A 57,671-nucleotide genomic window follows, 5' to 3' on the forward strand; every position below is an offset into this window, starting at 1 on the left:
AGGTTACTCACGTGTTACTCACCCGTTCGCCACTAATCCCCCAGCAAGCTGGGATCATCGTTCGACTTGCATGTGTTAAGCACGCCGCCAGCGTTCATCCTGAGCCAGGATCAAACTCTCCGTTGAAAAACAAAAATCAAACAGACACAACCACACCCACCGGAAATAACGGCAAACACGGCTGCACAAAATTCGAAACCAGCTGAAAACCAGACCACCACACACGGGGGTGCGCAATGATCCAGCCATAATTTCAACCAATCAAAAAAACAATCGGTATCAACAAACTTGGCACACTATTGAGTTCTCAAACAACAGGTCACTATCCCAGAGCAGTACCACCAGCCTCAACTGGATCGCTCCGGAGCAACTTTTCAAACTTACCGGCTGGATTCCTTACGGTCAAATCGGCAAGACTGACTTGATTTTTCCTTGCGGTTTCTTGTCAGTTTGCGGTCTCAACCAGTGGAGCAGCGCGGGTACTAACTATACCCACACTTGGCCCCGGTTGGCAAAGCCGCCTTGGTGAGGGCCGCCGTCGTCGAGCCGTTGCCTGTAGATCCGGCCGTAAACGCAAGCCGGCCGGGAACCAGCAACGCTCCCCCACGTGAGTGAGAGAGCGTTGCTCGAAAGCGGCCGTTATGTGAGCGAGGGACGCTGGAAAAGGGTGGTGATGTGAGAGAGGATCAGCCAGCCGGCGTGAACCATGAGGCGCCCAGCGGAGGAAGCGTTACAGTCAGCGCCGCAGGTTGTCCATCAGTTCCCGGAGTAGACGCCGTCAGCGATCCTGCGTTGACAACCCCCGAGCCGCCGTATGTCTCAGCGTCCGTGTTGAGGACTTCCGTCCACTCCCCTGCTGCCGGTACGCCCAAGATGTAATCCTTGTGCGGACCGCCGGAGAAGTTCACTGCGCACACCAGCGGTTTGCCGTCGTGGTCCCAGCGGATGAACGTGAGGACGTTGTGATCAGCATCCCCGCCGTTGACCCATTGGAAACCGCCGGCCTCGTTGTCCCGCTGGTAAAGGGCCGGCGTTGCGGTATAGAGCTCGTTCAGATCCTTGATCAGGAGCTGCAGCCCGCGGTGCGCGGGAATGTCGGCGAGGAACCAATCCAGTCCGTACTGTTCGGACCATTCGGCTTCCTGGCCGAACTCAGTGCCCATGAAGATGAGCTGCTTGCCCGGATGCGCCCACTGGTACGCGAAGAAGGCGCGCAGGTTTGCCAGTTGCTGCCACCGGTCGCCCGGCATCTTGCGCAGCATGGAGCCTTTGCCGTGAACTACTTCGTCGTGGCTGATGGGCAGCAGGAAGTTCTCAGTGAAGGCATAGACCAAGGAGAACGTGATGGTGCCGTGGTGCCATTTGCGGTTGATGGGGTCTTCGGAAATGTACTTGAGCGAATCATGCATCCAGCCCATGTTCCATTTGAGCCCGAAGCCGAGTCCGCCGTGGTTGGTGGGAGCCGTAACACCGGGGAATGCGGTGGATTCCTCGGCAATGATGATGGCGCCCGGGTGGGACTTGTAGACGGTGGCGTTGACTTCCTGCATGAAGGAAATGGCTTCGAGGTTCTCACGCCCGCCGAACTTGTTGGGCTTCCACTGCCCTTCTTCGCGGGAATAGTCCAGGTAGATCATCGAGGCAACAGCATCTACACGCAGGCCATCAATGTGGAATTCTTCCAGCCAGTACAGCGCGTTGGACACCAGGAAGTTCCTGACCTCGCTGCGCCCAAAGTCGAAGATCAGCGTTCCCCAGTCCGGGTGTTCGCCCAAGGCAGGGTCCGAGTGCTCGTACAGTGGCTGGCCGTCGAACTGTGCCAGCGCCCAGGAGTCCTTGGGGAAGTGGGCAGGTACCCAGTCAAGGAGGACGCCGATGCCGGCCTGGTGAAGCGAATCCACCAGGAACCGGAACTCGTCCGGGTGTCCGAACCGTGAGGTCGGCGCGAAGTAGGACGTCACTTGGTAGCCCCACGAACCGCCGAAGGGGTGCTCCGCCACCGGCATGAACTCAACGTGGGAGAAGCCGAGCCACTTCACGTAGTCCACGAGTTCCTTGGCGAGTTCCTTGTACCCAAGGCCCAGCCGCCAGGATCCCAGGTGGACTTCGTAGACGCTCATGGGCGAGTTGTGCGGGTCTTTCGCAGCACGCGCGCTCATCCATTCCGCATCCTTGAACCGGTAGCTGGCGTCCACAACACGTGAGGCCGTCAGTGGCGGAACCTCGGTGCCGAAAGCCAGCGGATCGGCCTTTTCAATCCAGTGTCCCGACTTGGTCAGGATCTCGTATTTGTAGCACGCCCCTGCTACAACACCCGGGATGAACAGTTCCCACACACCGGAGGACCCCAGTGAACGCATTCCGTGGGAGCGGCCATCCCACGCGTTGAAGTCGCCCTTCACACGTACGGCCTGGGCGTTGGGGGCCCAGACGGCGAAGGAAACTCCGTCCACCTCACCCAGCGCGGAGCGGTAATGCTGAACGTGCGCACCCAGAACATCCCAAAGGCGTTCGTGGCGGCCTTCGCCGATCAGGTGCAGGTCCACCTCACCCACGGTAGGCAGGTAGTGGTACGGGTCATCGATGGTGACGGGTTCGACGTCGTACACCACTTCCAAACGGTAGTCAGGCACGTGGCCGGCCTGCAGCGGTTCCAGAACAGCAGTCCAGACGCCGTGGGCCTCGTGGGTCATGTCGGTGCGGCCGGCTTCGGTCACTACAACCACGGACTTCGCGAGGTGCTTCACGGTGCGGATGGTGACGTGGCCGTGATCGTCCAAGTGTGCGCCCAGCACTGAGTGGGGTGCATGGTAGGCGGCGGCCGCCACGCGTTCCAAGGTCTCGGAGTCCACGTGCAGGGGAACTCGCGGCCGTTCGGTGCGTGCAGAGCCAGTCATGTCATTACCTTCCGCTGTAGCTGCCGCATGCTTGCCGCGGCTAGTGTTTTCGAGGATTCGTCGGGATGCATTCACGGGGATCGACAACCAGTCGGGCCGGTTCCGCAACTCGTAAACAACCTCGTATAAGGCCTTGTCCAGCCACAATGCCACAAAGAGCGGCGAGCGGCGGTCAATAGTTCCCGGGGTGACCTCGCTATACCCCTCAAGGAACGCGGCAGCGCAGTCATCCACCCAGGCTTCAGGCACTCTGACGTCGATGTTTTCGAGCGTGGCGGCCCCGGCTGCGTAGTCGAACGAGCGCAGCATCCCGGTGACATCCCGCAAAGGAAGATCGGGAGTATTGCGCTCATCAATGGTCCGGAGCGGCTCGCCCTCGAAGTCAAGGATGGCCCACCGCCCTGGCTGCCCCTCAGTGCCGGGAACCAACAGAATCTGGCCCAGGTGGAGGTCGCCGTGGACGCGCTGCAACTGGCCAACGTCGCGGGGATCCAGAGCCGCCAGCAACTCATCGAGTTGTTGGTCATGGGGACCGACGGCGGACGAGGCTTCCGCCCACGAGCCGCGGACGCGCCGGACTACTGAGGCGATGATGTCCGGGCCCTGTTCCTGCCCGTCCTGGGTTCCGAATGTTTCAGCGAGCCTGGCATGAACCGTGGCAGTAGCAGCGCCCAGCCCGCGGGCTTCTGCGGTGAAATCCTTACCGGCCGCGGCTGCCTCCACCGCCAGGCGCCAAGCGTCCCGGCCGCCGAGGAGAAACTCGTGGGCAACGGTCAGCTCACCGGTGGCCACTGTTGAACCGTTCGACGCCGGACCATTCCACGAGCCGGTAATCCAGCCAAGCGTCGCGGGAACCTCCGTGGTGCCAGCCGCGGTCAGGGCAGCGCCAAGCTCCACTTCAGGATTCTTGCCGTCGGCAAGCACACGGAAGATTTTGATGATCGCCGCCGAATCGCCGTCGTCAATGATGACTGACGTGTTGGATTGCTCACCCGAGAGGACACGCACTGACGTTGGGTCTTTCGGGAGCGCTACACGGCCAGTGGTTAGGTGTCCTTGGGCACCGCCCACTGTTCCTTCACTGCGCATGAGTTCCAGCCATGCTGTGACGAAGTCGGAATCGTAGACGGCATCGTAAACGAGCCTCAGGCCTAGTTCTGGATCCGTCACCTCGCCCAGCAAAGCTGTTGGCGCATCGGATAGCGGCTGGCTCCGGTAGCTCAACGGAACCTGAACAACGTCAGTCCGCGAACCGCCGTCGGCCGTTCGGTGGGTTACCGCCAACAGCACAACTTCCAGCTGTGCGTCGCCGCTTGCATGGGGGAGGCTGAAGCCGCCCACCTGCTCCAGCGCAAAGTCGGGGCTCTTGACCGGGAACCAGCGCTTGCCTGGCAGCCAGGTCCGGAGAAGTCCTTCAATGGAGGGGCTCAAGTGTTCCTCGTTCATCTCATCCTTTGGAGGTCACCACGGGAATCGCCTGGGTAAAAGGCGACGAGGGATTGGAAAATGCCGAGCGAACCCGCAGCCAATAGAAGCTGTGGCTGCCCAACATCACGGTCAGATGACCGTTGTCTCCGACCGCCGGGAAGGGCTGGCCGCCGAAAATGTCGCGCAGGCCCCTGCCCGCGAACTCGGGAATGTCCAGCGTTGCCGCTACAGGGTGCTGGGAGAGGTTGAAGACGCACAATATGGTTTCGGCGTCCTCCCCCTCGGGGTTACCCGCCGGCAACTCGCGAACATAGGCGAGCACCACTTCATGATCCGCCTCGATATGCCGGAAACCGCCCAGACCAAACACCGGATGGTTCTTCCGGACGCTCAGGATCTGGCGGGTCCAGCGCAGCAGCGAACCTGAGTGCGCGGCCTCGGCCTCAACGTTGGCCATGCTGTAGTTGTACACCAGCGATTGGATGACCGGCAGGTACAGCTGGCCTGGATCAGCACCGGAAAAACCTGCGTTCCGATCAGGGTTCCACTGCATCGGAGTTCGGACGGCATCACGGTCATCGAGCCAAATGTTGTCCCCCATGCCGATCTCATCCCCGTAATAGAGGAAAGGACTGCCCGGCAAGGACAGCAGCAGCGCGTTGATCAGCTCAATCTCGGAACGGGAGTTGTCCAGCAACGGCGCCAAGCGTCGTCGAATACCAATGTTGGCCCGCATCCGCGGATCCGGGGCGTACCATCCGAGCATGGCGGCGCGCTCTTCTGCTGGCACCATCTCCAACGTCAGTTCGTCGTGGTTCCTCAGGAAAGTCCCCCACTGCGCGCCCTTGGGTATCTCCGGGGTGTTCCGCAGTGTCTCAATGATGGGAGCGGCCTTCTGGTCCCGCAAGGCGTAGTAGAGCCTGGGCATGATGGGGAAGTGGAAGGCCATGTGGCATTCGGGGGCTTCCTCCGTGCCAAAGTACTCCACCACCTCATGCGGGGGCTGGTTCGCCTCGGCAATGATGACCCGGCCGGGGTAGTTCGAGTCCACCATCCGGCGGAGGTCCTGCAGGAAGGTGTGCGTGGCAGGCAGGTTCTCGCAGTTGGTTCCGTCTTCTTCGAACAGATAAGGGATGGCGTCAGCACGGAAGCCATCGATGCCCTGGTCCAGCCAGAAGCGGACTACGTCATAGAGCGCCTCAATCACCTTGGGGTTCTCGAAGTTCAGGTCCGGCTGGTGGCTGAAGAAGCGGTGCCAGAAGAACTGCCGGCGGATGGGATCGAACGTCCAGTTGGACTCTTCTGTGTCAACGAAGATGATGCGCGCGTCCTGGTACTTCTCGTCAGTATCGCTCCACACGTAGAAATCGCCGTAGGGACCCGTTGGGTCCTTACGCGATTCCTGGAACCAGGGATGCTGGTCCGAGGTGTGGTTCAACGGGAGGTCGATGATCACACGGACCCCACGGGCGTGGGCCTCGGCAACCAATCTTTTGAAGTCGCTGATGGTACCGAACTCGTCCAGCACGGACGTGTAGTCCGCAATGTCATAACCGCCATCGCGCAACGGGGAATGGAAGAACGGCGGCAACCACAGGCAGTCAACACCCAGCCACTGGAGGTAATCCAGTTTCTCGATCAGGCCGTGGAAGTCGCCGGACCCATCCCCGTTGGCGTCCGCAAAAGCCCGCACCAGTACCTCATAAAAGACTGCCTTGCGGTACCAGTGCGGATCGTGCTGGAGACCTGGGGCGTTCAACTCGAAGGTGTTCTTCGGCGTGAAGTACTGGCTGGGGTTCTGCGGAGAAAAACTCACTAAGGCTGCCTCCGGATGCTCAGTATGTGCGCCGGCTCAACGTGGGCATCCAGGCGGACGTAGTTGTGCTCGCCCCACTCCCAGCTCTCACCGCTGATCAAGTCGTCCACCCGGAACCGGCCGTCCTCGTTGAAGTCCGAAGGATCCAACTGTAGGGCCCCCAGGTCCAAGGACACCGTGCTTTCGCGGGTGCTGTGAGGATCCACGTTGACCACAATGATCAAGGTGTCCTTGGTGCCGTCCGGCAGCGTCTTGTGCTTGGAGTAGACAATCGTGGCGTCGTCGGTGCTGCTGTGAAGTGTCAGGTTCTGCAGATCGCCCAAGGCCACGTGATCCTTGCGGATGGTGTTGAGCCTGGTGATGTACGGCGCCAAGGTCCGCCCTGACTCGGCAGCGCCTTCCCAATCCCGCGCCTTGTACTCGTACTTTTCGTTATCGATGTACTCCTCCGCGCCCGGACGGGCCACGTGCTCGTACAACTCATAGCCCGCATAGACGCCCCACAGCGGGCTGGCCGTAGCGGCCAAGACCGCCCGGATGCGGAACGCGGCCGGGCCACCGTACTGCAGGTACTCGGTGAGAATGTCCGGGGTGTTCACAAAGAAGTTGGGACGGAAGAAGGCAGCGGTCTCGTGGCTGACCTCGTGGAAATACTGCTCCAGCTCGGTCTTGGTGTTCCGCCACGTGAAGTAGGAGTAGGACTGCTGGAATCCCGCGCGGCCCAAAGCGTGCATCATGGGCGGGCGTGTGAAGGCTTCGGCCAGGAAAACAACCTCGGGGTTCTTCTTGTTGATCTTGCCGATCAGCCATTCCCAGAACCAGACGGGCTTGGTGTGGGGATTGTCCACACGGAAAACCTTGACGCCGTGGCTGATCCACAGCTGGACAATCCGCAGGATCTCCTTGGAAAGGCCGGCCGGGTCGTTGTCAAAGTTCAGGGGATAAATGTCCTGGTACTTTTTCGGCGGGTTCTCTGCATAAGCGATGGAACCGTCCACTCGGGTGGTGAACCACTCCGGGTTGGACGCAACCCAAGGGTGGTCCGGAGCTGCCTGCAGGGCGAGGTCCAACGCAACCTCAAGTCCGAGCTCGTTGGCTCGCGCTACGAACGCGTCAAAGTCCTCAAACGTACCCAGTTCCGGGTGGATGGCGTCATGGCCACCGTCCCGGGAACCAATGGCCCACGGCGAACCGGGATCCTGCGGGCCCGGAGTCAACGTGTTGTTGCGGCCCTTGCGGTGTTGAAAACCGATCGGGTGGATAGGTGGCAGGTAGATGATGTCGAAGCCCATCTCCGCCACGGCGTCGAGCCTTCTGGCTGCCGTCCGGAAGTTGCCGGAGGTCCACACACCGGTGGAGTGATCCAGCACAGCGCCCTCTGAGCGGGGGAAGAACTCGTACCAGGAACCGCGGCCCGCGAGGTCGCGCTCCACCTGCAGCGGGAAACGCTCGGAAACAGTCACCAGTTCGCGGATCGGAACGCGTCCGACGGCGGCCAGCACCTCCGGGCTGAAGCCGGCGCCAAGGCGCTCCTCGGCAGTCTTGGTGGTGTCGGAGAGCACAACGGAAGCGGCACGCAAGGTGCGCTTCTCCGCAGCGCTGCGTCCGGCGTCGTCCACTGCTTCGGCGAGGAGGGCAGCACCCTCGGCAAGCATCAACTCAACGTCAATGCCGGCCCCCACTTTGACCTCAGCGTTGTGGTGCCAGGTGCCGTAGCGGTCATGCCAGGCCTCAATGACGAAGGACCAGGCGCCGGTGCCGGCGGGCGTGATCAAGCCCTCCCAGCGGTCCAGGCCCTTCCATTGCTCGCCCTCGGCCGGGGTCAGGCGGACGCGCTGACGCTCCTTGCCCTTGGGATCGAGCAGCACAGCGGATACGCCCAGCTGGTCATGGCCTTCACGGAAGACCGTGGCGCCAACCACGAGGTCCTCGCCCGGCAAGGCCTTCGCCGGGAAACGGCCACCCTCAACCACCGGCTGCACGGCCGTGATGGGGAACCGGCCGAAGCGAAGTCCCTCGGTGATGTCCGTAGTCGTCTTGGATTTCAGAGCGGTGATGGTTCGCGCGGTTTTCGTCACAACCACGACGTTAGCGAGAAAAATCACAGAATGCTAAGCACACGACCTTTCTCCTCGACGCAAGATGACTTTTACCTAAAAGAAACCCAATGCAGTTCCGGCTTCCATGCGAGTCCGTTAGTGTGGCGCTCGTGAAGGCTATTCGAAGGTTTACAGTCCGTACCGTCCTCCCCGAGCCCATCAGGCCCCTGGCCCGTCTGGCGACCAATTTGCGCTGGTCCTGGCACCGGCCCACTCGGGAACTTTTCGCGAGCCTCAACCCGGCTCTCTGGGAGGCCTCGCAGCACGACCCCATCGCCTTGCTGGGGTCCATCAGCCGCGAGCAACTGCAGGACCTGGCAAACGACGGAGAGGTTGTGGAACGCGTTCAGCACGCCGCAGCCGATCTGGACCGCTACCTCAGCGAACCCCGCTGGTACCAGGGCCTCAACGAGGACGCTCCGGCATGCATCGCGTACTTCTCCCCCGAGTTCGGCATCACCGAAGTGCTTCCGCAGTACTCCGGAGGTCTCGGAATCCTCGCCGGCGACCACCTCAAGGCCGCTTCGGACCTCGGCGTGCCGCTGATCGGCGTAGGCCTTCTGTATCAGGCCGGCTACTTCAAGCAGTCGCTCTCCCGGGACGCCTGGCAGCAGGAAACCTACCCCGTCCTGGACCCCGACGGACTCCCCCTGACGCTGCTTCGCCACCCTGCCAAGGACGGCGCCCCCGGAAAGCCAGTTCACATCTCCCTGCCGCTGCCCAACGGACGCGAACTCCACGCGCATGTCTGGCGTGCCGACGTCGGACGTGTTCCTCTGCTGCTCCTGGACTCCAACGTCCCCTCCAACGACGAAGCCGCGCGCGGCATCACCGACCGCCTGTACGGCGGCGGCGGCGACCACCGGCTCCAGCAGGAACTTCTCCTGGGCATGGGCGGCGTCAAAGCCCTGCGCGTCTATCAGGAGATCACCGGCACACCCGCGCCCGAGGTCTTCCACACCAACGAAGGTCACGCCGGCTTCCTGGGAATTGAACGCATCCAGGAAGCCATGTCCAACACCGACCACCCCCTCAGCTGGGACGAAGCCCTCGCCGCCGGCCGGGCATCCACCGTCTTCACCACGCACACACCCGTACCCGCCGGAATCGACCGCTTCGAAACCGTGCAAATCAAGCACTTCTTCGAAGCCGGGCTGGCACCCGCCGTGCCCACCGAACGCATCCTGGAACTCGGACGCGAAAACTACGACGGCGGCAACCCCTCGGTGTTCAACATGGCCGTAATGGGCCTGCGCCTGGCGCAACGAGCAAACGGTGTGGCCAAGCTGCACGGCGTGGTGTCCCGCGAAATGTTCGCCGGACTCTGGCCGGGATTCGACCACTCCGAAATCCCCATCACCTCCGTCACCAACGGCGTCCACGTGCCCACGTGGGTGGATCCCCGCATCTCCGCCCTTGCACGGACCCAATTCGGGGCCGAAGCCGAAGCCATGGGACGCTGGGACCTGGCCTACAACGTCAGCGACGAAGACGTCTGGGCCCTCCGCCGGGAGCTCCGCGCCCAGCTCATCGACGACGTCCGACGCCGGCTCCGCGCCTCCTGGAAGAAGCGCGGCGCGGCCGATGCCGAACTCGGTTGGACCGACTCCGTGCTGGACCCCGACGTCCTGACCATCGGATTCGCACGCCGTGTGCCCACCTACAAACGGCTCACCCTCATGCTGCGCGATCCTGCACGGTTGAAAGCCCTCCTGCTGGACCCCAAGCACCCCATCCAGCTGGTCATTGCAGGCAAGTCCCACCCCGCAGACGACGCCGGCAAGAAAATGATCCAGGACCTGGTCAAGTTCACCGACGACCCCCAGGTGCGGCACAGGATCGTGTTCCTGCCCAACTATGACATCGCCATGGCAAGGACCCTGTTCCCCGGCTGCGACGTCTGGCTCAACAACCCGCTCCGCCCGCTCGAAGCGTGCGGCACCTCCGGCATGAAAGCAGCCATCAACGGCTCGCTCAACCTCTCCGTCCTGGACGGCTGGTGGGACGAAATGTACGACGGCGAAAACGGCTGGGCAATCCCCACAGCCAACAACAACGCCTCCTCCGAGGAACGGGACGACATTGAGGCATCGGCACTCTACGAACTCCTGGAAACCCAGGTAGCGCCACGGTTCTACGGCACAACGGTGGCACAAGCCGCCGGCGCGGCCGGACCCTCGGAATCCAGCGTTGAGACCGTGCCCACCCACTGGGTGTCAATGATCAAGCACACGCTGGCCAACCTGGGCCCGGCAGTCTCGGCAGAACGCATGCTCCACGACTACGTCAACAACCTCTACTGCCCGGCCGCTGTATCCGGGCGCAGGGCAGTTGCCGAAGCGTTCAAGGAAGCCAAGGAGCTCGCATCCTGGACCACCAAGGTAAGGAACGCGTGGCCCGAGGTTGTGGTGGAACACGTTGACTCCGTGGGCGTCTCCGAAGAACCCCAGGTAGGCGACGCGCTCCAAGTCAACGCCTACGTGGCTCTCAACAACCTGACACCCGACGACGTCTCCGTGGAAGTAGCCTTCGGACGAGCCGAGGAATCCGACGAGCTCGAAGACATTGTGGTTGCCGAACTGGACTCGGTGGAAGACCTCGGCGGCGGACGCCACCTGTTCAGCGGGTCCTTGGTGATCAACAGGTCCGGCTCCTTCGGCTATACCGTCCGGGTGTTCCCGAAGCACTCAGCGTTGGCATCCAAAGCTGAGCTGGGATTGATCGCGAACGCCTAGTCCGCCGTAGCCCAATTGGCGACCGTAACCCTCTGCGTGCTGCTCCTTCGTCGCTTTGACGCACGCTGCCGGGTCACGGTCGCCAATTGCGTCTCAAGGCCCGCTACGGTTGGGATCCATAGGGCCCGTTGGCGCGACTAGTTTTCGAAGACCGCGATGACCGTGAGGTCGCGGCCGGCGTACTTTTCCGCGTCTTGGAGGATTTCGCAGACTACTCCGAAGGAGCGGTCCGTGCGGTAGGCCGCGGGGACCTGCCAGATCATGGTGACGGGGCTGCCGTCGTCCTCTGAGAGGGCATCGGCGTAGTCATGCAGGGAGTCGTTGAGGGCGTCCAGGTTCACGCCGTAGTACTCGGGGAAGTCGAGGACCTGGCCGAAAACCTCAAGAACCGCCTGCTTGGTGCTTGCGGGTGGGACCAGTAGGGTCCTGCGACCCGCATCGGAGACCTGCTCCTGCAGTTCTTCGAGGGTCCAGGTGTCCGCCGAATAGATTTTCATGGGCTCCTACTTGTCTTCGACAATGAATTTGAAGGACTCGTAATGGTCCGGTGTGTAGTACTTGGCTGAGTCTTTACCCACAATGATTCTTCGCGCACCGCGGTCCGACTCCCCCGGCGTACGTACCGTGTACTCCTTGTAGAAACCACCGGACTTCTTGGGCAGCAAACCCTCGAAGTTGCCGAAATTCACGCCGTCACGGTCGTAAGGGTACGGGCCGCCCTTAGCAATCAGGACAAGGGTTTGGCGGGCTTCCCTGGGTAGCTGCGAGGCATTGATGGAGGGCAGCGCAGAAGGGTTGGCGACAGCCCGGCCGGGCGCCGACGTGCTGACTACCTGGGGTGACATCGACGGAGAGCCAGGTTCCGGCGTCGTGGTTTGCGCGGTCAGTGAGCCACCACCCACCATGGCAACCACCAGCACGACGACGGCGATCACCAGTCCCGCGAAGGCCACCAGTTTGTTTCGGCTGCTCATGCGGTGAACTCCCTGCGTGGTTAGTGCCTAGGTGCGGTAGACGTTAATGGTGTTGGCTTGCAGGATATCCCGCTCGCCGGAAGCCACCAACGCCCCCTTCCTGCGCTCATGCAGCACCGAGGTGGTGAAGCGAAGTTCGAACATGCGCTTACCGATGCCTGACTCGCTCAAAATCTCAGGCAGGACCATTTTCACGTCCTGGTTGCTGCCGTTCACCGAGATCAAGCCGCGGATCTCACTGTCCTCGTGACCCATCAGGAGCTGGACGGAACGGAGGTCGGGCTCGTTCCAGCGCGCCGGAGTCATCCGCTTTCCCTTGTCATCAAACCATTGCAAGCTGGAGTCGTTGGCGTTGCCGGGGAAACTCTCGGGCTGATGCCGCAGAAACCACCGGCGCAGCCTGACCAGTTCGCGCGTGGTCCTGAACATGGCATTGGCTTCCTGGGTCCGGCTCCAATCGAGCCAAGCCGTGGGGTTGTCCTGGCAGTAGGCATTGTTGTTGCCCTGTTGGGTCCGCCCGATCTCGTCACCGGCAGTGATCATGGGAACACCGAAAGACAGGAGCAAAGTGGCCATCAGATTGCGGACCGACAGTGCGCGGGCGGCCACGATTGCCTCGTTTTCGCTCCGCCCCTCCACGCCGTGGTTATAGCTGCGGTTGTCTCCGTGGCCATCCCGGTTCTGCTCGCCGTTAGCCTCATTGTGCTTACGGTCGTAGCTCACCAGGTCTTTGAGGGTAAAGCCGTCATGAGCAGTGATGAAGTTGACGCTGGCCAGCCGTGTGCGTCCCGATGACGCGAAGAGATTGGCGGAGCCCGCCATCAGCTCAGCCAGTGACGCAATGGAGCCGCCATGGCCACCGGATTCCATGGCAGCCCGGTCGGATAGCCAGAAGCTCCGGACGCCGTCGCGGAAATGGTCATTCCAGTCCGACCAGCCCTGCGGGAAGCGGCCGGTCTGCCAGCCACCGTAGCCCACGTCCCAAGGTTCGGCGATCAGTTTGACCCCTGAAAGTACGGGGTCCTCGGCAATCGCCTGCAGGAATGGGTGCTGCGGATCAAAGGTGTTGCTGGCATCGCGGCACAGTGTCACGGCGAGGTCGAAGCGGAACCCGTCCACATGGAAGTCGTTCACCCAGTAACGCAAGGAATCCAATGCCAGGTCAACCACTACTGGATCACTGAAATCCAACGTGTTGCCGCACCCGGTGGTATCCAAGTAACGGCCGTGGGCATCGTGCCGGTAATAGCGTTTCTCAGCCAATCCACGGAAGCTCAGTGGCGGTCCGTCCGGCCCCGCCTCGGCGGTGTGGTTGTACACGACGTCAAGGATGACTTCGATCCCCGCCGCATGGAGCAGCTTGATCATGCCCTTGAGCTCATCCTGCACCGCATGGGGACCAGCGTTGCGAGCCGCCTCCGTGGCGTAGTCAGCGTGGGGAGCGAAAAAAGCGGCCGTGTTGTAGCCCCAATAATTGGTCATTCCCAGGTCCTGAAGATGGGACTCATCCAGGTGGAAATGAATGGGCAGGAGCTGGACAGCGGTGATGCCTAGTTCGGTGAGGTGCTGGATCATCACAGGATGCGCCATGCCAGCATACGTCCCGCGGAGGTGCTCCGGGATGTCCGGGTGGAGCATGGTCTGGCCGCGGACGTGTGCCTCATAGATCACCGAGGTACGCATGGGCGTCCGCGGCGGTTGATCGTCGCCCCAATCAAAGCCTGTCTCCACGTGGACACTGGTGAGGAACTCGCCCCGCTGGTCCACGGCGCGGCCATAAGGATCGAGCAGCAGCGGCTGGCCGCCGTCGTTATCCAGGTCCAAAGCCGGCATGGACAGAGGAAGCCCGCCCTCGCTCGGGGCGGCCCGGAAGCCGTAGCGGGTGCCTGGCGGCATGCCGTTGACAAGGCTGAAGTGCACGCCGTCCTCGGTGTTGGACAGGATGTGGGACTGCCAAGCTTCCCCAGGTGCTTGGAACACCACCTCCACCCGGTCCAGATCCGGGGCGAACACGGCCACGTTCACCAAATTTTCCGGGGTGATCTGGGCGTCGGGAACTGCGGGCTGGGGCGTGCTCAGTCCGAGGGGCCTGGGTTGCGATGCGTCCAGGGCAGTTGCTGTGTCAAAAATAGGCATAACCATTGCTTGCAAGTTTAGTTCCACGCAAAGCATGTACCGCGCGGGCCCGCCATGTGACGACGTTCAGCGTCTCGATTTCATTACTTGCCCCAATATGGCGGGATTTGATCAGCCACTCACGTGCTGAAACGCCGCATGTGAGTCCGGCCGGGTGGGGATGGAGGGAAGTAATTGTGTCGCCTTGCTCTGCCTCCTTGCCAGTCGGATTGGCATACTGGGACCAAGACAACTGGAGGTTACATCGTGCGAGTGGCACTTGCCCAAGTCATCACCGGCCGGGATCTGGCCGGCAACCTGCGGCTCCTTGAGGACAACGCCCGCCGGGCCAAGGACGGCGGCGCCGAGTTGGTGGTGTTCCCCGAGGCGATGATGCGCGCGTTCGGAAACTCGCTGCTGGACATCGCCGAGCCGTTGGACGGGCCGTGGGCCAGCCGGGTGAGAGCCCTCGCCGAGGAACTTCAGCTGGTGATCGTGGCGGGCATGTTCACCCCGGGCAGCCCCTCCGATTCCGGTTCACCGCGGGTGCGGAACACGCTTCTGGCCACGGGACCGGGCGTGGAAGCGAGCTACGACAAAATCCACCTCTTTGACGCGTTCGGTTTTGCGGAATCGGACACCGTTGAGGCTGGCACCGATCCGGTAACGTTCGACGCCGGTGGTCTCACCTTTGGTTTGGCCACCTGCTACGACATCCGTTTCCCCGCCTTGTTCATGGCCAATGCCCAGCGCGGCGCTGTAGTCAACATCGTTTCCGCGTCCTGGGGTTCCGGGCCCGGCAAGGCCGAGCAGTGGCAACTCCTGGCCCGTGCCCGCGCCGTGGACACCACCACGATCGTCCTCGCCTGCGGCCAAGGCGATCCGGCAAGCCAAGGCATCGAGGTTAAAGGTTCCGCGCCCACGGGAGTGGGGTACTCCGCCGTCGTATCCCCGTTCGGACAGGTACTGGAAGCCCTCGACGGCGAGCCGGGCCTTATTTTCTACGACCTCGACCCCGCCACTGTGGAAGACGCCCGCCAAAAACTTCCCGTGCTGGCCAACCGCCGCGACTTCTAACCCGTCCCGGTGGATTCCCCATTTTGCTCGGCGGCCCAAACCCGACGGATGTGATAGAGCGTCCGGCCTAAACCCGAGGGATGTGAGAGAGCGTCCGGCCCAAACCCGACGGATGTGATAGAGCGTTGAACTCCGGGCACACGAAAGGCGCCGCAAGTGCCATCCGGAAGCGTGCGTCTCAGCGAGGAACGAGCGAGCACGCGGAGGATGGCGCTTGCGGCGCCTTCTTGAGGACTACTTGGCGCTTGCGGCGCCGAGCGAGGATTACTTAGCGGCGCGCTGCCTCGACACTTCGTACAGCGAGATTCCGACGGCCATGGATGCGTTGAGCGATTCCATGGCGGAGTCGATCGGGATCGAGACGATTTGGTCGCAGTTTTCGCGCACGAGCCTGCTGAGGCCCTTGCCTTCGGAGCCCACTACGATGCACACGGGCTCGGTTGCCACGGTGAGGTCGGGCAGCGAGACGTCGCCGTCTCCGTCCAGGCCAAGGACATAGATGCCCATGTTCTTGAATTGCTTGAGCGCGTTGTTCAGGTTCGACGCGCGGGCAACCGGGACGCGGACAGCGGCACCGGCGCTGGTCTTCCAGGCGGACGCCGTGACGCCGACGGAGCGACGCTCGGGGACGATCACGCCATGGCCGCTGAAAGCGGAGACGGAGCGGATGATCGCGCCAAGGTTGCGGGGGTCGGTGATGCCGTCCAGTGCAACGAAGATGGGGGCGTTGGAAATGTGCCCCTTCTTCCACTTGGCGAGGGTCGTCTCGGCGAGGTCGTATGCGTCCTCGTATTCGTACGGCGGGATCTGCAGTACGAGGCCTTGGTGGACGGCGTCCTCGGTCATGCGGTCCAGCTCAACCTTGCCGGTTTCGAGCAGCGGAATGCCGCGTTCGGCCGCGAGTTTGAGGGATTCCTTGACGCGGTCGTCCATCTCAATGCGGATGGCGACGTGCAAAGCCTTGGCCGGGATTCCGGCGCGGAGAGCCTCGACCACCGAGTTACGGCCCGTCACCAGCTCTTCAGTTGCACGGCCCTTGGGACCGGAGCGGGCGCCGGCACCGCCGGGACGAGTGCCCGGGCCGCGCTTGGCAGCCGAGCGCTCAGCCAACTGCTTGTTCTTGTATGCCTTGTGGTAGGTGCGTTCCTCCGCTTTGGGCGTAGGACCCTTGCCTTCCAGGGCCTTGCGGCCGTGGCCACCGGTTCCGGTGGTGGGGCCCTTCTTCTGTTTGACCGACCGGCGACCATTATTGGCCATGAGATTCCATCCTTGATTTTGTGAGTAAGTCTGGAATCAAGTCTACTGACCCGATGCAATTCGGCTGTCGCGCCGGTTTGTCAGTCGCGTTTCAGGCTCCAGGTGGCGCCGTCCGCACCATCTTCGACGACGACGCCGGCGGCGGCGAGCGTGTCACGGATCGCGTCGGACGCGGCCCAGTCCTTGCTGGCTCTGGCGGCGGCACGGGCTTCGAGTTGAGCTTCGATCAGCACTTCCAGGGCCGCGTGCTCGCGCCCTTGGACGGCTTCGGGACGTTTGACCGAATCCAGGCCAAGCACTTCGGTCATGGACAGCACACTGTAGAGGGCCGATTTCGCGCCTTCAAGGTCACCGGCAGCCAGGGCGGTGTTGCCTGCCCGCACGGTTTCGTGCAGGACGCCCAGGGCCTGGGGGACGTTGAGGTCGTCGTCCATGGCTGCGATGAAAGCCGCGGGCATATTCGCCTGCGGGGACACGTCCGAGGCATCCGTGTCCACCTTGGAAGATGCCTTGTGGATGAAACCGTCAATCCGCTCGACGGCGGCCGCGGCCTCCTGCAGCGAGGTGGGCCGGTAGTCCAGGATGGAACGGTAGTGGGCCTGGCCAAGGTAGTAGCGGACCACGCGAGGCGATGCGAGCTGGAGCATCTCGGCCGGGCTCACCGTGTTGCCAATCGACTTGGACATCTTTTCGCCCTCGTAGGTGACCATGCCGTTGTGCATCCAGAAGTTGGCGAAATCGTCGCCGGCGGCCTGGGACTGGGCCATCTCGTTCTCGTGGTGCGGGAAGCGAAGGTCCAGTCCCCCACCGTGGATATCAAACCGGGGGCCCAGGTATTTGGTGACCATGGCTGAGCACTCCAGGTGCCAGCCGGGACGGCCTGCGCCCCAAGGGGACTCCCACTTGGCCGTGACGGGCTCACCGTCTTTGAAACCCTTCCACAGCGCGAAGTCGCGCGGATCGCGCTTCCTGCTGATGAATTGAGCCTCGACGTCCGTTGCTCCCTGCATGTCGTCAATATTCTGGCGGGTCAGCGAACCGTATTTGCTCCAGGAGCGGACGTCGAAGTACACGTCGCCGGAATCGTCCAGGGCAGGGTAGGCGTGGCCGCGGTCAATGAGGCGCTGGATCAGTGCGTGCATCTCAGGGATGTGGCCCGTGGCGCGGGGCTCATAGGTGGGCCGCTGCACGCCGAGGGATTCGTACGCATTCTCGAATTCCTGCTCGTAGCGGTAAGCCAAGGCCCACCATTCTTCGGCTTGGCGCGCGGATGGCTCGGCATCCCAGTCCGGCCCGAACGACTGAGCGGACTTGGCCAGGATCTTGTCGTCGATGTCCGTGACGTTGCGTACCACCGTGACCCGGAGGCCACGGAACTCAAGCCAACGGGTCAGTTGGTCAAAGGCAATGGCCGACCTGACATGGCCCACGTGCGGCATTCCTTGGACAGTGGCCCCGCAGTAGTACACGCTGGCCTTGCCGTCTTCGAGGGGAACGAAGTCGCGGACTTCGGCGGAGGCGGTGTCATAGAAGCGCAGGGTCACCGCTCCAGATTAGCCGATGACGCGGTGTTACCTGCTTACTTGCAGTATTCGCCGATCTTGTTGAACTGCACTTTGAGCTTCTCTTGCTGGTCCTGGGTGGCTGCCCCGAGCGAAGAAGCCGCCGCTTCGTCCATGATTGCCGCCATCTCCTTGATCGGGTTGCCGATTTCCGGAGCCAGTTTGCCCGCTATCTGGTGATAGTGCTCGGCGATCTGTTTGGACTGCTGCTGCTGATTGCCGTCAGGCTTGAAGGTGTCGTCGTTCAGGAAAGCGCAGCTGGCCGCCACGTCCATGGTTTGCGCCCCTCCACACCCGCTCAGCAGGAGCGAGGCGGCCAAGCCTGCAGTCACCACAGCGGAACGCACGACGCCGGTACGTACCTTAGGCATGAGGCGCACCTTTCGCAGGACCGGGCTCCGCCGGGGTCACCGCGGAGACGCCAGCGGGGTACACGAGGGCCGTGGCAACCGCGGAAATCCCTTCGCCGCGTCCCGTGAAGCCGAGTCCGTCGCTGGTGGTTGCCGTGACACTGACCGGCGCACCTGCTGCTTCGCTCAAGACACGCTGGGATTCTTCCCGGCGTGGCCCGAACTTGGGACGGTTAGCAACGAACTGCACGGCCACGTTGCCGATCTCGAATCCTGCCGCACGCACAATGCGTGCGGCTTCACCGAGCAGCTTGACCCCGGAGGCGCCGGCAAACTCGGGGCGGTCCGTGCCGAAGTGGGTGCCCAGGTCACCGATGCCACAGGCGGAGAAGAGCGCGTCAGCAGCGGCGTGGGCCACGCAATCGCCGTCGGAATGCCCTGAGAGCCCTTGCTCGCCTTCCCAGAAAAGCCCGCCCAACCAGAGCGGCTGCGGGTCATCTTCGGGGGCGAATGCGTGGACATCGATGCCCACGCCCGTGCGGGGAAGCACCATGTTCTGGTTCAGCGTCATCAGCCTTCCACCCATCGAATCCCCAGCGGGCCTTCCAACAGGCCTTCGGCGATGATCAGGTCCAACGGTGTGGTGATCTTCAGCGACTGGCTTGCGCCGCGGACAGCGTGCACCGGAACGCCCAGGAGCTCCACCAGCATGGCGTCGTCAGTGACAGCTGCTGATTGTTTGTCATCGAAGAGCCCGGCGGCTTCGTGGGCCCTGCGCAGGACGGCCAGTTCGAAACCCTGCGGGGTCTGCACGGCACGGAGATGCTCGCGGGGAGCTGTGCCTGTGACGACTTCCGGGGCGATGGATGCGTCTGAGCCGTTGGTTTCGGCAACGGTCTTGATGGTATCCACTACCGGCATGGTGGGAATGACGGCCTTCGCTCCGGAAGCCAAGGCTGCAGATACGCGTTGGAAGACCCGCTCGGGGGTCAAGGCACGTGCGGCGTCGTGGACCAGGACCAGCTCTGTCCCGTCCTCTAAAGCAGCCATGGCGGCGCGGACCGAATCCGCGCGGGATGAACCGCCGTCGACCACCGAGATTTCAGGGCCGCCGTCCACCAGGTCAATGGTGAACTCGGCAATTGACTCACGCAGGGCCGTGTCCCCCTTGGGCACGGCGACGCAGATCTGGCGCGCGACATCGGAGGCAACCACACCGCGGAGGGCATGCATCAGGATGGTCTCGCCGCCCAGCGGAACCTGGGCTTTGGGCATGCCGTAGCCGAGGCGTTCGCCGGAGCCGGCAGCAACCACTATCACGGCCGTGACGGCGCGCTTGGTAGGAATACTCATGCTCACCAGAGTACTTGTGGGAAATGAAACCCGGAGTGTGGCAAAAAGAAACCCGGCGGCGCTTTCGCACCACCGGGCTCAATTCTTAGGAAGCCAAGACCTCGTCAAGAACGCTTGCAGCCTTCTCTTCATCTGTCTTCTCAGCCAGGGCCAGTTCTGAAATCAGAATCTGCCGCGCCTTGGCCAGCATCCGCTTCTCACCTGCGGAAAGGCCGCGATCGTGATCACGACGCCAAAGATCGCGAACGACCTCTGCCACCTTGATGACATCGCCTGAAGCAAGTTTCTCCAGGTTCGCCTTGTAACGACGTGACCAGTTGGTAGGCTCTTCAGTGAACTCGGCGCGGAGAACGTCAAATACGTGCTCCAAGCCTTCTTTGCCCACTACGTCCCGGACCCCAACAAGGTCAACATTCTCTGCTGGAACTTCAATGGTCAGATCACCCTGAGCCACCTTGAGCTTGAGATACATCTTCTCTTCGCCCTTGATGGTGCGCATCTTGATTTCCTCAATTTTTGCTGCACCGTGGTGAGGGTAAACTACTGTCTCGCCGACCTCAAAAACCATGTGGACTTTCCCCTTTCCCGCAGATTAGTCTATCACGATTAAGGCATACGACTGGCACCCGATGGGCCCTCCTGCCGCGCCAATAAAGGGAATGAGCCCTCAAACGACTTCCTCCAAGGTCTTGACGTATTAGGCGAAAGATGCATGGAGGAGGCAACGTGCGAGCAAGATCTCTTCTCGTAATGGCGCCACATAGCCTTCCCGAATCCATATTTCCGGGGGTTTGCCGATAGGCTATGGCTGAAAAGTGTTCCAATGACTCTTGAGGAGTAGGTGTCGTGCGCAATACTGCGATGAACCCTGTCCAGCGCGGCAAGCTGGCAATTGCGGCGGCTGCGATCGGCGTCGGTCTTCTGTCCGTCACCGGCTGTGGATTCGTCAACGCCCAGCAGACCACCCACCAGTACTCGGCATCGGACGGGATCAAAGCAGATCTCGGCTCGTTGCAGTTGCGCAACATCCTGATTGTTGCTTCGGGCGAGAAAGAGCCCGGCCGCGTGATCGGTGCTGTGTTCAACTCCTCCAGCACCGACGCCACCCTCACCATGAGTGGTGCCAACGGAGCCCAGACCGAGATCCCGGTCAAGGCCAACGGCGAGACCTTCCTGAATGACACCGCGGATGCAGCGATCCTCAGCACCGCGGGTGTCATTCCCGGCGGCCTGGTTCCGGTCACCATCCGTAGCGGCTCCGACTCCGCCACCATCAACGTCCCGGTGCTTGACGGTACCCTCCCCGAGTACGCCAAGTACCTGCCCACCACGCCGAGCCCCACGGCAACGCCGACGTCCACTGCGACGACCTCGGAGGCTCCGGGAGCCGGTCACTAGGCCCGCCACAAGCGATACAACGAAGGAAGGGTCCCGCCTCGGCGGGGCCCTTCCTTCGTCGTATGCAGAGTCTTTGTTGTGTGCAGGGGTTCTTACGGCTCGAACTTGTAGCCCAGGCCGCGGACCGTCACCAGGTAGCGAGGTGCGGAGGGGTCGGGTTCGATCTTGCTCCGAAGCCGCTTGACGTGGACATCGAGGGTTTTGGTATCCCCCACGTAGTCCGAACCCCAGACGCGGTCGATCAATTGGCCGCGAGTCAAAACCCGGCCTGAGTTGCGGAGCAGCATTTCCAGCAGCTCGAACTCCTTAAGCGGCAGTGAAACCTGCTCGCCGTTGACACTCACCACATGGCGTTCGATGTCCATGCGGACAGGACCGGCCTGCACTGTGGAGGTGATCAGTTCCTCCGGCTCACCTTGCCGACGCAGCACCGCACGGACACGGGCCACGAGCTCGCGGGAGGAATACGGCTTGGTGACGTAGTCATCGGCGCCGAGTTCCAGGCCAACAACTTTGTCGATTTCGGAGTCTTTGGCCGTCAGCATGATGACGGGCACGCTGGAGCGCTGGCGAAGCTGGCGGCACACTTCCGTCCCCGGCGTCCCAGGCAACTGCAGGTCCAGGAGGACGAGGTCGGCACCGTTCCGGTCAAACTCCACCAAAGCATCGCTGCCGTTGTCCACTACCTCGACGTCAAACCCTTCCTTGCCCAGGAGATAAGACAGGGGGTCGCTGAAGGACTCTTCGTCCTCCACTATCAAAATCCGGCTCAAGCGCTGGCTCCTTGCTCTTGGGCGCCGTTGGCGCCCCTTTGATGATTCACGCGTTGGGGTTGTTGACTCAAGGGACGAGGCTCGACGTCGGCAGTCCCCTGTTGCTCGGTGGGCGCAGCTGCAGCGGAAGGCGGCAGGCCGGCGTCGTCGCCCTGGCCTTCCATCTCCGGCAGGCGGACAGTGAACGTGGACCCTTGGCCGGGCTGCGACCACACAGTCACCTCACCGCCGTGGTTGGAGACCACGTGCTTGACGATGCTGAGGCCAAGTCCTGTGCCGCCAGTATGGCGGGATCGCGCCGCGTCCACGCGATAGAAGCGTTCGAACACCCGCTCCTGGTCCTCCGGCGTGAGGCCTTCGCCTTGGTCTGTGACGGAGATGGCCACGACGCCCTCCCGCGTCCGCACGCCCACACCCACCCGTGTATTCTCCGGCGAGTAGCGGATGGCGTTGTCGATCAGGTTCCGCAATGCGGTGACCAGGAGGTCGTGGTCTCCAAACACCAGTGCCTCAGAGTGACCGCCCACCACGATCTGGATGTTCTTGCTCTCGGCCGGCAGCTGGGAACGATCAACCGCTTCTGTGATGACGGTATTGATGTCCACCGGGAGACCCCGCTGGGCGACGTTGGCTCCCTGCAGGCGGGAAAGTTCAATGATGTCCTGGACCAGTGCTGCCAATCGCCCGGATTCCTTGTGCATGCGCTTGGCGAAGCGGCGCACTGCCTCTTCGTCATCCGGCGAGGCTTCGAGGGCCTCGGCCAGGAGGGAGATGGCGCCGACGGGGGTCTTGAGCTCGTGGGAGACGTTGGCCACGAAGTCGTTCCGGATTTCCTCGGTGCGGGTGATCTCGGTACGGTCGTCGGCCAGGAGCACGATGTATTCCCACCCGAGCATGGCTGCGCGTACCTGAACCACAATGGTCCCTTTGCCCAGCGGGCCGCGCGGGAGTTCGTACTGCTCTTCGAGGATCACGCCGTCGCGGCGGACCTTAGCGGTCATGTCCAGGAGTTGTTTGTGGACCACGGTGTGCCCGCGTACCAAGCCGTACGCGTAGGCTGCAGGACTGGCGCGGACCACGCCGTCGATCGCGTCCACCACCACAAAGGCACGCCCGACGACGGACAGCACCTCCGCGGCACCCTCAGGAAGCAGGGGTTCACTGACGTCCAGGTCCACGATGCTCCGCTGACGTTCGCTGATCCTGAAAGCGAGCATGCCAAAGACGCCCAACGACAGGCCTACAAGGCCAGCGACGACACCTATGAGCAATGGATCCACGTGTCCAGCTTATGCTGTGGAAACACGGCCAAGCAGTGATCGGGCCCTAAACGCGGACGGTTCAACTAACGTTCATCTAAAGGTGCCGAACCGTTCACTGGCCCCTGACACAGTTACTGGTTGGACTGCCAATGGTTTTGAGATCCGCCCCGCCCCATGGGAGCCGGATTTCCAAGGAAAGGACGCCTTAGTGCGCAAGGTTTTTCAGGAGGAGCTCACCCAGGTAGGTGACGACCTCATCGAGATCTCCAAGCTGGTTCACGAAGCAATCACGAAGGCGACTACCTCCTTCGAAGGCGCGGACGTGGATCTTGCCCAGGACGTCATCGCGGCAGATGCGCGGATCGACTTCCTGCAGAACAGCCTCGACGAGCGTGCCATCGACATCCTTGCCTTGCAGGGCCCGGTGGCCAGCGACCTCCGCATGATCGTAGGTTCGCTGCGCATGAGCGCGTCGCTGGAACGCATGGGTGACCTGGCCCGCCACGTGGCCCAGCTGGCACGCCTCCGCTACCCGGCTACCGTGATCCCCGCTTCGCTGACCCAGACCTTCAAGGCCATGGCCCAGCACGACATCGAGATCACCGCCAAGGTCATTGAACTGCTGGAAACGCGCGACCTTGAGGTTGCCCGCGACATCCTCAAGATCAACATCGCCGTGGACGACCTCCACCTCAGCGTCTTCAAGGCGATTGCTTCCCCCGAGTGGACTGAGAGCCCGTCTACCACCGTGGACGTCGCCCTGGCGAGCCGCTACTTCGAGCGCTTCGCCGATCACGGCGTTTCGGTCGCTCGCAAGGTCACCTACTTGGTGACCGGTGAATGGCAGCCTGAAGGCTTCTAGCCACAACAGCATTAACGACGACGGCCGGTCACCTCAGGTGACCGGCCGTCGTCGTCGTTAGCTACAACGTCATTTTTTGCCCTGGTTGGCCACCGCGAGGATGGCCTGGGCTGCTGCGTCGGGATCCAGGTAGGTTCCGCCCGGGTTGATGGGTTGGAAGTCCTCATCCAGTTCGTACACCAGCGGGATACCCGTGGGGATGTTGAGGCCGGCAATGGCGTCGTCGCTGATGCCGTCCAGGTGCTTCACGAGGGCGCGCAGGGAGTTGCCGTGGGCTGTGACCAGGACGGTCTTGCCGGCCTTGAGGTCTTCCTTGATGTCCGATTCCCAGTAAGGGAGCAGGCGCACAAGGACGTCCTTGAGGCACTCGGTGCGCGGGAGGGCGTCACCGAGGTCCTTGTAGCGGACGTCGTGGGCCTGGGAGAATTCGCTGTCGTCAGACAGGGGCGGCGGCGGGGTGTCGTAGCTGCGGCGCCATTCCATGAACTGCTCTTCGCCGAACTCGGCCAGGGTCTGGGCCTTGTCCTTGCCCTGCAACGCGCCGTAGTGGCGTTCGTTGAGGCGCCAGTCGCGCTTGACCGGAATCCAGCCGCGGTCGGCCTTGTCCAGGGCCATGTTGGCGGTGTTGATGGCACGCTTCAGGAGCGAGGTGTAGAGGACGTCCGGAAGGATGTCATTCTCAACCAGGAGCTCTCCACCGCGCACTGCTTCTTGGCGGCCTTGATCGTTCAGGTCAACGTCCACCCAACCGGTGAACAGGTTCTTGGCGTTCCATTCGCTGTGGCCATGGCGCAGCAGAATCAGCTTGTAAGTCATGGTTTTCATCCTAGCCGAGCAGCTCCGTGCCCTGCCCGGCGTTACGTCCGGCAACGGACTCCCGGTCTGATGCGCGCAGCGATAAAGTGGGGGCCGTGGTGCAAAAAGCGGAACGGGTGGGCTCTCCCCGCAGTCGGGGCGGGAAGCCGGTTGGCAATATCACCCGCGGCACCACCAACCCCAACCGCATGCGACGCCTGGACCGGTGGCTGGCCGGACCGCAGGCGTGGCGGCTGCGCGCCGCCGTCGACCCCCTTGTGGTGGACCTGGGCTATGGCGCCTCGCCGACCACCGCCGTCGAACTTTTCGAGCGGCTGCAGGCCGTACGGCCTGACGTGCGGGTCTGTGGAATCGAAATCGAGCCGGAGCGGGTGCGGACCGCCAAGGCGTTGGAGCGGCCGGGCCTCAGCTTCCACGTGGGCGGGTTCGAAGTTCCTGTGCCAGGTAACCCCGTACTGGTCCGGGCCTTCAACGTGCTACGGCAGTACGAGGAAGCGGACGTCGCGGGGATCTGGCGGCTGGTGCAGTCGCGTCTCGCCCCGGGCGGACTCTTCATCGATGGCACGTGCGACGAAATCGGCCGCCGTGTCACCTGGGTGGCACTGGACCAGGAGCGCCCGTTGAGTTTGAGTTTCTCGGTGCGGTTCGGCAGTTTCGAGTTGCCGTCCGAGGTGGCCGAGCGGCTACCCAAGGCCCTGATTCACCGGAACATCCCGGGCGAGCCGATTCATGCCTTCCTGCAGGCCATGGACAAAGCCTGGTTGGAAGCTGCGCCGTTGGCATCGTTCGGGAACCGGCAACGCTGGACGGGCATGTGTAGTTCACTGCGCGACGCCGGGTGGCCGCTTCAGGATGGTCCGGCGAGGTGGCGGTTGGGTGAAGTGACGGTGGCGTGGGACGCGGTGGCGCCTCAGTAAGGCTGTTTACCAGGGACCGTACGGGCCGACGTTCCGGTTGCCGCCGCTGCCGGCCTCGCGCAGGGCGGGACGGACATCGGCAAGGTACACGCACGCTGCGGTGACGGCGGCGATGCCGAACAGTCCAAGGCTGCTGCCGCCCGTCAATACGGTCAGGGCGCCGATCGCAAGCGCAACGCCTGTGAGCGCCAACCAGAACATCTTGGTGCGCTTTGAAGCCGCCACGAAGAGCGTCGGCTTATGGCGCAGGCAGTCCGCGAACGCCCACAGTTCCAGGGCAAGTGCCACCAAGCCAAGAATCCAGTAAACCCCGCTGGTGACAACCGCGATCAAAATTTTTCCGTCCACGTCCTTTAGCCTAGCCGTCCAACGACTTCAGCGCTTGCTCGAGGTCGGACCAGAGGTCTTCCACGTTCTCGATCCCCACACTCAACCGGACCAGGTTCTCCGGAACGCTGAGCGGCTCAGCCGTGTGCCGGCGTCGGCGTTCAATCAGAGACTCGACTCCGCCGAGGGAAGTTGCAGGCAGCCAAAGCTGCAGCGCGCGGACCAATTCGTCGGCGGCGTCGGCACCACTGCGCTGTTCGTCTCCAGCGATCTGGATGCAGAGGATGGACCCGAAGCCCTTCATCTGTACCTTGGCGCGCTCGTGCCCGGGATCGCTCGGGAGGCCCGGGTAACGGATGGTTTCCACCCGGGGGTGGCTGCTGAGGCGTTCGGCAAGGGTTGCCGCTGAGGCCTGCGAGCGTTCAATCCGCAGCGCCAAGGTGCGGAGACCGCGCAGAGCCAGCCAAGCCTCAAACGGCCCGGCGATGCCGCCGTGGATGATGCGGTGATGGAGCAATGTGGCGCGCAGTTCCGGGTTGGACGTGACGAGGGCGCCGAGGACGACGTCCGAATGTCCCGCCAGGTATTTGGTCACCGAGTGAAGTACGACGTCGGATCCGAGTTTGAGGGGCTGCTGCACCAGAGGCGTGGAGAAAGTATTGTCCGTGACCACGATTGCGCCGACCGCGTGGGCAGCGTCCGTCAGTGCGCGGATGTCGGCGATGCCGAGCATGGGGTTGGTGGGGCTTTCCAGCCAGAGCAGATCTGCCTTCTTGCCCGTCTGGGGACTGATGAGCGCCTTCACGGCGTCCGTGTCCGTGATGTCCACCGTGCGAAGTTCAAGGAATCCCTTCTCAGCCAGTTCAGTGGCCATGACCAGGGAACCTGCGTAACTGTGTGAGGGCATCACCACCACACCGCCGGCGGGCACAAGGGACAACGCTGAGCTGACTGCCGCCAGGCCGGAGGCGTAGAGCAAGCCAGGCAGGGTGGCGCCTTCCAGTTTGGCCAGCGCGTCCTCGAAGGGATCCCACGTGGGGTTGGCGTAGCGCCCGTAGCCGCGATCTCCGTCGCCTAATGAACCTGTTCCGAAGTATGTGGAGGACAGGACAATAGGCGGGTTGACGGGCTCATCGTGGGCGCGGTCGGGGCGACCGGCCGCAACTACAACGGTTTCCGGAGACAAATCGGCGGCACGTTGATCGGAAAGGCTCATGGTTTCAGCGTAGCCGCGGGCAATGCTGTGGATAAAAGCCGTCTCGCATGCCGGTGATCGGTAGGCTAGTCCAGTGAGTATTAAGAGCCCAGGCCTTTTCATCGCCTTCGAAGGCGGGGACGGAGCGGGCAAGTCCACCCAGGCCGCCCGGCTCTCTGACGCCCTTGAGTCGCGGGGTCTGTCCGTTCTGCGCACCCGCGAGCCAGGCGGAACTCCCATCGGCGAGAAATTGCGCTCCTTGGTCCTGGACCACGGACACGGAACCATTGATCCGCGGACCGAAGCCCTCATGTTCGCCGCCGCCCGCGCAGCCCATGCCAGCCAGGTGATCCGGCCCGCACTTGCTGAGGGAACAGTCGTCATCACGGACCGCTATATCGATTCATCCGTGGCCTACCAAGGTGCAGGGCGCAGCCTTGGTGCAGAAGGCGTGCTGTCGCTCAACGAATGGGCCACCGAAGGCCTGCATCCGGACCTGACCGTACTGCTGGACGTCGACCCCTCAGATGGTCGCCAGCGGCGGACCGCGGGGGACGCCACTGAGGACAGGCTGGAGTCAGAACCGGACGACTTCCATTCCGCGATCCGGCACGCGTTCCTGGACCTCGCAGCGGCTGCACCCGCCAGCTATCTGGTGCTGCCCGCCAATGCAGATATCGAAACCTTGGCGTGCCGGATCTTGGAGCGGGTGGAATCGCTGCTGCTTGCCAACGGCGCGCCCGCGACCGCCGAGTCACTGACGAGCGAAACTCTTCCGGGCGAACGTCCGTGAGCGTCTGGGACGACCTTCAAGGCCAGGCACCGGTGGTTGCCCAGCTCAAGCAGGCGGCGCAGGGCGATACCGGGCTCACCCATGCCTGGCTCTTTACCGGGCCGCCGGGATCGGGCCGCTCAAACGCAGCCAAGGCCTTCGCCGCTGCCTTGAACTGCGAGCAGGACGACGTCACTATGCGCGGCTGTGGCCAGTGCGCGGCATGCCACACGATCCTCGGTGAGACCCACTCGGATGTGACGTTCGTGCGCACCGAAAAGGTCACCATCACCATTGATGAAGCCCGTGAACTCGTCTCCAAAGCCGGCGACCGGCCAGCTACGGGTCGGTGGCGGATCATTGTGGTGGAAGATGCGGACCGCATGGCCGAGCGCACCACCAATGTTCTGCTGAAAGCCATTGAGGAACCCACTCCCAGGACCATCTGGATGCTGTGCGCCCCTTCCCCTGCCGATGTCCTGGTCACCATCCGTTCCCGATGCCGCCCTGTGAGCCTGCGGCTACCGCCGGCCGCTGACGTCGCCGAGCTTTTGGTGAGGCGCGACGGCGTCGAACGCCAACTTGCAGACCGTGCGGCACGTGCTGCACAAAGCCATATAGGCATCGCCCGCCGCTTGGCCCGCGACGCCGATGCGCGGCAGCGCCGGCTGGATACGGTTCGAATACCGCTTGGTCTTCGAGGCGTTACCGCTGCCGTGATGATGGCCGAGAAATTGGTCAAAATTGCAACCGAGGAAGCCAACAGCTCCAACGACGAACGCGACGCTGCGGAGAAGATCGCACTGCTGGCGAGCCTGGGCGCTCCCGAATCCGGGACGCTCCCACCCTCCATGCGCAGCCAGATCAAGCAGCTTGAGGACGACCAGAAACGGCGCGCCAAACGCTCCATCACTGACTCGTTGGACCGGACGCTCACAGATCTGCTGTCCTTCTACCGGGACGTCCTGATCATCCAGTTGGGGAACGCTGTGGAACTGGTCAACGTTGAAGTCAAGAGCGAGCTGGAAGACTACGCGGGACAATCAACACCGGAAACCACCCTGGCCCGAATGGACGCCATCAACAAAGCCCGTGTCCGAATCACCACCACCAACGTGGCGCCGCTGTTGGCGGTCGAGTCCATGGCCACGAGCCTCATCCAGCAATAGGAGAATGCATGAAGTCCGCACCCCGCCGGTCCGCCGGTACCCCTTCACGGGACCGGTCTGCCCAGCTCGAAACGGGTGGTGGTTTGGCAGGCGGGGGTGCTGCGGGGCGTAGCTCCCGCCGCGGTTTTGCGGCACTGTGCATTGCGCTTGCGTCCATGCTGGTACTGAGCGCGTGCACCGTTCCGTTCCTGCCGGCTCCAACGGCCCAGCCGTCCACCAGTACGGTGGATCCGTCCATCGCAGCCTCAGCTCCTGAGGGCCTGGAGAAGTACTACTCGCAGTCGGTGGAGTGGAGCTCGTGCGAGGGTGGCTTCCACTGCGGCAAGGTCCAGGTGCCTAAGGACTACGCCAATCCGGCCTCCGGGGACATCACGCTTTCTGTCATTAAGTTGCCCAGCACCGGCAACAAGCAAGGGTCCATCCTGGTGAATCCCGGCGGCCCCGGCGGCTCGGGCGTGGATTTCGTCAAGGACGCCGGCAACACCCACTTCACCGAGAAGTTGCGGGCCAACTACGACGTGGTGGGTTTTGATCCCAGGGGTGTGGGCCGTTCCGCGCCGGTGACCTGTATGACCGACGCCGAACGTGACGCCGCCCGCGAAAAAGTGTTCCGCAAGAACACTGACGAAGGGCTGGCCGCCGCGCTTGCCTTCAACAAGTCCTTCGCTGAGCAGTGCGCCCAGCAGACCGGCGATGTCATGGGGCACATAGATACCGTGAGTGCGGCTAAGGACCTGGATGTCCTGCGCGCGGTGTCAAACGATGCCAAGCTCAACTACCTGGGCTTCTCCTACGGCACCTTCCTGGGCTCCACCTACGCTTCACTTTTTCCGGACAACGTGGGCCGGCTGGTCCTCGATGGCGCCGTGGATCCTTCCATCAGCAACGAAGAACTGACAGCGGGCCAAGCAGTCGCTTTCGAAAAAGCCCTGCGCACCTACGTGGGCAGCTGCCAACGGCAGCAACAGTGCCCCCTGAGCGGCTCAGTGGATAACGGTGTCCAGGAAATCCGGGAACTCATCACGGCTGTGGACCAGAACCCCCAGACCGCCAAAGACGGACGGTTGGTGACCGCCAACGACTTCGTCAACGGTCTCATCCTCCCCCTCTACAACGACCAAAGCTGGCCGGCCCTGACCCAAGCGCTGGAAAGCGCCTTCTCCGGTGACGTGTCCCAGATGATGCGGTTGGCGGATCTTGGCGCCGACCGCGAACCCAACGGCACGTACAGCTCCAACTCCGCCTTCGCATTCCAGGCCATCAACTGCCTGGACTACCCGATGGTGACCGACACCGCCGCCATGCGAGCCGAGGAAGTCCGCCTCATGCAGGACTCCCCCACATTCGGGGCATTCTTTGCCTACGGAGGCGTCAGCTGCAAGGACTGGCCCTACGCCAGCACGCGCACCCCGGCACCCGTGGAATACAACGGCTCCGCACCCATCGTGGTGGTAGGCACCACCGGCGACCCCGCAACTCCGTTGCAATGGTCCCAGTCGCTGCGCAAGCAGCTGGAGAATGCCTCCCTGGTTACGTGGGAAGGTGAGGGTCACACAGCCTACGGCCGTGCGAACTCCTGCGTCAGCACCGCCGTCGACGACTACTTTGTTGACGGCAAACTGCCGCAGGACGGCCTCAAGTGCTAGAGGTGGCTGGCTTCGCGCTTCTCCACCAAGAGCGGGAGCTCCTTGATGGAATCCACCACTACGGTGGCTCCGGCCGCGCGTAGTGTCGCCTCTGAATGGGAGCCGGTGAGGACACCTGCCACGAGGGATGCTCCGGAACGAACACCCGAGAGCATGTCCGAGCTGGTGTCACCCACCACAGCCACCTCCCTTACGTCGTCGAGGTCAAGGGCGAGCACCGCCGTCAGGATCATGTCCGGGTAAGGCCGTCCACGTCCAGCGTCGGACGGGCACAGGCTGAGGTCCGCCAGCCCCATCCACCCGAGCGATTCCAACACCATGTTCTGGGTGTGGCGGCCGAATCCCGTGGCCAGGCAAACCCGCATGCCGGTCTCACGCATCCACAGGATGGCTTCCTCCGCTCCGGCAATTGCCCGGACACCACCGTCTTCAATGAACTCGTCATAGCTGTTCTCGAAAACTCTGTTGGCGCTCTCGGCCACGGCAGGATCCTCAAAGAGGTGGCTGAAGACAGTCATTTTCGAGAGGCCCATGGTGTCCCTGGCGTAGCCGAGCATGCTCTCGAACCTGGTGGTTCCGGGTTCAATTCCGTGGTCAACCAGCGCCCGGGACATGGCCCGCTCCGTGCGGCCGTCGTCCGTAATGGTGGTGCCCACCATGTCCACCACAGCCAGTCTCAGCCGGTTCGGTGCGTGGCTGGCGTCCTTGGGCAATGCATCCCTCGTCATGGAGCGGCTCCTTCGGCCTGTTCTTGTGACGGCGTACTCCGCCACGGGTGATTCCCCAGCTTCCGGCCACCGGGAAACCTCCGCCTGAACCCGGTCCGACGCGGGGGTGAACATCCCCGCAACGGCCGCCGTTGCCCTCGTTTTGACCCGGGTGCAGTGCCTCTATTACAGTTATGTCTTGCGTGATCGCCCGGGAAACCGGTGATGAACGCGGTGCTTCCTTAGCTCAGTCGGTAGAGCGTTTCACTCGTAATGAAAAGGTCATCAGTTCGATTCTGATAGGAAGCTCGGTTGAGAACCCCTGGGAATCAAGGATTTCCAGGGGTTCTCGTGTTTTTCCTTGACAAACCATCATTCCCATGCGGTCCCTGAGTTTTCGATCGTCTTAGAGCGTGTTCGTCAGTTTTTCGTCACCAGCCCACACGTCACCGACGAGGCCCGGGTACTATCTGGAGGTGCCTGTTAACCCGCTGCCTGCTGAAGCCTACGAGGCCCTGGCTGACTCCCTTGCCAAGATCTTTTGGCATAAGAACGCCTTCGAGCGTTATATTCAGCTCACTCTTCGGGATCGTCCCGAGCTGATGGCTGGGCTCCCTTTCAGCGAGACAAAGAGGCTCGCGGCGAATGAACTCGTCAATCGCCTTGCTCGCAAGGAAGGAAAGTACCGGGACTTCACACTCTCCCTGATGCGGGAAGTAGCTGCCATGCAGGACTTTCCGAACGTCGCGTCAGTCAGGGATCGCCCTGAGCTGCTATCTGCCGCGCAGGATGCCGTGGCCCGTCTGGGGCGGATTTCAAGACCACTGGTAGCCGATCATGAGGCTGCGGAAAAGATGCGCAACGAGGCGCAACAACGGCAGGCCAAGGCACAGTCGATCCAGCGGGAGGCGCTGCAACTAACAGAGCTTCGACAGGAATTCCTTGGCCTTGGTGGAGCCTCAAGCCCGCAACAGCGCGGAAGAGACTTCGAAAGGTTCTTGGACCGTCTGTTCGTCATGTTTGATCTGGCCCCGAGGACTGGGTACAACGTGGATGCCGACCAAATCGATGGAGCTATCAGCTTCGACAGCGACGACTACATCATCGAAGCGAAGTGGTTGGCAAAGCCGGTCGAGCGGCACTATGCCGATTCATTCGCGAAAAAAATCGAACGTTCCGGAAAAAACGGCCTGGGCCTCTTCATCAGCGCCTCTGGTTTCTCGTCTGGGTTCATCCAGACGTTTTCCCGGGGCACGCCCTTCATCACTATCGACGGAGTCGACCTCTTTGCCGTCCTTGACGGCCGGTTCCGGCTGGATGATCTTCTTCGCGCAAAAAAGCGTCATGCCAATGAGACAGGTAGCTGTTTTCTACCCGTCAGCTCGCTAATAGACTGACTGACTCCGATGGGGGTTGGACCCCTAAGACCGAAAAAGCCTTCCCTCTTCCCCGTCATAACGCCGCCGTCAGAAAGTGACGTCAAGGGCCGAATAGGATACTACAATGACTGACGCGCCTGTGGGCGGTGCTCCCGCGGAGTCGGTGACCGCGCCGACGGCCCAACATCTACTTAGTCTCTACGAGATTATCGGTCAAGCAGACGAAGACATCCCCGAGATCGGAAACCTGGACCATCTTGAGGATGCGCTCGGGAAACTCGCACAACGGTTCGCCGTTCACTCTGCTTACGATGTACTTGAGCTACTAAGAGATGGCGGTTCGGCCCTGCTTGCTGGGTCGGTTTCACGTGCGATTCTTGAAACTGCCGTTAGTGAGCAGTGGTATCAATCGCGTCCCGCCGAGGAGTTTCCAAGGAACGCCACACTCGCAATCGAGCGCGACAACATTCGATCTGTTGTCGCTGAACTTGACGTATCGGTCCCAAACCTTGCACGTTGGAATAACCCGATTCCTGATATTCGCTTCGCGCATGCTGCTCTTGGGCCCGCCCTGCCAAATCTTCAGACTGACTTGTCGGGCAAGGCGAGAACTTCAATCGAGCGGATCACCGCGTTGCCTGCCCCGATAGTGGATTTGCTGGCAATGTGCTCTCACGTCAGCCACACAGCATTATGGATGGCTGCCAGCGACGATGGACCGGAACTTGGCGTCTCGTCTTCGCTAAGTTTTGGCGCAGTGCTCAGCCAAACTACGGGCACAGCACTTGCTGCCATCAGAGGACTCAGTGGCACTGCTCTGTCAGACCTCGTGGACTCTGCAACCCGTATCCACGAGTTTGAGATACAACCCTCGGCTGGCAGGGACCGGCTTGTCGAGTCCATGCGGGCCAAAAAGCCTGCAAAGGACGCAAAGGTTTGGCTCGAAACTCCGCCGCCGCCAGCGTTGAATCACTTACTCGACGAGGTAAAGGCCAAAGCCACGGAAGTATGGCGCATCATCAATGATGCTCCAAATCCGTTTCAAACCGGCAGCCCTGTTAATCTCACCTCTGCACTTCCGTATCTTCAGGCCCGAGACTTGATGTGGCAGGTAATCAAAGCCGTCCAGGGACAGGCGCCTCCACTCTCCTCACCGGCTGCTGCGCGAATGCTCTTGGAGCAAGCAGGCGACATTATGTGGCGGCTGGCCGACTCCTCAGACGAACAGCTGCGAGCACGCTACAACGCCCATATGGACTCGGCTACGGACAGAAAAGAAAATCTTTACAACTCCCTGCGGGCCAGGACATCGTCGCCCGAGGCCGTTGAGAAGCTTCTATACCCGCGAGGACGGGGAAGCTTCGCAATTGATACGCGGCGACAGCCTCGCGGAGGCGAGACAACAGAAATCCCCTTGCCTCGGATCCTGCTCGGCGGTCTCGTCCTAGGTGTCGCCGAGCCCAACTGGGGCGAGTTAGCTTACAAACTGCTTACGCAAGTGGCACATGCAACTCCCCTAGGTTTGCTGCACTCCTTCGCCAGGTTTGATGAGTCCACCCAACAACACACGCTCAGCCACGAAATGACTGCCCTAGCGATTGATGCTGCTTGCATTGGCATTGTTTACGTAATGCGCGGACTCGCGCCATTGATCGCCCATCAGGCGAACCTGCCGCGACCGGATGCATGGCTCGAAGAGTTGCGCATAGCGGTTACCGACGTTCACGCTGCAGCTATGTTGGTACATTTTCTCGGTTAGTCCCTAATTGCTGGCGGTGTCAGGACCATTAGAGGCTGGTAATAAGTCGTCACCCTTGCACCTGCTTTCCGCCGGAACCCGGTAGACAAGCGACACCGTGGTAGCGCAGGACATTTTGCAACCCGGACTACTAATGCGCCCTCTCGAGCGACTCGGACAAGGCCTGGCTAACGTGACGTATCCAGGCGTGGCCGCTACAGTCCCGACGACGCCAGCTCCGGCGTACTTCCAACGAACAGTTCCCATGAGAGCGTCTCTGCATGGAAGTGACCGCAGCTCCCTTGGCTCAACGGACCGCGCAACGCAAGATGGTAATAATATCGGCGTCTAGTTCGTAGCTGTCGCTGCCACCCGTTAGTGTTTCCCCCATGAGACATGGGGGTTCGCAGCAATGACTGACTGGCCGGATGAATTTCCGGAATCATGCCCACCACCGACGGCGGTTCCAGCTGAGGGCACTTTCTATCGCTTGGTTTACGGCACAGAACTATCGGAGCGGGACTTTGAGAGCAATTATCTCGAAAAGCCTCGCCGGTTTGCTGGGTGGACTGGTGAGCGTTTGTGTATGGCCATGGGCATGAGCATCTGCCAGACGTTGGATGATATCGAGTACACGCGGCAATCCGTCGGCCCACTGCGAGACCGCCGTATCGCAGTGGGCCCCATCGATGGCTCCGGAGTAATGGCTGCAACTCCCGGCAAGGACAAGCCCTCACATCACACTTGGTGGAAACCACGCGGTGACGAATCATGGCAAGAATTCAGAGTGATATAAATGGGCTGGTTACCGACCAATACGCTGTTGGGTGATCTCGAACTGGAAGAGGTCTTCGTAGAGTACGACGGGCCTCGCCTCTTCACGTGCCGTTCCCGCACGGACCAAAAATTCATAGCAGGATGGGCCGAAGAGGGGGTTGACCGCGACCTCTGGCTGTACGTCCCGGTTTCTACCGGAAGGCTCTCTGCAGTGAGGTCCGGCGGGATCAACTTGCGAGATGCTTATCTTCGTCCCGAGGGGTTTCTCTACGTTGCCACCCTCTACCACCAAGGTGATGAGCCTGACACCGTTGTTCCTATCAGGCCAACAGACGTCCTCGATGACTGGCTCCCAGCATCGGACTTCGCACTCAACCTTGATACTCCCACGGCTGAGCCTGCACTTGATCCCGAAAACTTGGAGCGACTTGCAGTTCAAGAGGGCCGCACGCGACTGGACGTGCAAGTGCACCTCCCTGATTACTACCGGACAGAAGCCCCGACCAGAGCAATTGGCCTAGTACTTGTCGCGCTCCAGGGTGTCCTTGAGAACTTCGGTGCACTGGAACTGCTCGAAGAGCCCCCACAGGCCGGAGCCCTTCCGATCGACGTCACAAGCGCGCTGGCATCGAACGTCTTAGCGCTCTCCGCGGCCAGTTTCGTTCTGGGAATCGCGGCCACCGACGGCCAAGACCTCTTCGGGGAATCTCCCTTTTCCAAAGCGGTTGAACGTCTGGTAACGATGGCGGCAGACGCTGCCGACAGCGAAACCGTTGCGCAGGAAGTACTGCAGCTCAAGCCACGGGGAGCTCGCAGTTATAGCCGTCTGATCCGCCAACTTGCGGAAACAAAGGGCGATGTAACGTTGAATGCAGGGAGCCCTCAGTTCGGCAAGCGCACTGCCAAGCTGACGGCCGAGAAACTTGACAGGCTGAGTCAGCTACTGGACGCGGCCATAGAACAAGAACCTACTGAAATTCGTGGCCGGATGACCCTTGTTGCGGCAGACAGTGAACACATGCGATTCGGACTTAGAGACGTCGAGTCGGACGTGCTGTACCAGGGCAAGGTTTCCGCAGCAGCCCTTCCGGAGGTGTCGAGGGCAACCATTCACGATGAATATGAGGTCATTCTGACCGAGGTGGCTTTGGACGAAGCCGCCACCGGACAAACGAAATTTACCTACACATTGGAGCAGTTGAGCCATATGGTTGACGGCTCCAGTCCACAATCAGCCCCTGAGCTACCCGCGGCACCGAGTTCCGCACCTACCGGGGACGACACCCCGTAGGGTGCCACTCCCCAGCTACCAAAAAGATCAACCACCCCGTCGTGGGTGACATTACCCTCGGCCACGGAGTCCACGAGATAATATCGACCCCGGCCTGGTCCTCATGCCCTACCTCCCGAACCCGCCACACCATCGGAAGACGCCATAGACCTCCAGCGCAGCTGGATCGCGATCGAGCTGCACAATAGCGAGCCAGCTCTCTGAACGCGGGGTTTGGCATCGACGAGCGTTAGATGCCGAGGGAAGCGTCGTTTAGGTGGCAGACCTAGCTATTCCGGGGCGGCTTGGGCAGCTGCCAGACCTGCGCGAAATCATCTGCAACTAGAGGCCAGATCAGTTGTCGTCCCTTCTCCACCGAGTCGATTCGGTCTACTACGGGACCGAACACGACAAAATCGTGTGGAATGACTCTGCCGGCTCTGTCCGTCCAACCAGATGGATCTGGGAAGCGCAGTGCCAGTTTCTCGCCGACGCGGCGGCAGATCTCGGGTCCACCATCGGTAGCCGAGAAGACATCCTCGTACACCGGCAGTGGATCAGGGAAGCCCCCATTTCGGAGAAATCGGAAGCCCCAGTTACGCCCACGCGTGGCCCAAATAAGCTTCATCTACGACTCCTGAAAAGGATTTGTTTCTCTTCCCCCTCTTCCAAATCCAACTGGAAGCGCGTCAGTGTGGCTGCTAGGTAGTCTCGTTTGGCCACCGCCTCGGAGTTGACGTCCCTAAGTTTGTCTCCCGCAAGTTTGGCCACTTGGTCCACGAGATCAGGATCGAGACGGCTCAATAGACGGCCCATCCGGCCCGGTAGCCTTCCTTTTTCTCCGAGCAGCGCGGCAGCCATGGCCAAAGTCTTGGCCTTAGTCAGCAGCTGCGCGCCCAATTTCCCAGGGATGAGCTTCAGCTGTGCCCATCTGGCATGGCGCTGGAGTGGGAGCATTGCAGCCATGGGCAGAATCAGCTCCAGCCCGACTCGCTCGGTCACCTCAATCTTGTCTGCGTCGAACTTTGCCGACGAAAGGAGCACGAAGTCCTCGCCGAATGACAGCGCCTCGCTGACCTCCACAAACCCAGCCAATACCCTATGAAGTTGGTCGATCTCGTCTCGGGCTTTCTCTATTAGAAGATCCCTGAACTCGTACACATTTAAGTTGGGTAGTAAATCAGACTTTGAGAGAGCCATTATCCAGATACGCGGAAATTTGCGGAGCAGGGTGCCGTCTTCCAGCAGCTGACCTTTAAGCGACAGCAATCCCCTGCGGAAACTGGTAAGCAAGGCTTTCAGGTATTTCTCTTCCTCGCCGGAATGGTCCAGCAACCGCTGACCGTCCACCAACAGGAGAGCGACGTCAGACCCCAGCAAGCTTTTGAAGGTGCCGACCCTGTCCTGCGCTTCCGTCGCCCCACTTACGTCTTGCTCGAACCACTCCCCCGGGTAGTCGTGCCATACAAGACGCAGTGCGTCGAAAGGCTTGGCCATCCTCGTTTTGGAATCTACCGTGTCCTTCAGCTTGATGGAGAAGGTATAGGACGTAGAGGAGAAACGAGTCGCATCGGGAACTTGGGCTGAATTCTTCATGCCAAGGTAGGTCTGATGGAGCTGTCGGTGTTGCTCAGCACTATCTGCGACCACGTCGAAGAGGCTCTTTTGCAGGTAATGCTGCTCCTGGGTGGCTCCGTAGAACGAAGACACCATCACGGTCTTACCGCTGCCACTTTCGCCAAACACTGCAATGTGCTGCTCTTGCTCTCTGCTTTGCATATGAGAAGCCTATGTGAGCCGGCCTCACACATTGGACAGTATGGCGCTTTCCACGAAAAGCGATTCTCAGCTTGCGCTGCTGGTAAGGCGGCCTAATCCAAACCGAGCTCAGGCAGTGAATCCACAATCTGGTTCGTCTCCAAGCTGAGAGTCACGATGCGGGCAATCAGGTCAATGACATAGCGTGGTTGCTCATGCTCTCGGGACCAGGCGTTCGGGTCATTCACGATCCCCGACGGCTTGTCGTGTTTCACCTGATATCGCTCGACTATCCAGTCCAAGGCTGAGCGGGAACCCAGCATGTAGCGATGGACGTCCTCCGGTATTCCTTCCAGAGTGATTTGCGAGTTGTAGATGATGCGGGTCTTGTCCCAAGCGCCAGCTTTGCCGCCGTACTTCATCTTCGTCACCGCATATCGGGCATAATCGTCTTGGTCGCCCGCAGGGCCGGTTGCCACTTCTTCTAACGCAAACGGCTCCAGCGACTCGTAGCCGATGTGCAGGTCGGAGAGTCTCCTGCCAGCGTTGACGAAGGCCCGGAACCTATCTAGGCCAGGGACCTGTGGAACGCGTGGAAGCATCTTCTTCAAGTCAGCGGCGAATCTGTTCCGGTAGTCGGGAGAGTGGAGTAGCCCATAGACATAGAAAAAGATGTCGTCCTTGACGACGGTCGGCCCGTATACGGACCGGTAGTCGGCGAGAGCTGTATCCGTTATGTTATCGATCCGCTTCTGCCCGGGTGAGGCCGACTCGAGCTCTCCAAAAAGATCGGCTTCGCCGCGGGTTTGCGGCGAGTATGCGTATCTGGGGAAGAACTGACCAAGGCCAGAACCCCAATACGACAAATTGGGGATCTCATTCACGGCAAGAGCTGAGAAGGGCTTCTCGGTGCCGACGCCAACGATGTAGAAGCCAAGGTTCTCGGCATCTTGGGTCGGGAACATGTCATTCAGCCTGTAGACCATGTCATTGAGCTGGCGGTTGAAGTGAACGTGCTGTTTGTTGAAGGGGCGATAAGCGCCGACCCGGTATCCGCTGTTGGCAACGGAGTAGTGCACACCTCGCACGAGTTGAGCCTTGTCCGCGCGGTTCCAGCTGATCTTTGAGGGGTCGGTATTTATGAAGTCCTCGACGCCGCCCGTCCCCGTATAGCGGTCCACTTCCGAGTTGTAAAAGTCAACCATGCGGACGACGTTTCGCTGAAGCTCAACCTTCGATGCGTTGTACACCCATGCGTCACGGGCCGTATTTAATCCTCCACAGTGCAGTCTAAACAGCCCGGTTCCACCATCCTTGTCGCCGATGGGACTGAACGACTCGAACAAGCCGTTCCGCTGGTTGATCCAGTCCCCCTCATCGTTGGGAGTGATCGTTTCCCATTCAAGGTTGTTGATAGTTGCTAGTTCGACCGTGGCTAGTTTTGTCTTCCGGTCGAGATAATCACCGATGTCGTGATAATTCAGTTTGCACTCGTTAACTGAGCCTGGGCGCTTGACGAGAAGTAGGATGGCGACGGTGTTCCGGCTTCCAGAGTCGAAAACCTTGCCGCCTTCCTTCTTGCTCTGCTCGCCGGCGGTCCGCTGGTTACCGCGGAGATTGTAGACGTAGATTTCGTGGAACTCGGTGCAGAGAGTCTTTCGGAGTCCGTCGGCGGAGTTGGAATCGATGTAACCGCCATTAGAGACGAAAGCAACGACTCCGCCGCCGTCCGCGGTCAGAATGCGATTAGACGCCCACCGGATGGCTCGGATGTACGAATCGTAAAGTTTGCTCTTGTTGTGTGTCTTAGAACGAGAGACGTAGGTGTTGCGTATGGATCCGTCGAGGGTTGGATACTTGAGGTTGGCGTTGTTGTCGTTGCTGCTGGACTGGCCGACTGAGTAAGGCGGATTGCCGATGATCACGCGGATGTCGAGGGCATTCTGTGCCTTGACGCGGTCATTGTTGGAAGTGAAGACGAAATCGTCGAGGGTGTCCCCGTCCTCCGTCATTTGGAATGTGTCTGTCAAGACAATGCCATCGAATGGGACATAGGGAACATCTCCAGCGTCTTTGCCTTCAGCCGCCGCCTGTTCTTCAAGAAGACCATGCACAGTGGCCTCGATGTTGATCGCGGCGATGTAGTAGGCCATCAGCAGCAACTCGTTGGCATGAAGCTCCTGCGTGTACTTGCGCAGTAGGTCTTCCGGCTTGATCCGGCCAGACTGGAGCAGCCTCACGATGAAGGTGCCGGTCCCCGTGAACGGATCCAAGACGTGGACACCCTCGTCGCTGATGGAGGCTCCGAAATCCCTGACAAGGACATCGTCGACGGCTCTGATAATGAAGTCGACGACCTCAACGGGCGTGTAGACAATGCCAAGTGATTCGGCGGTGCGGGGGAAGGCCAGCTTGAAGAACTTCTCGTACAGCTCGGTCACGATCTTCTGCTTGCCCTCGGCATTGGTGATGCCTTCGGCGCGGACGCGGACGGAGCGGTAGAAGGACTCGAGGCTGGCCACCTCCGAGTCCAAGTTGTACTTCTCCAGAATGTCAATCATGGAGTCCATCACTTGGGAGACTGGGTTGTTCGCTGCGAACGAGTAGCCTTCGAAGAGGGCTTCGAAGACCGGCTTGGTGATCAGGTGTTGGGAAAGCATGTCGATGGCGTCGGACTCGCTGATGGCGTCGTTCAGATTCCCTCGCAGGCCCTGAAGGAAGACACTGAATTCTTCCCGCGGCCGCTGGTCTTCGCCGTTCAGGATGGAGCGGATCCGGAGCACGTGCCGGTCGGCGATGTCTTTGACGTCCTTGGCCCAGGATTCCCAGTAGCGGCGGTCCCCGACTTTGCGGACCATGCGGGCGAAGATGGCGTTGCGCCACTGGTCCGCTCCGGCCATGTGGAACAGAGCATCCGTTCCCGAGCCCTTGTTGTGGTCCCCGCCGGGGCCAACCGGACCGTCGCCGAACGGGTCTGCAACGGTAATAACGTCGATCTTATCGTTGGCATTCTGGTTCAGTTCCAGTTTATTAATCATGGCTTCGAACCGGTCATCGTGTGCCCGAAGGGCCTGCAGGACGTCCCAGACGACCTTGTACTTCTTGTTGTCATTTAGGGCGGTCTCGGGGTCCTGACTGGCCGGGACGGCGATCGGCAGGATGATGTAGCCGTACTCCTTGCCCTCGGCCTTGCGCATGACGCGGCCGACTGATTGGACGACGTCGACCTGGGAGTTGCGCGGGTTTAGGAACAGGACGGCATCTAGGGAAGGTACGTCGACGCCTTCGGAGAGGCACCGGGCATTGGAGAGAATCCGGCAGGTGTCTTCACCCGTGGCGGTTGGCGTATCCTCGGCTTTGAGCCAGTCCAGCTTGGACGATCGTTCCAGGACGTTGAAAGTGCCATCAACGTGGTCAGCCTGTAGCCTCAGCGCCGGGGCTTCCGACTCGCCGCGGTTAACGAGAAGCTGCCGGCCGACAAGCTCAAAGTCGGCGGCCAGCTTCTTGGATTCCTTGATATTGCGGGCGAAAGCCACGGCTCGGCGCATCGGAGAGCTGTCGGTAATGTCCAATCGCAGACCGTTGACACCACGCTTGGAGAGGCCGTTCCAGCAGCCGACGATCCGGGCGGCGTCGTCGAGGTTGAGGTCGCCGTTGTCTTCGAAAAGACTCTGGAAGGACTTACTGACGGTCTCCTCATCGACGGCAAGTACAAGCACCTTGTAGTCAGCAAGGTGGCCCATCTCCACTGCCTTACCGAAGCCGAGGTGATGAAATTCGGGGCCGTAGACGTCCTCGTCGTCCATTGAGTAGACGGTGACGTTGTCCTGAGCGGCCTTGGTCTTGGATTCCTGAACATAGATCCTAGGTGTGGCCGTCATGTAGAGCCGTTTGCCGGATTCGATATAAGTATTGTCGTGCACCTTCACGAACGCGGAGTCATCATGGCTGGCTTCCGTGATGCCCGTGGTCCGGTGGGCTTCGTCGCAGATTATGAGGTCGAACTCCTGTAGGCCAGCCTTTTGGGCCTGATGGATGACGTCGATGGACTGGTAGGTGGAGAAGACCACCGTAATGGCGTCCTGGCCTGTGCTGATCCGAGCCCGGTTCAGGAGCTTTGTTGGGTCGGTTGTGGCCGGGAACGCTAGGTCATGGACGCTGACGTCCTCGTGCTCTTTCCGGCCGACCTTTGTGTCGGAGCAGACGGCCAGTGGCCGCAGCGGTACGGATGCTTGGGCGGTCCATTCGTTCAAGGTCTGCTGCAGAAGGGCGATAGAAGGAACCAGGAACAGCACGTAGCCGCCGATGGGGACGATCTCCTCGACCATCTTGAGGGAGGTGAAGGTCTTTCCGGTGCCGCACGCCATGATCAACCTACCGCGGTCGCTCTTCGTGAAACCTTTCTTCACGTCATCGATCGCCTGGCGCTGGTACTTCCGGGGCTCCTTGCCGCCCAACTGCTTCATCTGTTCGGGAGCATCAACGCTGAACGCGGACCAGTCGATGGTGGAGTCAGCGAGATCGGCGAACCGGAGCCGGGTCATCGGCTTGGACTGGCCCTCCAGAGCATCCTCGGCGTGCTTGGACCACTTATCGGTGGTGGAAACAACCATGCCGTAGGAAAAGTCACTCTTGCCGACAGCGGTGAAAAATGAGTCGATCTGCTTTTTGTCCAGAGTCCTAGCCGGGTCGTAGAACTTGCACTGAATGCCCGTGAGCTCGCCCGTATAGCGGTCCTTAGCCACGAGATCGATGCCGGTGTCGACGTGCCCGTTCCGGCCCGGCCACTCGCTCCACAGCCAGACGTGGGCGAACTGGTCAGCGAACTTAGGTTCAAGCTCTAGGTAACGCTTCATCAGGTGCTCGAATTTGGTGCCCTTTTCGTGCTGATCCCTCGCCGAGAAGTAGAGATGATCGAGGACATCTTCGAAACTTGCTGAACCCATACAAGGTATCTTGCCTTACTATGTTGGGCCCAGCGGAATCGCTGCTGCTTTAGTGCGCGGGCGGGATCCGCCGAATGCAAACACCGGGCCGTTTCCTGCCACCTTGGTATTTGCCTGGACGGCGCAGTTCCCGTCCGGCGGCGGCCGTCACGAGCCACTCAGGCCCGACGGACCGTACGCGTCGCTGCCGCTGAGACGTCGACAATAAACACATGGCCGCTCACCGCCGATTGTGTCTTGATAAATCCTTGTGCTTCCAACGACTCCAAAAGGGCTCGCGTAACCACTCTCGGCTGGTCCTCGAACGAGAGAAAGGTTTGTTGAGGTTTGTTGACGATCTCGGTAAGCATCCGCATCTGCAGTCCTTGCACACCGACACCTCGAGCGGTAAGGGCGGGCAAAAGCGTTCTGCTGCTGACACCGGTGATAAACCAGTTGCCGCTAACGGCCTTCTGACGGGTGATCCGTCGCTCCGACTCGAATATTTCAACGCTTTCATTCATGGCCTCCGCCGACACTCCAGTTCCAGCTAGGCACGAAAGAAGTGTGTGGTCATCGATCATGCCAGTCGAGTCGTCGAGATGTAGATCGATTATTGCGTTGAGAACAACATTGTCCACTGGGTCTGGAAGAACCTTGGGCAGTAAGGCAGCAGTTGTGTACGCAGGAGGCTCGCCCAAAGGTGGCCGGTTGTCAATTTCGAAGATGGAATGGAGCGTCTTCTCCAACACGCCTTCAAGCCCGTCGTTGGGTACTGACAGGTACAGCGTGTGTTGGAGTGATATGGGAACCTCAACGTCATCCAGGAGAATAGGGATGACCTTTGCCTGGCCAGATATTCGCCGCATTACGCCTGCGTCCATTTCATCCCTCACCCAAGGTTTGATCGCGCTGGTTGAGGAAAGGATAACGATGAAGACGGAGGCGTCTTTGATACCAGACTCGAAAATGCGGTCCACAAGTGATTCACCGGCTTTGATCTCCCACTGATCGACCCAGGCATCCACACCCCTTTCGCGGAGTTTGGTGGCGAAAGGAACGACGAAGGCGGCCTTGTCTTCAGTTGCGTGACTGATGAAGGCTTTAGGTGTGACGGTCATGATCCAAAGGTATACGGCCTGAACCGACATCCTGCACGCGCGGCTTCGCACATGCGAGCCAGCAGTCGCATTCAATTGCCGACCGGGATGTTCCATTTTACTTGGATGTGTGACTGCCGTCATAGAAGGGTTTCAGCTACACACGGCACCCAGCTAGGTCCACGACTGCAGACCGAGCATCGGGTGACGAACTCCTATATGCCTAGCGGCAGCTTTCCCCGCTTCCAAGCTTATGAACGCCACGAACCGAGGGCCGTAGTCACGGAGGACGCCGATTAGTTCGAGAACGTTGTACTGCGCATGGAGCCTCCGATCATTTGACTGGTTCATTCCCTCACCAGATCATTCACTCCCAGCCCATGCACGGTTGATTCCCGGTCCCGCTCGGGAGTGAGCGATTCGCTGGTGAGGCCACACTGGTAGAGCAGATTCCAGAAGTCATTGCCCGGGCCGGCATGGTAGTGGCCTTGGGCTCAGAATCTTCCGATACTGCCTTTCCGCAGAGCACCGCAGCCAAGGGGCGAGCACTGGCTGAACCCCACCCGTGCGCCTCCTGTCACTACTACTCGGCACGTGGCGGGCAGCGCTTTTGCGGTTGGTCAGCGCACCACATATGAAAAGACCTTCTCGCGCCGCCGAGGCTTGTCGTCTTCATACCAGCGGACTCGAAGTCGATAGCGGCCTTTCTTGGCCAATGAGAGCGAGTCCCTAACTGGTTTCCCAATGTTTACCGGCGATGCGAATATCGAGTTGAAGGGCACCTCATCAACGAGGTTGATATGCGTGTACAAATTCTCTTTTGGAAGGTCGAGTTTTCCTTTCGGTGCTGCTAGCTGCCGCCACTTGCCTGAAGGGCCCCGAACCGAGCACTCCACGCCTTGGATGGAAGCATTGTTGCCACGTACAGCCCAACGGGCAGTGACAACCGGGATACGCGTAGTCCCGATCTTTTCGGTTCCCCGACTCCAAGTCGGAGGAGACCAATACGTGACACTACGGCGTCTCAGCAACGGAGGTAAGCCCAGGGCGACGGTAATAGCAATGCCGGCAATTCCCAGCAAGATACCGAACGTAGTGGAGTCCATGGATAGGAGCCTAGCGCAAGGCAGCATTCCAGAAATTCGTACTGAGCAACCGATATTGTGCCCGGCCTAGGCACGGTTCTTGAGCGGTTCCACCCCCTTTAAGCTGGGTCCTATCTTGGTGAGGCACTCCCCTGCCGCAGGTAGCAGCTCTCTTTGTAGCTCCGCCGTGCGCTGGCGCCCGTTAGAGGAGCACGCACTTTGCCGGCGCCCAGCCCTAAACTGTCTCACCGGAGCACGGCTGTATCAGCTTCCTGTTGACGGTCGATGACCCAGGGACGGTGACGCTCGCCTGGGGCGAATCCCAAGTCGGACCGCCGGAATCGGCTGACGGGGACACGCTGAATGTTCCCGCCAATCGATTGGGCGAAACGCTCGTTCAACCTTCGCGCGGCGACGTTGTCATCGAGAGTGGCCATCGCGATGCTGCGGTGTGGCTGCCACCCGGCGACCGCTCTGAGGAGTGCGAGTCCTACCCCTCGTCGCCGAGCGAAGGGAACTACTGCAACCAACTGAATGAACAGCGGATCCGAATTGGTTCGACCCGCGAGCACACAACAAACGCCGACAGGATAGTTAGCGATCTCTGCCAGCAAAACGAGTTGCTGCCCAATCTTCGCCACGTTGTCCTCGACAGACTGAATGTAGGTGGACTCGCAGTCTGCCTGCATCCATCGCATCCAGCGACCGTCCTGCGCCGCCTGATCTGCCTCGCGGATCAAGATTTTTGAAAGTGGCAAAGTCTCTAGCCGTTGCTTCCATGCGCCGAACCCTGGTTCGTGATATGGGGAGGGGTTGAACATACCCGAACATTATCAACGACGAAATGTGCGCGTTCGCGTTTGGGGACGGCTCGGGACTTTAGCCTGATGTTGTGACGGCTCCCTGCACTGCAGTAATCATGGCGAGGCATTTCTCAACGTGTAAGCCAGGCCTCACCAAGGGCGGGAAGACCGCAATAAAAGCCGAGCCTTAGGTGACGCTTGCGCCCGCCAAGAGCCTATCGATTCCACCGGTGTACGTCTGCTGAGTAGAACAGCGAATCGGCTCCATCCGCGGGACGCTTCCGTGTCGGGCGGGGTGGCGGTCCACTTACTCGCCACCCATCTGTAATTCGAAAGCCTGGCGGACCAAGCCTATGATGTAGCCAAGGTCGGTGTCCTCGTCGAGGCTGACCTCGGTGGGACCATTGCCCCAGTGCCCCTTGTCGCTGACGTCCCAGGCAAGCTCCCGCTCGTCCCGGAGCGCCTCGATTGGGATGTTGAGGCTCAACCTCAGCCGAGCCTTCTGCGGAACGACGTCGACGAAGTTGGTCTCAGCCTTGAAAGCGACGTAGTGCTTGAGGAATTGCTGGGTGATGCCTGGGTCAAGGGCGAGAACCTCGCCACTGAACTTCTCGAATAGGGCTCTCCGCGGCTGGCGGAGCAAGTGGGGGTGGTCTTCGATGGAGAAGTCCGACTCTGCCCGTTTCCCCTCGAACTCCATGATCATTTCGGCTGGCAACTTCGGCAGAGACCAGATCACGAGCGCTTCGTCTGCCAACCGCGCGGCGCGCTTCTGGATCTCGCCGACGTTCCAGGTGTCGAGTTGCCCTAGACCCTTGTTAAGCCGGAGCGGGCTCTCTTTGAGCCCTCCCTCCATGTCGCGCTTATTAGCAAACGCATGGTCTGAGTATTCTGAGTTATAGCCCGTGAGCGTCAGATTTCCGAGGGTATGCAGGTATTTCACTTGCACGTCCTGCCAGTCATCCCCAAGGGCTGCTCGCCATGAAGCCGAGAGATTCTCGTTCTGCGGCATGATGTGCTCGATCGTGTAGTCCTCGATCGTCACGTGCTCCTTGCGGCCATAGTTCTCCAGCATGCGAAGAAAGTAAGAGCGCCGGCGGAAGTTATACAAGTCAGTTGACTTGAGATCGGAAACGAACTCGGCGTCGGTCGGGAATCTGCGATAGCTCTTGAGGCCGAGGAAGTGGGCCTTTACGCTCTCGAGATAACGGTCCTTGCGCACCGCTGAGCTAAAGCTGGCGAAGGTCTTGTTTAGTGAGTTGGTCGGAATACGGCAGACAGCGCGACGGAAGATGTACGAAGTTACGAGATCAACTATCTGCTGTACGCCGTCACGAGTCAGAGTTCCGAGCTCGTAGTCTGTGTAGACGTCGAGCAGGAAAGGATAGACAACGTCGGCCTTGATTTGGTCGAGATCCTTGAAGGCCCGCCGCAGCGTAAGATCCGTCTCCTTGCCCAACGCCATCGCGCAATACCGCCGGGCGTACTGCCGCAGCTCGATGACGAGTGACTCAATTGTCTCGTCCCCGTCTGTGAAAACCGCCGCGTGATCTTTAAAGGCATCGTAGATGTCGTCTAGGCGAGGGATCTCGCCAGATTTGATGGTCAGATAATGGCGGACGAACTCGTCGAATTGGCTCTCCTCCGCACCAACGAACTCGAGCTCCATCGGATGCCAGTAGGCCGAGTAGACCCTGTCCTGCTGTTTGGGCGGCATATCCATGAGAACGTAGTTGCGGATCAGGTCAGCTTGGGACAGCTTCTTGCCAGTCGAGTTCATCGCCTCAAAAACGAGCTGCGGGTTGTCCGTACCGCGCTCGAGCTTTACGTCTACGACAACGAGCTTGTCGAGGCCGCGGCAGACGACGGACAGGTCGAGCCTCGGATCATCGAGTTTCCGGCGGAAGTAGGCGTAATTCTCAATCACGCGGCTGACAACGTCGCTGGCCGGCTCCGCTCCCTGGAGAATGGCGGTCAATGCGAGCCTGTCGCTTTGGGACAAGATCAGCTTGAACTGACGCTCACCTTCCTCATCATCGTTGAGTAGGTACCGATTCCGGATCTTCCGTGGCGAGAACCCGTCCCAAGGCTCGCGCTGATCGTCTGGCAGTGTCTCCAACCGGGCAGCTAGCGCTTCCAGTATCAGCGTTATCGTCGTTACCCGCTGCTGGCCATCAATGATTAGATCAGGCTGAGCAGAGGTATTAGTGGCTAGGTCCTTTGCGACGTAGACGATGGAGCCTGTGAAATGTGACCCAAGTGCCGAATTCGATCCCGCCCGCATGATATCGGCCCACAGCTGCGCGCACTCAGATTCTTGCCATGAATAAAGCCGCTGGTAGATCGGGACAATGAACTGACTGCTCGCCTTTAGCAGCGTAAGCAGATGCGAGTCAACAGCCTTCACGAGTCCCCTTCACGTTGTTTTGATCACAACCTTATCGTCGAGGCAGCCAATCGATCGGCGCAGTTCCTCTCTGCCGAGGCTCATCCCCTACGTACTTATCCGATATGACGGTCGATGGGCGGCAGAGAACTGCTCGATGCGCCAGGGTGGATGGCTCATGGCCACCGACCACCTATACACCACACTGTTCCAAATCGTTGCCGTCCACGGCATAGGGTCAGGTTCTTGTCGGGTGGGGCAAAACTCGGAACCAGAAAAAGCCAATCATGGACGACGGCGCTGGTCCCGGAAGCGATCGACGAGCCTTCCACCAAGGATTGGTCAGGATGGTTCCGTAGGGTCCCCTGTCGCCGAAGGGACGGGCTTCCTACGACCCCCGCTGGATTTTCACCTAGTCATTCGATCTTTGGCGATACCGACGGAGGTTACGGACTCTTAGGCTGGGCGAGACGAGCAATGATACTGCACGCCCGGCACCGGCGACCAAGAGGACGACCACGAAGGCTAACAAGTTCCATGTGAATAGAACAGCGGCTATGCCTAAGGTGGTAAGGATTGCGATTGTCGGTCCGCTCAAGTCCAGGCTCATGCATGTTCTTCCTGCAGGTTAGTGGCTGTGTCCGCTCCGGCTGATTCCATCCTTAGCGTCCGTGCTGCCGCCCCCGCATTTCGGTACCCCGGATGCGGAGGCGGCGGCGTCAGGCGTTGAGAGCACTGGTGGGTGGGAGTCGAGCGGCGCGTATTGCTGGATAAAGCCCGGCGAAGGCGCCGATCGCCACAGTGGCGCCGATGGCAATGGGGAATACCGACAATGGAATCGACAGCAACCAACCGTTGGATAGTGCGAACACGGCGGTGACGCCGAATCCCAGGAAGGCTCCGGCCAGCCCACCAAGGGCAGAAAGTAGGACAGCTTCGGTGAGGAACTGTCCTCTGATATGTGATTTGGTTGCCCCGAGGGACCGCCGCAGGCCGATTTCCTTGCGCCTTTCCAGCACCGAAATTATCATCGTGTTCGCTACACCGATCCCGCCGACGAGCAGGGCGACTGACCCCAGACCTACGAGCATCCCCGTAAAGGCTTGATCCGTCGCGTATTTAGCTGCTAAGGCGTCGGACGGCCTGCTCACGTTGACTTCGTTTGGGGCTTCGGGTTTCGTACTGGCAGGGAGAAGCTTCCGCACCTGCTCCACCAGTTGTTCCGCTGACCTTTCGTAGACGGTGGTGGGCTCGCCCTCGTGGTTCAAAGAGTCTCTCGCAGCGTGGATACCGACGAGCGCGGCCGTGTCGAGTTCTGGTGCCAAAGGAACAGGCTTAAGAATTCCCATAACTGTGAAGTACTTTCCCCCCAAAAATACCTGTCCTCCAGGGGTGGCAATGCCTAGTCGGGACGCCGCCTTGCTGCCCAAAACGACCGTAGGGTATCTACCCGACGCTGCATCCAACCACTTGCCTGAATAGAGGTCTGCTCCAACCGCATCAAGGAGTTCCAGATCTGCCGCGTAAACAATGAGTCCACCCGTGCTTCGAGGATCGGAGAGGTCATTGCGAAACACGTTGACGTTCTTGATTTCCGATATCGAGCTCACCCTCTCCACGCCAGCCATGCGTCGAACGCGTTGGACGGCATCGGAGGGGAGGGGCGTTTCCTTCCCGGCTAGGCTTTTGCCGGGTGTGACGGTCAGCAAGTTGGTACCGAGTTGTGCAAACTGCTCATTCAAGCGTGCCTGGCTGGACGTAGAAATACCGACGACGGCGATCATTGCGGCGATACCTATGGCAATGCCCAGGGCAGAAAGTACTGAGCGCATCGGACGCGTACGAAGTCCGCTGGAACCCAGCCGCACAATATCCCACCACAGGAGGCGCGGCACTCTTGAATCGTTCACGAGTTCGCCCCAAGATTGTTCGAAACTTCCTGCCCTGTCAGCTGCCCATCTCGAATCATCAGCCGCCGGGGAATACGAGCAGCCAAATCGAGATCATGAGTAATGACCACGATGGTGGTGCCTGCTTCGTTGAGCTCGAACAGGAGGTCGATAATGCCTTCGCCGGCATGCGTGTCCAAGTTCCCGGTAGGCTCATCGGCCAGCAATAGGGCTGGATTCCCTACAACCGCACGAGCTATCGCCACGCGCTGTTTTTCCCCGCCCGAGAGCTGGTTGGGTTGGTGACTCAATCTGTGCCCGAGCCCGACTCGCAGGAGTGCCGCTTCGGCTCGTTCTCGTCGCTCAGTCAGGGAAGTCCCCGTATAGAGCAATCCATCGGAGACGTTGTCCAGGACGGTCACACCTTCCGCAAGGTGGAACTGCTGGAAGACGAATCCAATTCGGAAAGCGCGGAGGGCAGCCAACCCACTATCGCTGAGGTCCGCGATATTGCAGCCATCTATAAATGCTTCGCCTGCGGATGGCAGATCCAAGGTGCCGAGGATGCTCAGCAACGTTGACTTTCCTGACCCGCTCGGTCCGACAACCGCAACTAGCTCACCTTTGGTGATTTTCAGACTTACCTCATCGAGGGCCCGCACCGGGGGGCTGCCGTAGACGCGGGACACATCCTTGAGTTCGACGATCAACTCATTCATCCCGCGACCACGATTCTGTCTCCAGCTTTGATCTCGCCACCAAGAATTTCCACGAATCCACCTACGAACACACCGGTCTGTACTTCGACGAGCCGGAGGGATCCGTCGGATACGACTTGAACACCATATTTGTCTTCGGCAATGGCCATCAGGGCACTGACGGGCACTGACAGTACATCTTTGCGGCTGACCTGTTCAATAGTCACGCTGACGGCTACGCCGGCCAGTTCCTTCGTCGCGGTGACATCATCCACTGATACGAGGATGGGTACGATGACCTTCTTGCCGGTGGGTTTTTCCACTTCCACCGGTTGACCGATCTCTTTGATCTTGCCGGTCAAGACTGTCTTGTCCGGCAGTGTCACGTTCACAGCTCCTCCAACCGATACCGAGCTGCGATCGGCAACGTCAAGTTCCGCCTTGACGATCTTGTCCGCAGATGTGACGGTCATGACGCCTGCTCCAGCGCCGACCTGATCGCCAATATTCAACAGCAGCTTCGAAATACGGACGTCTCCCGCACTGAACTGGATACGGCCCAACTCAATGGTTCCCGTCTGCTTAAGACCAAGAGCCTTCTGCCAGGCCTTCACGGCCACGATGGTGTTCCAGTCGTACGTTTGATTTGGGCTGTACGGGAAGTATCCCAGCGCCTCCAGCGCCTTCTCCAACTGTTCAACATCAGGGCCGTCGGTCATGTCTGCTGCAAACTCTCGCCATACAGGGAGGTTTCCGTGTAGGAGGACCACGGGGGCGTTGTCGACCGAAAACAACGTCCCCCCGTGTCCGACGGAACCGCCAGGCGCGGGCAGGCCGGTGAGGACACCACCCAATCCGGATGAGATCTGCCGCGCCCCGTCATATTCAAGAATTCCTTGGGCACGCGTCAACGACATCAAATCACCTCGTTTGACTTCGGCCGTCGTCGCGGGAGGTTCCTTTTGTTCTTCCCTTGGCGCTGCAGATGCGTTGGTTAGCTGGAGTGCCATCGCCATTCCGATGGCTCCAATAAGGAGCACAAGTGCGATGACCGACCAGATTCTGAGTCTTCTGGACCTCAGGGACGGGCGGCTGGAACCATCAGCAGCGGGAGAGGCTTTTAGTGTCTTCATCGCCCACTCCTCGGAGAGCCACCGTCATGTTGCCGAACAGCGCACTGTGTTAATGAGTCAATTCTGTGTGCGCCAGACCAAAATTGTTTCGCCCGTGGAAGTGTCATTTTCTAGCTCCTGCCTTTGGCGCCCAGACCGCAAGCAGCCATAACTTGTTCGCTCACCTCTGGCAGGGCCATACCCATGCCAGGCTTGGGGTCCTCGATATCCACTCCTTGATCACGCAGGCACTGAGCGATCTTTCGCTGGGCCTCCTGCACGCTTTCCTTGCTCTTTCCACCCGTTTGGACAGGGGCGGTACCGATCTTCTTTACACAGGTCTCATGGGCGGCCATCACTCCGCTGTCGTCATCGAATTGAGGCATTTCCGCGACTCCGTTGGAGCTGGGATCAGGCATATCGAAGCCTTCACCTCGCATGCAAGACGCGTAATCCAGAGACCAATCCTGCATGGTCTTCGGCGCGGCAGTTGAGGCCTTCGTGTCCTTGCCTGGTCCAGCATCTGGAGCGGCACCACCACAAGCCCCAAGCCCGAGCAACAGGACCGGAGCCACCAATAGCGCAAACTTTGTTCTGCCGTTACTAAAGAAACTAGTCATTAAATATCCTCCTGCATTGTGTCTTCCCGACGATGGGAGTGATCTTCACTAAAGCTCCTCAGTAATTAAGGGCTACATGAAATGAAAATATTGGGCCTTTAAGTAGGCTATGGCTACTTAAAATAATTCGCCAGCGTTTGAACTCGACGGGTTTCTTGGGCTTTTTTGTACCGCATCATTTAATACGATGGTGTCCCTCACGATCGCCAGGCAAGGAACTATCAGTACCTGAATTCCATAAGTCTTCTGGTCACGGAAATGTGAGTTCTGAGAAACTTTTGGAGAAAGCCTGGGATTCCAACGGAATCGTTCGTCTCGGAATATGGTCGGCAGAGGGGGCTTGGCATATATATGCATAGCCGACCGTTGTCTCTTCGGATCGCCCAAAGGGCTTAGGCCTGGAGACATGGAACGAATCGAACATCATCCCGCCGGTACGCCGACGAGGCCACACTTATCAAGAATGTCTTGACTTACCTCAGGGAGCACCGTCATCTCCCCCGCTGCCGGGTCCTTCACATCCACACCGTTTTCGCGGAGGCACTTGTTAGTATCGAGGGCTCCTTCTCCCACCTCCTCTGGTGAAGTCTCCTTGTCACCGACGGGAGGTTCACCGATCTTTTCGAGGCAGGTCTTATTCGCAGCGATCTGGAGGGGGGAATCTTCAGTGGCTGGTACTGCCTGGTTTCCGTCTTTCCCCGGATCCGGAACATCCACGCCTTCTTGGCGCATGCAGGAGGCGTAGCTCACCTGCCAGTCCTGTATCGATTGTTCAGCCCGAGGCTTGCCGCCATCCGCTTCCTTGTTCTGCTGGGTACCACATCCGGCAATGCCGAGGGCCAAGAGCGGGATGGCTGCCCACACGGCCAGCTTGGTTCGGCGCCTCTGTAACGCATTCATCTTTTTCCTCCTGATGGGGTGGTTCATGGCCGTTCGGCTACGTCACTTAGCAAGTACACCGGTGGGGACATTCAGGGGACGTCAGACAGTTTTTTACGTTTTTCACATGTTTGCCCGGCTATCTTGTTCTTGCCGGAACACCGCCGGACGAGTTGGAACGGGAGAGTCTATTGCGGGTGCTGGTAGTCGAGGATGATGCATATCTTGGAGAGGCCCTGGCTTCGGGGCTGCGGTATGAGGGGATGTCTGTGGACCTGGTGGACAACGGTTTAACAGCCGTGGAACAGCTCCAGGAGAATGCCTACGATGCATTGGTCCTGGACCGTGACATTCCGGGAATGCACGGAGACGAGGTTTGTCGTCGCGTGGTTGCAGATCCGGACGGTCCTGCCGTGCTGATGCTCACAGCTGCGGACAGCTTGTACGACAAGGTTGCAGGTTTTGAAATAGGAGCCGATGACTACCTCGGCAAGCCCTTTGAGTTCCTTGAGCTGGTAGCGCGGCTAAGGTCTTTGGGCCGGCGGCAGAGAACGGTCCCACCTGTGCTCAACCACGGTGGAATTCGACTCGACACGTTCAGACGCAGTGTTGAGCGGAACGGCGTGCCAGTAAGACTTACCCGTAAAGAATTCTCGGTTCTGCAGATCTTGCTCGAAGCAGGCGGTGGAGTTGTCAGCGCGGAGCTTCTGCTGGAGAAAGCCTGGGACATCAATGCGAACCCGTTCACCAACGCTATTAGAGTCACTATGAGTTCTCTGCGGAAGAAGCTGGGTCAGCCGACAGTGATCGAGACCATATCCGGAGTCGGATACCGTATCCAGGCAGACCTATAAAATGCCCGCCAAAAGTTCACTGCCCGTCCGCAGGAGGCTGCGCCTGACCGTGCGGGCTCGCCTGACTCTCGCCTATTCAGTGATGTTGGCCGTCACGGCGGCCACCATGCTGGGCGTGATCTACGGATTCATGCGGTTTGTGCCTACCTACCAGATCACGAGCACCAGCAGCACGCCGTCTATGGCGCAAACGGATCAGCCACTTGATACCGAAATTCCCGACAGGACTCTGGGCGTTGTTTCGCCTATAGTCCTCAGCAGTGCGAACGATATCCTGAGTACATTGCTCATTACCTCCCTCCTGGTCCTGGCCGCACTGGGCATAGCGGGGATAGGAACGGGTTGGATTGTGGCCGGGCGTTTGCTCAGACCCCTCCAACAGATTAACCATGCCGCACAGGAAGCCGGAAAAGGTGCCTTGGACCACCGCATCCGGTTTGAGGGGCCCAAGGACGAGATAGCCGACTTGGCAGGAACATTTGACGAGATGCTCGATAGGCTCGAGCGCTCGTTCAGCGCCCACAAGCGCTTTGCTGCCAATGCTTCCCATGAGCTGCGAACGCCACTGGCAGCAAGCAGGACCATGATCGACGTCGCGATAGCTCACCCGGGACGTCAGGAACTTCCAGAGCTGTTGTACCGCCTGCGCGCGGTTAATCGTCATAGCAGCGAAATAGTTGAATCGCTGTTGCACCTGCATTCCATTACGCAGGCACCGTTAACGAAGGCGCCCGTGGATCTTTCAGCCGTTGCCAGGGAAGCCGTCCAAAAGACCCGGGCCGAAGCCTCCACGCTGGCGGTTTCGATTTCCATCGAAGACGAAACCGCGCCGGTGCAAGGTGACCCAGTCCTGTTGCGCCAACTTGTCTTGAACCTTGTTCACAACGGGATTCGGCACAACATCCGGGCCGGAACAATAACTGTCAGGACAGGAAACCGCAAGGGAAAGTCTTTTGTGGAGGTGATGAACACCGGAGACAAGATTCCCCCGGATATCGTTGATCTCTTGGTCGAACCGTTCTATCGCGTCAGGAACCGGTTGGAGGCAAGCCCGAACGGAGGACACGGTCTTGGCCTGGCGCTGGTACAGAAGATATCCGAGGCGCATGGCGGGCAACTTACTATTGCACCCAACCAAGATGGTGGCCTGACTGTCACGGCTTTGTTGGACTGTTACCAGAGGTCTGACTTAGGCGCTCGATAGCGGATGCGAGGGAGCGCAACGGATGGTTGCGGTTGAGGTCGCCGGTTCGGGTGGCCAGATACACAGTGTTCAGCGGCGCAAACTCGGGGGTGTGCAAGGTCACGAGTTTCCCCGCGACGAGGTCTTCTTGCACCAAATAGCTGGGCAACACGGACATTCCGGCGCCAGCCAGAACGGCTGCGCGCACCCCGCGAAGATCGGGAACGATGCAGTTGCTCCTGAGATCATCAGGACGTCGGTGGAAGACGGTCCGCCAGTAACGGCGAACGATCGGCAGGTTCTCGGCGTAGGCAACCACAGGAATACGTGCCAGTTCAGCCTCCACAGGTTCGTCACCCGGGAGGCTGGTTTGCCAGGACGGCGCTGCCACCAGTACAAATTCTTCGTCGAAGAGGGGCGATGCCGTAACACCCTGGACCCGGGGACGGACTGCGCTGACCACCAGATCCAGGTGGCCGGCGCGCAACTGCTCAAGCAAGTCGTCAACCAGGCCAAAGCGAATCCTTAGCCTGACTCCAATGGCTTGGGTGAGCTCCGGGGTTCCCGGCAAAAGCATGGCCGTGAGGAACTCTGCCGGACCGCCTAAGTGAAGAGACTCATCTGCTCCTGAAACGTTGGACATAAAGGCGAGATCGTCCAAGGCGTCGATGTGCGGGGCAATGTCACGCGCCAATTCGTCGGCTTTAGGAGTCGGGGTGACGCCCACGGGGCTCCGCTCAAAGAGCCGCAAGCCAAGATTCAGTTCCAGGGAGTGGACATGTGTGGAGGCTGTTGGCTGGGAAATACCCAGCATTCTTGCGGCTTCGGTCAGCGACCCCACACGGTAAACCGTGAGGAAGGTCCGCAAGTGTTCCATGTTGTGAGTAGCCATCGGTGCAATCCTCGCATGGGCACGCCCAAAGAATTCCTATGGGGGCCACAGTATTCTCTATGCCAATACCACAGTCGCGAGGAGCACCATCGAATAGCGAACCGCTTACCTTCTCCCGAAAGGAACCTCATGTCCCGCATTCTTATGGTTGTTTCAGCAGCCGATTCTCTGGAACTCGCTGACGGCACCCTCCACCCCACGGGCGTATGGGCCGAGGAACTCGTAGTGGCCCATAAAGCCCTCAAAGCCTCCGGCGCAGCCATCACCATCGCCAGCCCGGGCGGAAAGAAATCAACAGTGGACCCTGGCTCGTTGAACCCGGACATCGTCGGCAACGAGGAAAAGGTTGAGGAGTTCAAGCAGTACATCGGGGAAATAGCAGACGAACTCGAAACCCCCAACTCCCTCGGCTCCGTCAATGTGGCCGAGTTCGACGCCGTCGTTCTGCCGGGCGGGCACGGTCCCATGGCCGATCTTGCCACGGACGCCCAGCTCGGTGCCTTGCTCGTAGCGGCGGACCAAAGCGGAAAAATCATCGCTCCCTTCTGCCACGGCCCCGCGGGCTTGCTCAGTGCTACTGCCCCGGACGGCAGCTTCGCTTTCGCTGGCCGTGAGCTGACGGTATTCACAGACGAGGAAGAGCTCGCCGGCGGCACCGGCGAGAAAACCCCCTGGCTGGTCGCCACCACGCTCGCCGAGCGGGGCGCGATCGTGAAGGCGGGCCCTGCATGGAGCAGCTACGTGGTCCGCGACGGCAACCTCATCAGCGGTCAGAACCCGCAGTCCAGCGAGGCTGTGGCGGCCGCCGTCGTCTCC

General features: G+C 60.4%; 43 protein-coding genes, 1 tRNA gene and 1 rRNA gene (1 of these 45 running past the window's edge). 15 read left to right on the forward strand and 30 right to left on the reverse strand.

Annotated elements, in window-relative coordinates:
* From MOD31_RS00005 to MOD31_RS00020, 4 genes are all read right to left on the reverse strand, one after another.
* Window positions 1–126, reverse strand: a 16S ribosomal RNA gene (locus MOD31_RS00005); the annotation flags it as partial.
* Window positions 127–686: 560 nt separating this feature from the next.
* Window positions 687–4,343 carry a 1,4-alpha-glucan branching enzyme gene (locus tag MOD31_RS00010; RefSeq protein WP_250819520.1) on the reverse strand — a complete coding sequence of 1,219 codons (3,657 nt, stop codon included), beginning with the start codon at window positions 4,341–4,343 and terminating at the stop codon, window positions 687–689.
* A 1-nt stretch (window position 4,344) separates the two neighbouring features.
* Entirely contained in the window at window positions 4,345–6,141 is a 1,797-nt protein-coding gene (gene treS / locus MOD31_RS00015) for a maltose alpha-D-glucosyltransferase (RefSeq protein WP_142936557.1), read from the reverse strand.
* Window positions 6,141–8,225: an alpha-1,4-glucan--maltose-1-phosphate maltosyltransferase gene (locus MOD31_RS00020; RefSeq protein WP_187697050.1), complete on the reverse strand. Its 2,085-nt coding sequence runs from the start codon at window positions 8,223–8,225 to the stop codon at window positions 6,141–6,143. Before MOD31_RS00020 ends, treS begins: the two co-directional genes overlap by 1 nt.
* 125 nt (window positions 8,226–8,350) lie before the next feature.
* Between MOD31_RS00020 and glgP the strand changes: the two genes are divergently transcribed.
* Window positions 8,351–10,975 (forward strand): alpha-glucan family phosphorylase, encoded by a 2,625-nt coding sequence (gene glgP, locus MOD31_RS00025; RefSeq protein ID WP_187697048.1) that lies wholly within the window; start codon window positions 8,351–8,353, stop codon window positions 10,973–10,975.
* A gap of 137 nt (window positions 10,976–11,112) precedes the next feature.
* Here the strand turns inward: glgP and MOD31_RS00030 are convergent, their stop codons facing one another.
* The 3 genes from MOD31_RS00030 to glgX are packed head-to-tail and all read right to left on the reverse strand — an operon-like array spanning window position 11,113 to window position 14,091.
* Window positions 11,113–11,472 carry a barstar family protein gene (locus MOD31_RS00030; protein ID WP_142936560.1) on the reverse strand — a complete coding sequence of 120 codons (360 nt, stop codon included), beginning with the start codon at window positions 11,470–11,472 and terminating at the stop codon, window positions 11,113–11,115.
* A gap of 6 nt (window positions 11,473–11,478) precedes the next feature.
* Window positions 11,479–11,949 carry a ribonuclease domain-containing protein gene (locus MOD31_RS00035; RefSeq protein ID WP_250819521.1) on the reverse strand — a complete coding sequence of 157 codons (471 nt, stop codon included), beginning with the start codon at window positions 11,947–11,949 and terminating at the stop codon, window positions 11,479–11,481.
* A gap of 27 nt (window positions 11,950–11,976) precedes the next feature.
* Window positions 11,977–14,091 (reverse strand): glycogen debranching protein GlgX, encoded by a 2,115-nt coding sequence (glgX, locus tag MOD31_RS00040; RefSeq protein WP_250819522.1) that lies wholly within the window; start codon window positions 14,089–14,091, stop codon window positions 11,977–11,979.
* A gap of 240 nt (window positions 14,092–14,331) precedes the next feature.
* On the opposite strand from glgX, the gene MOD31_RS00045 reads away from it, so the two are divergent.
* A complete protein-coding gene (locus MOD31_RS00045; protein ID WP_250819523.1) occupies window positions 14,332–15,141 on the forward strand; it encodes a carbon-nitrogen hydrolase family protein in 810 nt (269 codons plus the stop codon).
* Window positions 15,142–15,405: 264 nt separating this feature from the next.
* On the opposite strand, the gene rlmB is transcribed toward MOD31_RS00045, so the two are convergent.
* The 6 genes from rlmB to MOD31_RS00075 form a co-directional block, all read right to left on the reverse strand.
* Window positions 15,406–16,398 (reverse strand): 23S rRNA (guanosine(2251)-2'-O)-methyltransferase RlmB, encoded by a 993-nt coding sequence (rlmB, locus tag MOD31_RS00050; protein ID WP_166842865.1) that lies wholly within the window; start codon window positions 16,396–16,398, stop codon window positions 15,406–15,408.
* An 80-nt stretch (window positions 16,399–16,478) separates the two neighbouring features.
* Complete coding sequence (cysS, locus tag MOD31_RS00055) at window positions 16,479–17,942, reverse strand: cysteine--tRNA ligase (RefSeq protein ID WP_166842866.1); 1,464 nt, start codon at window positions 17,940–17,942, stop codon at window positions 16,479–16,481.
* 35 nt (window positions 17,943–17,977) lie between these two features.
* Complete coding sequence (locus MOD31_RS00060) at window positions 17,978–18,331, reverse strand: hypothetical protein (protein ID WP_250819524.1); 354 nt, start codon at window positions 18,329–18,331, stop codon at window positions 17,978–17,980.
* Window positions 18,324–18,881, reverse strand: coding sequence for a 2-C-methyl-D-erythritol 2,4-cyclodiphosphate synthase (ispF, locus tag MOD31_RS00065; protein WP_250819525.1), 558 nt, complete (start codon window positions 18,879–18,881; stop codon window positions 18,324–18,326). Before ispF ends, MOD31_RS00060 begins: the two co-directional genes overlap by 8 nt.
* Window positions 18,881–19,663: a 2-C-methyl-D-erythritol 4-phosphate cytidylyltransferase gene (gene ispD / locus MOD31_RS00070; protein ID WP_250819526.1), complete on the reverse strand. Its 783-nt coding sequence runs from the start codon at window positions 19,661–19,663 to the stop codon at window positions 18,881–18,883. Before ispD ends, ispF begins: the two co-directional genes overlap by 1 nt.
* Before the next feature lie 85 nt (window positions 19,664–19,748).
* Window positions 19,749–20,231, reverse strand: a complete 483-nt coding sequence (locus MOD31_RS00075; RefSeq protein WP_011690592.1) for a CarD family transcriptional regulator — start codon at window positions 20,229–20,231, stop codon at window positions 19,749–19,751.
* Window positions 20,232–20,524: 293 nt separating this feature from the next.
* Between MOD31_RS00075 and MOD31_RS00080 the strand changes: the two genes are divergently transcribed.
* Window positions 20,525–21,061 carry a hypothetical protein gene (locus MOD31_RS00080; RefSeq protein ID WP_142936592.1) on the forward strand — a complete coding sequence of 179 codons (537 nt, stop codon included), beginning with the start codon at window positions 20,525–20,527 and terminating at the stop codon, window positions 21,059–21,061.
* Window positions 21,062–21,153: 92 nt separating this feature from the next.
* Here the strand turns inward: MOD31_RS00080 and MOD31_RS00085 are convergent, their stop codons facing one another.
* Together MOD31_RS00085 and MOD31_RS00090 are read right to left on the reverse strand one after the other, a co-directional pair.
* A complete protein-coding gene (locus MOD31_RS00085; RefSeq protein ID WP_020608526.1) occupies window positions 21,154–21,834 on the reverse strand; it encodes a response regulator transcription factor in 681 nt (226 codons plus the stop codon).
* Entirely contained in the window at window positions 21,831–23,105 is a 1,275-nt protein-coding gene (locus MOD31_RS00090; protein ID WP_208097267.1) for a cell wall metabolism sensor histidine kinase WalK, read from the reverse strand. Before MOD31_RS00090 ends, MOD31_RS00085 begins: the two co-directional genes overlap by 4 nt.
* 199 nt (window positions 23,106–23,304) lie before the next feature.
* Between MOD31_RS00090 and phoU the strand changes: the two genes are divergently transcribed.
* Entirely contained in the window at window positions 23,305–23,958 is a 654-nt protein-coding gene (gene phoU / locus MOD31_RS00095) for a phosphate signaling complex protein PhoU (protein WP_142936569.1), read from the forward strand.
* A 69-nt stretch (window positions 23,959–24,027) separates the two neighbouring features.
* Here phoU and MOD31_RS00100 read toward each other — a convergent pair whose 3' ends face one another.
* Window positions 24,028–24,774, reverse strand: a complete 747-nt coding sequence (locus MOD31_RS00100; RefSeq protein WP_142936570.1) for a phosphoglyceromutase — start codon at window positions 24,772–24,774, stop codon at window positions 24,028–24,030.
* Between the two features lie 95 nt (window positions 24,775–24,869).
* Here MOD31_RS00100 and MOD31_RS00105 point away from each other — a divergent pair, with 95 nt between their 5' ends.
* Entirely contained in the window at window positions 24,870–25,691 is an 822-nt protein-coding gene (locus tag MOD31_RS00105) for a class I SAM-dependent methyltransferase (RefSeq protein WP_187697049.1), read from the forward strand.
* Between the two features lie 6 nt (window positions 25,692–25,697).
* Here the strand turns inward: MOD31_RS00105 and MOD31_RS00110 are convergent, their stop codons facing one another.
* Both MOD31_RS00110 and MOD31_RS00115 read right to left on the reverse strand, forming a co-directional pair.
* Window positions 25,698–26,039 (reverse strand): DUF2516 family protein, encoded by a 342-nt coding sequence (locus MOD31_RS00110; RefSeq protein WP_142936571.1) that lies wholly within the window; start codon window positions 26,037–26,039, stop codon window positions 25,698–25,700.
* Between the two features lie 10 nt (window positions 26,040–26,049).
* Entirely contained in the window at window positions 26,050–27,234 is a 1,185-nt protein-coding gene (locus MOD31_RS00115) for a PLP-dependent aspartate aminotransferase family protein (RefSeq protein ID WP_166842871.1), read from the reverse strand.
* Between the two features lie 73 nt (window positions 27,235–27,307).
* Between MOD31_RS00115 and tmk the strand changes: the two genes are divergently transcribed.
* Genes tmk through MOD31_RS00130 form a run of 3 tightly spaced genes read left to right on the forward strand, consistent with a single transcriptional unit; the run spans window position 27,308 to window position 30,800 of the window.
* Window positions 27,308–28,006, forward strand: coding sequence for a dTMP kinase (tmk, locus tag MOD31_RS00120; protein WP_250819527.1), 699 nt, complete (start codon window positions 27,308–27,310; stop codon window positions 28,004–28,006).
* The gene (locus MOD31_RS00125; protein ID WP_250819528.1) at window positions 28,003–29,154 is read left to right on the forward strand and encodes a DNA polymerase III subunit delta'; all 1,152 of its coding nucleotides are present in this window, start codon (window positions 28,003–28,005) and stop codon (window positions 29,152–29,154) included. Before tmk ends, MOD31_RS00125 begins: the two co-directional genes overlap by 4 nt.
* A gap of 8 nt (window positions 29,155–29,162) precedes the next feature.
* Entirely contained in the window at window positions 29,163–30,800 is a 1,638-nt protein-coding gene (locus MOD31_RS00130; RefSeq protein ID WP_223941902.1) for an alpha/beta hydrolase, read from the forward strand.
* On the opposite strand, the gene MOD31_RS00135 is transcribed toward MOD31_RS00130, so the two are convergent.
* Window positions 30,797–31,528 carry an HAD family hydrolase gene (locus MOD31_RS00135; protein WP_223941901.1) on the reverse strand — a complete coding sequence of 244 codons (732 nt, stop codon included), beginning with the start codon at window positions 31,526–31,528 and terminating at the stop codon, window positions 30,797–30,799. The two genes, MOD31_RS00130 and MOD31_RS00135, sit on opposite strands and share 4 nt — an antisense overlap.
* 215 nt (window positions 31,529–31,743) lie before the next feature.
* Here MOD31_RS00135 and MOD31_RS00140 point away from each other — a divergent pair.
* From MOD31_RS00140 to MOD31_RS00155, 4 genes are all read left to right on the forward strand, one after another.
* Window positions 31,744–31,816: transfer RNA gene (locus MOD31_RS00140), tRNA-Thr, on the forward strand.
* Between the two features lie 167 nt (window positions 31,817–31,983).
* Window positions 31,984–32,904 (forward strand): restriction endonuclease, encoded by a 921-nt coding sequence (locus tag MOD31_RS22015; protein WP_250819529.1) that lies wholly within the window; start codon window positions 31,984–31,986, stop codon window positions 32,902–32,904.
* Between the two features lie 106 nt (window positions 32,905–33,010).
* Window positions 33,011–34,645 (forward strand): hypothetical protein, encoded by a 1,635-nt coding sequence (locus MOD31_RS00150; protein WP_250819530.1) that lies wholly within the window; start codon window positions 33,011–33,013, stop codon window positions 34,643–34,645.
* A gap of 775 nt (window positions 34,646–35,420) precedes the next feature.
* On the forward strand, window positions 35,421–36,692 hold the full coding sequence (locus MOD31_RS00155; protein ID WP_250819531.1) for a DUF6575 domain-containing protein: 1,272 nt from the start codon (window positions 35,421–35,423) through the stop codon (window positions 36,690–36,692).
* Window positions 36,693–37,295: 603 nt separating this feature from the next.
* Here MOD31_RS00155 and MOD31_RS00160 read toward each other — a convergent pair.
* The 10 genes from MOD31_RS00160 to MOD31_RS00205 all read right to left on the reverse strand — a co-directional run bounded on the left by MOD31_RS00160 (window position 37,296) and on the right by MOD31_RS00205 (window position 53,947).
* On the reverse strand, window positions 37,296–38,450 hold the full coding sequence (locus tag MOD31_RS00160) for an ATP/GTP-binding protein (RefSeq protein ID WP_250819532.1): 1,155 nt from the start codon (window positions 38,448–38,450) through the stop codon (window positions 37,296–37,298).
* 92 nt (window positions 38,451–38,542) lie between these two features.
* Entirely contained in the window at window positions 38,543–43,375 is a 4,833-nt protein-coding gene (locus MOD31_RS00165; RefSeq protein WP_250819533.1) for a type ISP restriction/modification enzyme, read from the reverse strand.
* Window positions 43,376–43,533: 158 nt separating this feature from the next.
* A complete protein-coding gene (locus MOD31_RS00170; protein ID WP_250819534.1) occupies window positions 43,534–44,475 on the reverse strand; it encodes a toll/interleukin-1 receptor domain-containing protein in 942 nt (313 codons plus the stop codon).
* Between the two features lie 1,309 nt (window positions 44,476–45,784).
* Window positions 45,785–46,360, reverse strand: a complete 576-nt coding sequence (locus MOD31_RS22095) for a GNAT family N-acetyltransferase (protein WP_374206948.1) — start codon at window positions 46,358–46,360, stop codon at window positions 45,785–45,787.
* A gap of 289 nt (window positions 46,361–46,649) precedes the next feature.
* Entirely contained in the window at window positions 46,650–48,749 is a 2,100-nt protein-coding gene (locus MOD31_RS00180) for a DUF262 and DUF1524 domain-containing protein (RefSeq protein WP_250819536.1), read from the reverse strand.
* A 698-nt stretch (window positions 48,750–49,447) separates the two neighbouring features.
* Window positions 49,448–50,638 (reverse strand): ABC transporter permease, encoded by a 1,191-nt coding sequence (locus tag MOD31_RS00185; protein WP_250819537.1) that lies wholly within the window; start codon window positions 50,636–50,638, stop codon window positions 49,448–49,450.
* Entirely contained in the window at window positions 50,635–51,336 is a 702-nt protein-coding gene (locus MOD31_RS00190) for an ABC transporter ATP-binding protein (RefSeq protein ID WP_250819538.1), read from the reverse strand. The genes MOD31_RS00185 and MOD31_RS00190 overlap by 4 nt, the downstream gene beginning before the upstream one ends.
* Window positions 51,333–52,232, reverse strand: coding sequence for a peptidoglycan-binding protein (locus MOD31_RS00195; RefSeq protein WP_250819539.1), 900 nt, complete (start codon window positions 52,230–52,232; stop codon window positions 51,333–51,335). The genes MOD31_RS00190 and MOD31_RS00195 overlap by 4 nt, the downstream gene beginning before the upstream one ends.
* 326 nt (window positions 52,233–52,558) lie before the next feature.
* The gene (locus MOD31_RS00200; protein ID WP_250819540.1) at window positions 52,559–52,846 is read right to left on the reverse strand and encodes a hypothetical protein; all 288 of its coding nucleotides are present in this window, start codon (window positions 52,844–52,846) and stop codon (window positions 52,559–52,561) included.
* 624 nt (window positions 52,847–53,470) lie between these two features.
* A complete protein-coding gene (locus tag MOD31_RS00205) occupies window positions 53,471–53,947 on the reverse strand; it encodes a hypothetical protein (protein WP_250819541.1) in 477 nt (158 codons plus the stop codon).
* A gap of 170 nt (window positions 53,948–54,117) precedes the next feature.
* Here MOD31_RS00205 and MOD31_RS00210 point away from each other — a divergent pair, with 170 nt between their 5' ends.
* Both MOD31_RS00210 and MOD31_RS00215 read left to right on the forward strand, forming a co-directional pair.
* Entirely contained in the window at window positions 54,118–54,780 is a 663-nt protein-coding gene (locus tag MOD31_RS00210) for a response regulator transcription factor (protein WP_250819682.1), read from the forward strand.
* Window positions 54,781–54,886: 106 nt separating this feature from the next.
* The gene (locus tag MOD31_RS00215; protein WP_250819542.1) at window positions 54,887–55,984 is read left to right on the forward strand and encodes a HAMP domain-containing sensor histidine kinase; all 1,098 of its coding nucleotides are present in this window, start codon (window positions 54,887–54,889) and stop codon (window positions 55,982–55,984) included.
* Here the strand turns inward: MOD31_RS00215 and MOD31_RS00220 are convergent.
* On the reverse strand, window positions 55,935–56,855 hold the full coding sequence (locus MOD31_RS00220; RefSeq protein WP_250819543.1) for a LysR family transcriptional regulator: 921 nt from the start codon (window positions 56,853–56,855) through the stop codon (window positions 55,935–55,937). The genes MOD31_RS00215 and MOD31_RS00220 overlap by 50 nt on opposite strands.
* Before the next feature lie 129 nt (window positions 56,856–56,984).
* Here MOD31_RS00220 and MOD31_RS00225 point away from each other — a divergent pair, with 129 nt between their 5' ends.
* Window positions 56,985–57,671 carry the 5' portion of a type 1 glutamine amidotransferase domain-containing protein gene (locus MOD31_RS00225; protein WP_250819544.1) on the forward strand. The gene runs 15 nt beyond the window's last position, so the window shows 687 of its 702 coding nt (coding positions 1–687); it begins with the start codon at window positions 56,985–56,987; its stop codon lies beyond the right edge, outside the window.

The sequence above is a fragment of the Paenarthrobacter sp. TYUT067 genome (genome assembly GCF_023656375.1).
Classification (GTDB): Bacteria; Actinomycetota; Actinomycetes; order Actinomycetales; family Micrococcaceae; genus Arthrobacter.

Bases quoted from the DNA above. Each gene is read 5' to 3' on its own strand.
- MOD31_RS00010 (WP_250819520.1), bottom strand. From the start codon at position 4,343: ATGAACGAGGAACACTTGAGCCCCTCCATTGAAGGACTTCTCCGGACC.
- MOD31_RS00030 (WP_142936560.1), bottom strand. From the start codon at position 11,472: ATGAAAATCTATTCGGCGGACACCTGGACCCTCGAAGAACTGCAGGAG.
- MOD31_RS00035 (WP_250819521.1), bottom strand. From the start codon at position 11,949: ATGAGCAGCCGAAACAAACTGGTGGCCTTCGCGGGACTGGTGATCGCC.
- glgX (WP_250819522.1), bottom strand. From the start codon at position 14,091: ATGGTTATGCCTATTTTTGACACAGCAACTGCCCTGGACGCATCGCAA.
- rlmB (WP_166842865.1), bottom strand. From the start codon at position 16,398: ATGGCCAATAATGGTCGCCGGTCGGTCAAACAGAAGAAGGGCCCCACC.
- MOD31_RS00060 (WP_250819524.1), bottom strand. From the start codon at position 18,331: ATGCCTAAGGTACGTACCGGCGTCGTGCGTTCCGCTGTGGTGACTGCA.
- ispF (WP_250819525.1), bottom strand. From the start codon at position 18,881: ATGACGCTGAACCAGAACATGGTGCTTCCCCGCACGGGCGTGGGCATC.
- ispD (WP_250819526.1), bottom strand. From the start codon at position 19,663: ATGAGTATTCCTACCAAGCGCGCCGTCACGGCCGTGATAGTGGTTGCT.
- MOD31_RS00075 (WP_011690592.1), bottom strand. From the start codon at position 20,231: ATGGTTTTTGAGGTCGGCGAGACAGTAGTTTACCCTCACCACGGTGCA.
- MOD31_RS00080 (WP_142936592.1), top strand. From the start codon at position 20,525: ATGAACCCTGTCCAGCGCGGCAAGCTGGCAATTGCGGCGGCTGCGATC.
- MOD31_RS00100 (WP_142936570.1), bottom strand. From the start codon at position 24,774: ATGACTTACAAGCTGATTCTGCTGCGCCATGGCCACAGCGAATGGAAC.
- MOD31_RS00115 (WP_166842871.1), bottom strand. From the start codon at position 27,234: ATGAGCCTTTCCGATCAACGTGCCGCCGATTTGTCTCCGGAAACCGTT.
- MOD31_RS00130 (WP_223941902.1), top strand. From the start codon at position 29,163: ATGAAGTCCGCACCCCGCCGGTCCGCCGGTACCCCTTCACGGGACCGG.
- MOD31_RS00135 (WP_223941901.1), bottom strand. From the start codon at position 31,528: ATGACGAGGGATGCATTGCCCAAGGACGCCAGCCACGCACCGAACCGG.
- MOD31_RS00150 (WP_250819530.1), top strand. From the start codon at position 33,011: ATGACTGACGCGCCTGTGGGCGGTGCTCCCGCGGAGTCGGTGACCGCG.
- MOD31_RS00155 (WP_250819531.1), top strand. From the start codon at position 35,421: ATGGGCTGGTTACCGACCAATACGCTGTTGGGTGATCTCGAACTGGAA.
- MOD31_RS00160 (WP_250819532.1), bottom strand. From the start codon at position 38,450: ATGCAAAGCAGAGAGCAAGAGCAGCACATTGCAGTGTTTGGCGAAAGT.
- MOD31_RS00165 (WP_250819533.1), bottom strand. From the start codon at position 43,375: ATGGGTTCAGCAAGTTTCGAAGATGTCCTCGATCATCTCTACTTCTCG.
- MOD31_RS00170 (WP_250819534.1), bottom strand. From the start codon at position 44,475: ATGACCGTCACACCTAAAGCCTTCATCAGTCACGCAACTGAAGACAAG.
- MOD31_RS22095 (WP_374206948.1), bottom strand. From the start codon at position 46,360: ATGTTCAACCCCTCCCCATATCACGAACCAGGGTTCGGCGCATGGAAG.
- MOD31_RS00190 (WP_250819538.1), bottom strand. From the start codon at position 51,336: ATGAATGAGTTGATCGTCGAACTCAAGGATGTGTCCCGCGTCTACGGC.
- MOD31_RS00195 (WP_250819539.1), bottom strand. From the start codon at position 52,232: ATGTCGTTGACGCGTGCCCAAGGAATTCTTGAATATGACGGGGCGCGG.
- MOD31_RS00200 (WP_250819540.1), bottom strand. From the start codon at position 52,846: ATGCCTGATCCCAGCTCCAACGGAGTCGCGGAAATGCCTCAATTCGAT.
- MOD31_RS00205 (WP_250819541.1), bottom strand. From the start codon at position 53,947: ATGAATGCGTTACAGAGGCGCCGAACCAAGCTGGCCGTGTGGGCAGCC.
- MOD31_RS00215 (WP_250819542.1), top strand. From the start codon at position 54,887: ATGCTGGGCGTGATCTACGGATTCATGCGGTTTGTGCCTACCTACCAG.
- MOD31_RS00220 (WP_250819543.1), bottom strand. From the start codon at position 56,855: ATGGCTACTCACAACATGGAACACTTGCGGACCTTCCTCACGGTTTAC.